At 69.0% G+C, this 57,671-nt stretch carries 49 protein-coding genes and 1 tRNA gene (1 of these 50 running past the window's edge); 32 read left to right on the top strand and 18 right to left on the bottom strand.

The window, feature by feature from the left end; translation table 11 throughout:
• Positions 1–643 carry the 5' portion of a helix-turn-helix domain-containing protein gene (locus E1284_RS00950; protein ID WP_131935968.1) on the bottom strand. Its footprint begins 215 nt before the window's first position, so 643 of the gene's 858 nt are visible here — the first part of the coding sequence; it begins with the start codon at positions 641–643; its stop codon lies beyond the left edge, outside the window.
• A 332-nt stretch (positions 644–975) separates the two neighbouring features.
• On the opposite strand from E1284_RS00950, the gene E1284_RS00945 reads away from it, so the two are divergent.
• The 16 genes from E1284_RS00945 to E1284_RS43895 all read left to right on the top strand — a co-directional run bounded on the left by E1284_RS00945 (position 976) and on the right by E1284_RS43895 (position 24,363).
• Positions 976–1,446 (top strand): ATP-binding protein, encoded by a 471-nt coding sequence (locus E1284_RS00945; protein ID WP_165965073.1) that lies wholly within the window; start codon positions 976–978, stop codon positions 1,444–1,446.
• Between the two features lie 172 nt (positions 1,447–1,618).
• The gene (locus E1284_RS00940; RefSeq protein WP_131935966.1) at positions 1,619–2,098 is read left to right on the top strand and encodes a hypothetical protein; all 480 of its coding nucleotides are present in this window, start codon (positions 1,619–1,621) and stop codon (positions 2,096–2,098) included.
• A gap of 578 nt (positions 2,099–2,676) precedes the next feature.
• Positions 2,677–3,117 carry a plasmid mobilization protein gene (locus tag E1284_RS43900; RefSeq protein WP_424923461.1) on the top strand — a complete coding sequence of 147 codons (441 nt, stop codon included), beginning with the start codon at positions 2,677–2,679 and terminating at the stop codon, positions 3,115–3,117.
• Positions 3,114–4,655, top strand: a complete 1,542-nt coding sequence (locus tag E1284_RS00930; RefSeq protein WP_131935964.1) for a hypothetical protein — start codon at positions 3,114–3,116, stop codon at positions 4,653–4,655. Before E1284_RS43900 ends, E1284_RS00930 begins: the two co-directional genes overlap by 4 nt.
• Positions 4,656–4,880: 225 nt before the next feature.
• Positions 4,881–5,447: a hypothetical protein gene (locus E1284_RS00925; RefSeq protein ID WP_131935963.1), complete on the top strand. Its 567-nt coding sequence runs from the start codon at positions 4,881–4,883 to the stop codon at positions 5,445–5,447.
• A gap of 11 nt (positions 5,448–5,458) precedes the next feature.
• Positions 5,459–5,656: a helix-turn-helix domain-containing protein gene (locus tag E1284_RS00920; protein ID WP_131935962.1), complete on the top strand. Its 198-nt coding sequence runs from the start codon at positions 5,459–5,461 to the stop codon at positions 5,654–5,656.
• 277 nt (positions 5,657–5,933) lie between these two features.
• Entirely contained in the window at positions 5,934–6,542 is a 609-nt protein-coding gene (gene brxE, locus E1284_RS00915; protein WP_207923477.1) for a BREX-6 system BrxE protein, read from the top strand.
• Positions 6,539–7,321 (top strand): DUF1819 domain-containing protein, encoded by a 783-nt coding sequence (locus E1284_RS00910; protein WP_131935961.1) that lies wholly within the window; start codon positions 6,539–6,541, stop codon positions 7,319–7,321. Before brxE ends, E1284_RS00910 begins: the two co-directional genes overlap by 4 nt.
• Positions 7,318–7,974, top strand: coding sequence for a DUF1788 domain-containing protein (locus tag E1284_RS00905; RefSeq protein WP_207923476.1), 657 nt, complete (start codon positions 7,318–7,320; stop codon positions 7,972–7,974). The genes E1284_RS00910 and E1284_RS00905 overlap by 4 nt, the downstream gene beginning before the upstream one ends.
• Positions 7,975–7,982: 8 nt before the next feature.
• A complete protein-coding gene (brxC, locus tag E1284_RS00900) occupies positions 7,983–11,600 on the top strand; it encodes a BREX system P-loop protein BrxC (protein WP_131935960.1) in 3,618 nt (1,205 codons plus the stop codon).
• 4 nt (positions 11,601–11,604) lie between these two features.
• On the top strand, positions 11,605–15,882 hold the full coding sequence (pglX, locus tag E1284_RS00895) for a BREX-6 system adenine-specific DNA-methyltransferase PglX (protein ID WP_207923475.1): 4,278 nt from the start codon (positions 11,605–11,607) through the stop codon (positions 15,880–15,882).
• On the top strand, positions 15,879–18,800 hold the full coding sequence (gene pglZ / locus E1284_RS00890) for a BREX-6 system phosphatase PglZ (protein WP_165965072.1): 2,922 nt from the start codon (positions 15,879–15,881) through the stop codon (positions 18,798–18,800). The genes pglX and pglZ overlap by 4 nt, the downstream gene beginning before the upstream one ends.
• Positions 18,800–20,137, top strand: coding sequence for a BREX system ATP-binding protein BrxD (brxD, locus tag E1284_RS00885; RefSeq protein ID WP_131935958.1), 1,338 nt, complete (start codon positions 18,800–18,802; stop codon positions 20,135–20,137). Before pglZ ends, brxD begins: the two co-directional genes overlap by 1 nt.
• A complete protein-coding gene (locus tag E1284_RS00880) occupies positions 20,134–22,896 on the top strand; it encodes a DEAD/DEAH box helicase (protein ID WP_165965071.1) in 2,763 nt (920 codons plus the stop codon). Before brxD ends, E1284_RS00880 begins: the two co-directional genes overlap by 4 nt.
• A 988-nt stretch (positions 22,897–23,884) precedes the next feature.
• A complete protein-coding gene (locus E1284_RS00875) occupies positions 23,885–24,094 on the top strand; it encodes a hypothetical protein (RefSeq protein WP_131935956.1) in 210 nt (69 codons plus the stop codon).
• The gene (locus E1284_RS43895) at positions 24,091–24,363 is read left to right on the top strand and encodes a recombinase family protein (RefSeq protein ID WP_131935955.1); all 273 of its coding nucleotides are present in this window, start codon (positions 24,091–24,093) and stop codon (positions 24,361–24,363) included. The genes E1284_RS00875 and E1284_RS43895 overlap by 4 nt, the downstream gene beginning before the upstream one ends.
• 354 nt (positions 24,364–24,717) lie before the next feature.
• Here the strand turns inward: E1284_RS43895 and E1284_RS00865 are convergent.
• The 3 genes from E1284_RS00865 to E1284_RS00855 form a co-directional block, all read right to left on the bottom strand.
• Positions 24,718–24,791 (bottom strand) — tRNA-Pro (locus tag E1284_RS00865).
• Between the two features lie 76 nt (positions 24,792–24,867).
• Positions 24,868–25,455: a class I SAM-dependent methyltransferase gene (locus E1284_RS00860; RefSeq protein WP_165965069.1), complete on the bottom strand. Its 588-nt coding sequence runs from the start codon at positions 25,453–25,455 to the stop codon at positions 24,868–24,870.
• Entirely contained in the window at positions 25,452–26,348 is an 897-nt protein-coding gene (locus E1284_RS00855; protein WP_131935953.1) for a metallophosphoesterase, read from the bottom strand. Before E1284_RS00855 ends, E1284_RS00860 begins: the two co-directional genes overlap by 4 nt.
• Positions 26,349–26,441: 93 nt before the next feature.
• Between E1284_RS00855 and E1284_RS00850 the strand changes: the two genes are divergently transcribed.
• Positions 26,442–26,894, top strand: a complete 453-nt coding sequence (locus tag E1284_RS00850; protein WP_131935952.1) for a GatB/YqeY domain-containing protein — start codon at positions 26,442–26,444, stop codon at positions 26,892–26,894.
• 34 nt (positions 26,895–26,928) lie between these two features.
• On the opposite strand, the gene E1284_RS00845 is transcribed toward E1284_RS00850, so the two are convergent.
• A complete protein-coding gene (locus E1284_RS00845) occupies positions 26,929–29,229 on the bottom strand; it encodes a penicillin-binding protein (protein ID WP_131935951.1) in 2,301 nt (766 codons plus the stop codon).
• Positions 29,230–29,566: 337 nt separating this feature from the next.
• Between E1284_RS00845 and E1284_RS00840 the strand changes: the two genes are divergently transcribed.
• Positions 29,567–29,890 carry a WhiB family transcriptional regulator gene (locus E1284_RS00840; RefSeq protein WP_131935950.1) on the top strand — a complete coding sequence of 108 codons (324 nt, stop codon included), beginning with the start codon at positions 29,567–29,569 and terminating at the stop codon, positions 29,888–29,890.
• Between the two features lie 241 nt (positions 29,891–30,131).
• Positions 30,132–31,292, top strand: coding sequence for an RNA-guided endonuclease InsQ/TnpB family protein (locus E1284_RS00835; RefSeq protein ID WP_243714177.1), 1,161 nt, complete (start codon positions 30,132–30,134; stop codon positions 31,290–31,292).
• A gap of 428 nt (positions 31,293–31,720) precedes the next feature.
• On the opposite strand, the gene bagB is transcribed toward E1284_RS00835, so the two are convergent.
• Both bagB and bagA read right to left on the bottom strand, forming a co-directional pair.
• On the bottom strand, positions 31,721–32,878 hold the full coding sequence (gene bagB / locus E1284_RS00830) for an ATPase BagB (protein WP_131935949.1): 1,158 nt from the start codon (positions 32,876–32,878) through the stop codon (positions 31,721–31,723).
• 210 nt (positions 32,879–33,088) lie between these two features.
• A complete protein-coding gene (gene bagA / locus E1284_RS00825) occupies positions 33,089–34,084 on the bottom strand; it encodes an ATPase BagA (protein WP_243714176.1) in 996 nt (331 codons plus the stop codon).
• A 245-nt stretch (positions 34,085–34,329) separates the two neighbouring features.
• Here bagA and E1284_RS00820 point away from each other — a divergent pair, with 245 nt between their 5' ends.
• Entirely contained in the window at positions 34,330–35,343 is a 1,014-nt protein-coding gene (locus E1284_RS00820; protein ID WP_131935948.1) for a slipin family protein, read from the top strand.
• Positions 35,344–35,391: 48 nt separating this feature from the next.
• On the opposite strand, the gene E1284_RS00815 is transcribed toward E1284_RS00820, so the two are convergent.
• The gene (locus tag E1284_RS00815; protein WP_131935947.1) at positions 35,392–36,336 is read right to left on the bottom strand and encodes an NADP-dependent oxidoreductase; all 945 of its coding nucleotides are present in this window, start codon (positions 36,334–36,336) and stop codon (positions 35,392–35,394) included.
• A 130-nt stretch (positions 36,337–36,466) separates the two neighbouring features.
• On the opposite strand from E1284_RS00815, the gene E1284_RS00810 reads away from it, so the two are divergent.
• From E1284_RS00810 to E1284_RS00790, 5 genes are all read left to right on the top strand, one after another.
• The gene (locus tag E1284_RS00810; RefSeq protein ID WP_131935946.1) at positions 36,467–36,868 is read left to right on the top strand and encodes a winged helix-turn-helix transcriptional regulator; all 402 of its coding nucleotides are present in this window, start codon (positions 36,467–36,469) and stop codon (positions 36,866–36,868) included.
• Positions 36,869–36,922: 54 nt separating this feature from the next.
• Complete coding sequence (gene sp36, locus E1284_RS00805; protein WP_021591512.1) at positions 36,923–37,081, top strand: Sp36 family protein; 159 nt, start codon at positions 36,923–36,925, stop codon at positions 37,079–37,081.
• Positions 37,078–37,539: a RidA family protein gene (locus tag E1284_RS00800; protein WP_131935945.1), complete on the top strand. Its 462-nt coding sequence runs from the start codon at positions 37,078–37,080 to the stop codon at positions 37,537–37,539. Before sp36 ends, E1284_RS00800 begins: the two co-directional genes overlap by 4 nt.
• Positions 37,540–37,587: 48 nt before the next feature.
• Positions 37,588–38,442, top strand: coding sequence for an NUDIX hydrolase (locus tag E1284_RS00795; protein WP_131935944.1), 855 nt, complete (start codon positions 37,588–37,590; stop codon positions 38,440–38,442).
• 134 nt (positions 38,443–38,576) lie between these two features.
• Positions 38,577–39,362, top strand: a complete 786-nt coding sequence (locus tag E1284_RS00790) for an MBL fold metallo-hydrolase (protein ID WP_243714175.1) — start codon at positions 38,577–38,579, stop codon at positions 39,360–39,362.
• Positions 39,363–39,441: 79 nt separating this feature from the next.
• On the opposite strand, the gene E1284_RS00785 is transcribed toward E1284_RS00790, so the two are convergent.
• Positions 39,442–40,128, bottom strand: a complete 687-nt coding sequence (locus E1284_RS00785) for a Crp/Fnr family transcriptional regulator (RefSeq protein WP_131935942.1) — start codon at positions 40,126–40,128, stop codon at positions 39,442–39,444.
• A 230-nt stretch (positions 40,129–40,358) separates the two neighbouring features.
• On the opposite strand from E1284_RS00785, the gene E1284_RS00780 reads away from it, so the two are divergent.
• Positions 40,359–41,012 (top strand): TetR/AcrR family transcriptional regulator, encoded by a 654-nt coding sequence (locus tag E1284_RS00780; RefSeq protein WP_131935941.1) that lies wholly within the window; start codon positions 40,359–40,361, stop codon positions 41,010–41,012.
• On the opposite strand, the gene E1284_RS00775 is transcribed toward E1284_RS00780, so the two are convergent.
• The 3 genes from E1284_RS00775 to E1284_RS00765 form a co-directional block, all read right to left on the bottom strand.
• Positions 41,009–42,364, bottom strand: a complete 1,356-nt coding sequence (locus E1284_RS00775; RefSeq protein ID WP_131935940.1) for an alpha/beta hydrolase — start codon at positions 42,362–42,364, stop codon at positions 41,009–41,011. The two genes, E1284_RS00780 and E1284_RS00775, sit on opposite strands and share 4 nt — an antisense overlap.
• A gap of 105 nt (positions 42,365–42,469) precedes the next feature.
• Entirely contained in the window at positions 42,470–43,015 is a 546-nt protein-coding gene (locus tag E1284_RS00770; RefSeq protein WP_131935939.1) for a carboxymuconolactone decarboxylase family protein, read from the bottom strand.
• The gene (locus E1284_RS00765) at positions 43,012–43,908 is read right to left on the bottom strand and encodes an SDR family NAD(P)-dependent oxidoreductase (RefSeq protein WP_131935938.1); all 897 of its coding nucleotides are present in this window, start codon (positions 43,906–43,908) and stop codon (positions 43,012–43,014) included. Before E1284_RS00765 ends, E1284_RS00770 begins: the two co-directional genes overlap by 4 nt.
• A gap of 148 nt (positions 43,909–44,056) precedes the next feature.
• Between E1284_RS00765 and E1284_RS00760 the strand changes: the two genes are divergently transcribed.
• A complete protein-coding gene (locus tag E1284_RS00760) occupies positions 44,057–45,505 on the top strand; it encodes a sigma-70 family RNA polymerase sigma factor (RefSeq protein ID WP_165965068.1) in 1,449 nt (482 codons plus the stop codon).
• Between the two features lie 23 nt (positions 45,506–45,528).
• Here the strand turns inward: E1284_RS00760 and E1284_RS00755 are convergent, their stop codons facing one another.
• The gene (locus tag E1284_RS00755) at positions 45,529–46,785 is read right to left on the bottom strand and encodes a PucR family transcriptional regulator (protein ID WP_131935936.1); all 1,257 of its coding nucleotides are present in this window, start codon (positions 46,783–46,785) and stop codon (positions 45,529–45,531) included.
• 141 nt (positions 46,786–46,926) lie between these two features.
• Here E1284_RS00755 and nth point away from each other — a divergent pair, with 141 nt between their 5' ends.
• From nth to E1284_RS00740, 3 genes are all read left to right on the top strand, one after another.
• Complete coding sequence (nth, locus tag E1284_RS00750; protein ID WP_131935935.1) at positions 46,927–47,667, top strand: endonuclease III; 741 nt, start codon at positions 46,927–46,929, stop codon at positions 47,665–47,667.
• A 37-nt stretch (positions 47,668–47,704) separates the two neighbouring features.
• Positions 47,705–48,355: an NUDIX hydrolase gene (locus tag E1284_RS00745; RefSeq protein ID WP_424923460.1), complete on the top strand. Its 651-nt coding sequence runs from the start codon at positions 47,705–47,707 to the stop codon at positions 48,353–48,355.
• Positions 48,356–48,545: 190 nt separating this feature from the next.
• Positions 48,546–49,742 (top strand): MarP family serine protease, encoded by a 1,197-nt coding sequence (locus tag E1284_RS00740; protein WP_207923473.1) that lies wholly within the window; start codon positions 48,546–48,548, stop codon positions 49,740–49,742.
• Positions 49,743–49,800: 58 nt separating this feature from the next.
• On the opposite strand, the gene E1284_RS00735 is transcribed toward E1284_RS00740, so the two are convergent.
• From E1284_RS00735 to acs, 5 genes are all read right to left on the bottom strand, one after another.
• Positions 49,801–50,154, bottom strand: a complete 354-nt coding sequence (locus E1284_RS00735; RefSeq protein ID WP_243714174.1) for a DUF309 domain-containing protein — start codon at positions 50,152–50,154, stop codon at positions 49,801–49,803.
• A gap of 170 nt (positions 50,155–50,324) precedes the next feature.
• A complete protein-coding gene (locus E1284_RS00730; RefSeq protein ID WP_131935933.1) occupies positions 50,325–51,248 on the bottom strand; it encodes an alpha/beta fold hydrolase in 924 nt (307 codons plus the stop codon).
• A gap of 8 nt (positions 51,249–51,256) precedes the next feature.
• Positions 51,257–51,715, bottom strand: coding sequence for a phage holin family protein (locus tag E1284_RS00725; protein WP_131935932.1), 459 nt, complete (start codon positions 51,713–51,715; stop codon positions 51,257–51,259).
• Between the two features lie 13 nt (positions 51,716–51,728).
• Positions 51,729–52,967 (bottom strand): Na+/H+ antiporter NhaA, encoded by a 1,239-nt coding sequence (nhaA, locus tag E1284_RS00720; protein WP_243714173.1) that lies wholly within the window; start codon positions 52,965–52,967, stop codon positions 51,729–51,731.
• A 310-nt stretch (positions 52,968–53,277) separates the two neighbouring features.
• The gene (acs, locus tag E1284_RS00715; RefSeq protein ID WP_131935931.1) at positions 53,278–55,245 is read right to left on the bottom strand and encodes an acetate--CoA ligase; all 1,968 of its coding nucleotides are present in this window, start codon (positions 55,243–55,245) and stop codon (positions 53,278–53,280) included.
• 244 nt (positions 55,246–55,489) lie between these two features.
• Between acs and E1284_RS00710 the strand changes: the two genes are divergently transcribed.
• A complete protein-coding gene (locus E1284_RS00710; protein ID WP_131935930.1) occupies positions 55,490–56,281 on the top strand; it encodes a Fic family protein in 792 nt (263 codons plus the stop codon).
• Positions 56,282–56,337: 56 nt separating this feature from the next.
• Positions 56,338–56,955: a pentapeptide repeat-containing protein gene (locus tag E1284_RS00705; RefSeq protein WP_131935929.1), complete on the top strand. Its 618-nt coding sequence runs from the start codon at positions 56,338–56,340 to the stop codon at positions 56,953–56,955.
• The last annotated feature ends 716 nt before the right edge of the window (positions 56,956–57,671 follow it).

Raw genomic sequence — 57,671 nt, 5'->3', positions numbered from 1 at the left:
CGTGTGGACCTGCGCTGAACGGCATGACCTGGATGTCGACCCCCGGGTGGTGCGCCATCTCTACCAGGTGCATGAGCTGCTCGTGCATGACGTCGAGTCCTCCGATCTCGCGGTAGAGCGCGGCCTCGTCCAGCACTGCCCAGAGCCGAAGGCCGCCTGCCTCAGTGATGACGGCTTGTCTCTTCAGCCGGAGGCTGAGGCGGCGTCCGATCTCGTCCTCTCCCAGCGTCAGCGGGCCGGCACGGGTGATGATCGCTCGCGCGTAGTCGGGGGTCTGCAGGAGGCCCGGGACGGAGGATGGCTGGTACGTCCGTAGCGACTCGGCTGCTGACTCCAGACCGATATAGGTCCGGGCGTTCTTGCTCAGCATGTCGCTGTAGGGCTGCCACCACTCCTTCTGCCGCGCCGCCTTGGCCAACTGGACGAGTGCCTCACGAGTGGCGGGATCGTGAACCTCGTAGAGATCAAGGAGGTCCATGACGTCCGACCAAGGGACGGAAATCCGCCCCTTCTCGATCCGAGAGACCTTCGCTCCATACCAGCCCAGCCGCTCGGTGACCTGGTCACCCGTGAGCCCTACCGCCTCACGCAACTGACGAAGTTCCATGCCGAGTTGTCGGCGTCGGACCGTCGGAGAGGTCACCGCGCCACCCCTTCCATCTCAAGAGAAATTTCACGAGAGCAGTTGCACACGAGTATGCCACCCAGCACACTGACGGTGTGCGGCGAGTCACAGCATGTGGCGGAAGTTGCTTCAGCAGACGTTGATCTTGTCGACGCAGAGGCTGTCGTCGCTGATCAGAGACCGCCGCGCGGCCGGGCTATGGATTGGAGCCCTCGCCCGGCCGCGCGGCCTCACTCCCAAGGGAGGTATGGATGAGGATAGCTTCGAGGGCGTCGGCAGCGCCCCATCCCCAGAGTCCCGAGAGATCTTCCAAGACACTCGGAACTACGGGTGGCAGCACCCTTTCCGTCATGCCGGACCTGGACGGCGCATTGGTCGCCTCAACGGCACCAACGCCGCGCCAGGCCACCGCCGACGGAGGGAACACCAAAGCTGACAGGGATGGTCACTTCTGGCGCGTTGACGTCCCGGGCGTGACCGATGCGGTGCCCTTGCTGCGTCGTTGGGTTCGCCTGCTCCTGGCCGACGACGCGGAACTGACCGAGGCGTTCGAACTGATCGTCAGCGAGTACGGCACCAACGCGCTGTGGCACTCGGCGAGTGGAGGGCCCGGCGGTCGGATCGGGGCCGAACTCTGCATCAGCCGCCGACAGACGCGCCTCACGGTGTTGGACGACGGCCCTGTCCCCGCTCGGACCGATGAGGAAGTCGATCCCGCCGAGCACGGACGCGGACTGATCCTGGCGGACGCCTACGCCGACGAGACCGGCCAGTACGACTGCGACGACGGCCACGCCGTGTGGGCCCTGATCAACCGCTGAGACCGGGACGCGCACCGCACCCCCGCGGTGCGCGTCCTTTGCCGGCCATCCCCCGGCCGGCCCGTCGTGCGGTCGGTGGCTGATTCCCCCCGAATTCACCGGCCGCACGACACCCATGAGCCATCCATCACCTGACGAGCGCGCTTGCCGCGTTCGCTCTGGAGGTGACGTCATGACCTTCCACGAGCACGCCCTCCGTCCCAGCGACTTCTCTGTGGCGCCTGCCGCTGCGTGGAACCACGCCCTGGCAGAAGAAACCGATCTCGACCAGGCCGTGGAGCTCCTGCGGCGGCGCTACCCCGACCTGTGCATCTATTGGGGCGAGTACACCGGCTCCCTTTGGGCCTTGCTGCCTGATCAGCTGGTCGAGGCGAAGACCGCCTTTGACCTCGCCAGACGCCTCGATGTGATCCTTAAGCGCCCCAATACCTGGAGTGTCGGAGACCGCTACGTCCAGCACGAGAGACCGGCCTCTCGAGCAGCGGACGGGACGTGGGCCGTGCCGGAAAGGAAGGCGCCTTCCACGGCAGGTCAGCCCCGACGCATTGTCTCGGCATCACGCCGTCGGCGTAGCAGCCTCCTCCGTCGCGTCCTGGTCAGTTGCCATCGCATCCTGCCAGGACAATCGAAGGTGGCACCTCACCCCTGCTGAAGCGCCGTCAGGAGGAGGCGGCGGCTTCTTAGCCCCTCGGAGCCGTGACCAGGCCTACGGCTGACATGCCGTGGGTGAGGTAGACGGCCGCGACCATGAGGAACGGCCATGACGGCTAACAGGAACCCGACCTCCTCAAGGCTTTGCGTGACTCGATCGCCTTCGGGCTTGAGGTTGAGGGCATCGCAGGTGACACCCTCCAACTCCGCTTGCCTCCATCGGGTACCAGAATCCGTACTACTCGCCGTCTCCATCGACCGTCCTGGCGATGAGGTATACCGCATCCGGGGACGCAATGCCTGCTTGCTGTTCACCAGAGAAGAAACGTCGGAGAATTGAACGTCGCTTTTGTATTCGAGGAGAGCTAGCCTGTTGGCGGCATCTCGGGGACCTGAATTCTCCATAACTCTGCGGCACGCCCCGGACCGCCGCAACAGCATAAGGGATTGAGAGTCACGCGCTGGCACATTTGGCCGCTGCAGTGATTAGAGGCTGCAAGGTAGGGCCGTGTCGCGACACGTTGTGGATTAATGGAAATCCACCGTGCACACTAATGTGGTGCGGGACCGAGCGCGGTCCTGAACGAGTCGATCGGAGGTGGAGCGACGAGCGACGAGCAGCTCAATCAGCCACGCAAGCTGCAGCGACGTTCGCAGCTTGGCGGAGGGCGCCGGCGGGACCGTGAGATGAGATTTCGAGTCAGCGACCAGGAGTACGCGGAGATACGCGCAGCAGCCCAGCGAGCAGGAGCCGCCTACGGAACATTCATCGTCCACACCGTACAGGCTGCCACCAGGCAGAACAGATTGGGACAGCAGCCGACCGAAGAATTGTGTGAAGAACTACGCAGTATCGCGCGACAATTGAACCGAATCGGAGTGAACCTCAATCAGCTGACGCGCATCGCGAACGCGACAGGACAGGCGCCTCGCGAACTGACTGCTGCATTGTTGTATCTGGAGAGCGTCCTCCGCAGAGTGGACGCCTCATCGGTCGAGATCGGTCGGCTCCTGCGTTGATCGGCAAGGTGACCCGCGGCCAGGGCGTCGCAAGGCTGCTGTCCTACCTCTACGGCCCCGGCCGCCGCAACGAGCACATCGATCCCCACATCGTCGCGGGTTTCCGACTCCCCATGGCACTGGAACCCGGCACCGACGCCAGAGGCGACTGGGACTTCCGCCACCTGGCCGGTGTCCTGACCTCCCCGCTCGACACCCTCCGGCACACGCCTCTGGCGTTGCCAATCTGGCAGTGCTCGATCAGAGCGGCACCCACAGACCGAACCCTGTCGGATGACGAATGGGCCGACATCGCCGAGACGGTGATGCACCAGACCGGGTTCGCGCCGCGGGGCGATGACGAAGCATGCCGCTGGATCGCAGTGCGGCATGCCGTCGACCACATCCACCTCGTCGCCGTCCTGGCGCGCGAAGACGGACGCAACCCCAACGTCCACCGCGACTACTACAAGGTCGCCGACGCCTGTCACCTCGCCGAGGAACGCTACGGCCTCACCCGAACCGCGCCCGCCGACCGCACAGCAGCACCCCGACCGACCCGAGCCGAGACAGAACTCGCCGACCGCCAGAACTGGCCAGAGCCGCCTCGCACCACCCTCCGCCGGCACGTAGCCACCGCAGCCGCCGGAGCCGAAAACGAGGGCGACTTCTTCGCCGCGCTCGAGCATGCAGGAGTGCTGGTGAAGGTACGCCATAGTGCCCGTACACCTGGGGAGATCACCGGTTACGCCGTTGCGCTCCCGCATCACGACAATAAACGGAACCAGCCAGTCTGGTTCTCCGGCGGAAAGCTCGCCGCCAACCTCACGCTCCCCAAACTCCGCAAGCGCTGGTCGGCGCCGCAGGAAGGCAACCGCTTCGACCGCCGGCCCTTCGGCGGGGTGGAGCTGACCCACGAGGAGCGATCCGCTGCCTACCAGCACGCCGCCCGAGCCACCGCGACTGCCACGTGGCAGATGCGCCATATCCAGGACCCGGCCGTCCGCGCCGACGTGGCTGCCGCGACCTCCGACGTCCTGCACGTGACCGCGGCCCTCACAGGCAACCGGGAACTCGCCCGTGCCGCCGACTTCTACGATCGTGCAGCTCGCGAACCCTACGGACGCCAACCACCCCTGACTCCCTACGGCACGAACCTCCGCACGGCTGCCAGAGCACTGGCCCTATCCGGTATCCGAGGACAACGCGGTAACCGTCCCAGCCTCGCCGACGTCCTATCCCACCTGGTCGTGCAGCTCGCCGCCCTGATCGAGGCGATCGCGGAGCACCGGCAGTTGCAGCAACGCGCTGCCCAGGCAGCTGCTGCCCGCAAGGCCGCCGCTCAGCTCAGCAGACTCAGCCGACCAACTCCGCGGCCACCCTCTCCAACTCTGCCACGGACACTACCGAACTACACGGCGGAGCAGAATGCGGCGCGCCTCGCTGTGATGGGCTTTCCAATACCCCTCAGCCACCAGCTCGCAGACAGCCCGTACCGAATCAGCGCGCCCACACCAACGCCCCCTGGCCCTTACCGCCGCCGTGGCCCATCGCGGTAACCCGATCACCAAACCCCGGCGCCACGCCGTCATGGTCGTGGCGCAAAGATCAGCGTCTCTGCATACTAACGGAGCGCAAACAGCGCCAACGATGCGCAAGCAGTGCATCGGTGCAGCGTCCGCGCAGGTAGAGCTGCACCACCTCACGACCAACACGCAAGAGAGGCGAAGCCATGACCGACCACAGCCCCCAAGCGGGCCTCGTATCTACAAGGACACATTCACATGACCGACTACAGGCGGGCTCCTGCTGCCGCTCGTAACGACGACCAAACGGCGGACCTCGCGAGCAACCTCTACGAACACGTCCGCCAGCTCAACTACGCCACGGCTGGCCCTCCGAGTCTCACCCTCCCCGGCACCGCGTACACCATCCTCGGCAACCTCAGCGCAGCAACCTACGGCCTCGATCAGCTCCTCGACCAGATCAACCGCTTCTTCCTCCGGGAGCTGCAAGCCGACCGTCTCGGCCACAACCAGGCCGAAGACCTCGCCGATGTCCTGAGCCGCCACGGCCAAGCTCTAGCTGAAGCCAGGCAGCACGCCCGAGCTCTCTGCGCGGCCCTCAGCGATGCCCAATCGGCCATCAACGCCGTCCACTCCCGCGCCACCCGCGGACGCGAAGCGCTCCCAACCATCGAGGGCAAAACCCACGTGGACGACGCTGGAGTGGCAGCGGCGGCCAACGACTTCCCCAGACCGATCACCGATCCGACGCTCCTCGCACCACCTCCCGCCGCCGAACGAAACCCCTTCATCCGCACTCGCCGCGCGAACACCCCGGAGGCCTGAGCATGGAGCCGATGACCCACGAGGAGCTCGCAGCCCTCCCCACCACAACGACCATCGAGACCGCTGCCCGAGCCCTCGGCCTCGGCCGAACCCGCGCCTACCAACTCGCCCGCGAGAACCGCTTCCCCTGCAAGGTCATCCGCATAGGCACCACCTACCGAGTAGTCACCGCCGACCTCCAACACCTTGTGGCTGGCGCCAGCGACTGAATGAGAACGCACGGTTATCTGGACAGATCCCCGCACGGCCCCGGTGGTGCCAGCAGGGCTCCAGCGTGGGTCCTCCGGAGGCTGGTCGTGGCGGCGTTCGGCGGATGGCCAGCTCTGACATGCTGCTCTCCGGCACAGGCGCCTCCGCGCCGCTGGGGGCGCGAAACGCCACTACCATCGAGTGTGCGTTGCGACGCTGTTCTGCGCTGAGGGGCCGCTCCTGGCCTTGAGGTCATGGCTCTTACGTGCTGCTGGTGGAGGCGAATAAGGTCGGGCCATGAGTGTGTTCGATGTGGAAGGCGCCCCAGTCGGCAGCCATCGGGAGCCGATCCCGATGTCGGACATCGACATGGCTCTTACCTCGCAGCTCGTGGTGGCGTGGGCGGGCGAGACGGGAGAAGAACGCAGGTTGGGGTGGTGGCGCTGCGACCTCGCATCCGAGTACGGCGGCGAGGACCTGTTCCGTCGACTGCTGCCGTCCACCTGGCGCTGGGCCGCGCTCCAGGGCGCGCGCGAGGCTGCCCGGCGGGTCGATGCGGAGCTCCGGCGCCGTGACCATCAGCCCGACCGGATCGTCTCGCTCTTCAGCCTGGGCTTCGAACTGGACGAGCGGATCGAGGAGCGCCTCGCAGACCTGAAGCGCTCGGGCCGTACGCCGGCCGAGGCACTGCCGGGCCTCGCGATCACCTACGACGGCTGGCGCCCAGATAGCTTCTGGGACTGGGTTGCCGGCCATGGCGAGGCAGGCGGAACCGCCTCCCCGGCCGGGCGGCGGCTCAGCGGAAATCTCCCGGCGACCGCGGGGCAGCAGGCACGCAGGCTCGTCGCGGGGCTGGCGCCGGCAGCCGAGCGCTATCCGCTTCCCCACTTCAGGAGGGCGCTGTGACGGCCCAGCGCGAGACGACCCTCATGCACACGCGGCTGTCACGGTGCGCCCTCGAGGTGGAGGACTCACGCGCCTTCTGGGCCCGCGCCGAAGGAGTTACGAGCGTAAGCGCCCAGCAGGCGTTCGACGAGTACTGGTTCGGCGCCCGGAGCCTGGCGCGCGTCGAAGTTCTTCTCGCCAATATGCGGGCCCGCTTCAGCGCCTTCCCTGCGGCACTCGCCGTCCTTCACCGCTGGCAGCACATGTTGCCGGAGACGCGCCGGGTTATCTGCCACTGGCACCTGCAGCTCAGCGACCCGCTCTACCGGCACTTCACGGGCATCTACCTGGCGGAGCGCCGTGCGGGAGCCCGGCCCGAGGTGACTCGGGACCTTGTGGCCGCCTGGGTCGGGCAGCACGGCCCTAGCCACTGGACGATGACGATGCGCATCCAGTTCGCCAGCAAGCTCCTGTCCGCGGCGTACTCGGCCACCATCGTGACGTCTAACCGGGATCCGCGCCCCATTGGGACGCCGCGCGTGCCGGACGAGGCTCTTGAGTATCTCCTGTACCTCTTGCGCGAGACGGAGTTCGAGGGAAGCCTCCTCGACAACCCGTACCTAAGATCGGTCGGCCTTGACGGCCCTATCCTCCCAGAGCGCCTGCGGGGGCTCCCTGGCCTCGCGTTCCGGCGGCAGGGCCACCTCACCGACTTTGGCTGGCGTCACCAGGACCTGCACGCCTGGGCAGCGGCCACCCTCCGCGATGGCACCTCGCGACTGACCGGGGCCGCCCTGTGACCCTCCCCCCGTTCCAGCAGAGTCCGCTGCTCCAACATGGTCCACTGCCGGAGGCGTTCACCGCACTGCGCCGGGACCTCATCCACGAAGAAGGCCCACGCATCAGCACGATGCGCAATTACCGCTTCGCCATCGTGCAGTACGAGCCAGCCGAGGAGTTCAGGCTCCGCGGCGCGGTGCAGCAGCTGACCACCGACCTAGCCGCGAACGGCTGGATGGTCATCTCGATCAGCCTGCAGAAGCTGTTCATTGACAGGGTCAGGGCGCAAGGCCAGGACTGGGTTGACCGAGTCGTGGCCATGGAGAAGCGTCTGGCCGGCGCCGACCCGGAGCGCGGGCTGAACTACCTGAAGTCGAAGGTCTCGCCCCTCATCGAGGGGCCGGACGGTATCGCGGCTGACTGCTCCCGCCTCGTCTGCGAGTACGCTGACCGCCACCCCGACAGCATCGACCGGACGGTCGCCCTCATCGGGCGCGCAGGAGCGCTCTACCCCTTCATCCGGTCGTCAGCTTTGCTGCGCCACCTCGACGGCCGGACGCGCAACGTTCCGGTGGTCCTGCTCTATCCGGGTGAGCGGCGCGGGCCGACTGGGCTCTCGTTCATGGGCATTCTCAGTCCGGACAACGACTACCGGCCACGAATCTATCCATGAGGGGCATCATGCTGATTCGAGACCTCTTCGCCTCCGACATCACGCGGGACATCCCACCCGTCGTGTACTTCCACGAGCAGGCTCCGGACAAGCTCGCCGCCGAGGTGTCTGAGTACATCGTCACCGGCGGCTGGCCCGAGGACCACCCGAACCACCGCCGCGTGCCGCAGGGCATCCACGAGCAGTACGTCAGGCTGCTGACAGGCATCGCCAAAGAGCTTGGCAAGCCCGGTGGCCCCGAACTGCCCAACGTCTGGATCTCTGGTTTCTACGGCTCTGGCAAGTCGAGTTTCGCCAAGCTACTCGGCCTCTCCCTCGATGGAGTTGCGCTGCCGGATGGTGGCTCGCTCGCGGAGGCATGGCTGCAGCGGGACACCTCACCGAAATTCGCCGAGCTCCGTGCGGCGTGGGACGCGGTGCGCCAGCGTATCAATCCACTGGCGGTCGTCTTCGACATCGGGTCCATCGCGCGCGATGGCGAGCAACTCCATGCTGCAGCGGTGCGCCAGGTCCAGCGACGGCTCGGCTACTGCATCGAGCCTCTCGTCGCGGACTTCGAGCTGCGTCTAGAGCGCGACGGAGAGTGGTCTCGTTTCGAGGAGCAGGCTCAGGAAGTACTCGGCAAGCCGTGGGCGAGTGTGAAGGAGAACTCGCTGGCCGAGGAGGATTTCTCACTCGTCATGAGCAAGCTATATCCCGACCGGTACGCGGACTCCATGGCCTGGTTCACCAGTCGTGGCGGCACTCACACGCGCTCGGAGTCACCTGAGGAGGCCGTGGCGGCCATCCGCGACATGCTGAAGTTCCGCCGCCCGGACGCCACTCTCTTCCTCGTAATCGACGAAGTCTCCCAGTACGTTCTCTCCTACCGAGATCGCGTGGACCGGCTGCGCGCCTTTGCGACGGCGATCGGCGCCACGCTCCGCGGACGCGCCTGGCTGATGGCGCTCGGGCAGCAGAAGCTCGACGACGAGGCGGACGACTCCTTCCTCGTCTGGGCGAAGGACCGCTTCCCCCCTGGCCTCCGTGTCCACCTCGCACCGACTAACATCAGGGACGTCGTCCACAAGCGACTTCTGCAAAAACGTGCCGACGCAGAGGAGCCGCTTCGCGCCCTCTTCGAGAGCAACCGGCCCGACCTCAAGCTTTATGCTTACGGCTGCGAGTCGGTGACTCCGGAGGAGTTCATCGATGTCTATCCGATGCTCCCCGGGCAAATCGATCTTGTCCTGCAGATCACCACCGCCCTGCGGACCCGCTCGGCCCGGGCCCAGGGGGACGACCAAGCGATCCGCGGCCTGCTCCAGCTTCTCGGCGAGCTCTTCCGCAGCCAGCGCCTCGCTGACCAGCCGGTCGGCGGCCTGGTGACCCTAGACCAGATCTACGAGGTGCAGCACACCGCCCTCGACGCCGACGTGCAGGCCTCGATGGCCCGCGTTCTGAGCCAATGCACGGCTGACACGGACCGGCTTCTGGTGCGGGCGGCCAAGGCAGTGGCCCTGCTCGAGCTCATCCAGGAGACCCAGGCCACCGATTCGAAGCTCGTAGCGCAGTGCCTCTATGACAGGGTCGATCGCGGCAATCAAGTAACCGCCGTCACCGAGGCGCTGGAGGAGCTGCGCCGCCGCAACCTCCTGGCGTACTCCGAGAAGCACGGCTACAAGCTCCAGTCCTCTGCGGGCGAAGAGTGGGAGCGCGAACGCCGCGACATCCCTGCCCCGCGTGAAGCTCTCAGCGAGATCGTCCAGGAAGGGCTCAAGTACCTACTTGCTACTCCCGATCGCCCACAGCACCAAGGGCGGTCGTTCCCTTGGGCAGGACAGTTCTCCGACGGCCGTCGCGCCGACGACGTGAGCCTCCTTGACTCGCGCGACGACGCCGCCGTCCGCGTCGACTTCCGCTACCTGGCCGCCGAGGAGCGCGCCGAGAGCACGTGGGTAACGAGGAGCGGCGAGGCTGCACTTCACGACCGCCTTGTCTGGCTGTCCGGCGATAGCGAGGCCGTAGGCGAGTGTGCGCGTGATCTGCACCGCTCACGCGCGATGGTCAAGAAGTACAAGTCGCGCCGCGACTCGCTGAATCCCGCCCGCAGGCTGCTGCTCCAACAGGAGGAGAACCGCGCCGAGGATCTCGACAAGCGCGCACGGGACACCATCGCAGCGTCATGGATGGCCGGACGGATGTACTTCCGAGGACGCCGCATCTCGCCATCCGACCATGGCGCGACGTTCGCCGTAGCACTCCACCAGGCGGCTACCCGGGTACTGCCTGACCTGTTCCCGCACTTCATTCCAACGCAGGTCCAGCCGTCCGAGCTGCTCCAGCTCGTCGAACCCGAGCTCTCGGGCCCATCGCCCAAATTCCTCACGGGCGACCTTGGCATCCTTGAGCTCGACGCCGGACGATACGTCCCCTCGTGTGGTGGCGTCGTGGTACGCCGCATCCAGGAGTACATCGAGTCGGAGGGCGGTAGCAGCGGGACAGCTCTCCTCGCCCGGTTCGGCGGCCCGCCCTACGGCTACACGGCGAATGTCGTGAAGGCCTGTGTCGCGGGCCTGCTGCGCGCCACCAAGGTACGCCTCCAGCCCGAGGGTGGAGAAGAGATCACCGCCATCCGCGACGCTGGAGTGCGTGACCTCTTCGAGCGGGATCGCGACTTCCGGCGCGCCACCATCTTTCCGGCCGGCCAAGACGATATCGGCTTCCAATCACGAGCGCGCATCTGCAGGTTCTTCGAGAAGTGCTTCGGGTCACGCATCGATCGCGAAGATGATCAGATCGCCAATGCAGTCGTACAGCACTTCCCGGCAGTAGCACAGCAGCTCCGGGACGTCCAGAGTCGACTCAGTCAGCTTCCCGGCTCTCCCCCGGGACCAGCGGTGCTCGGCAAGCTCGGCGAGGCCCTGGAGAAGTGCCTCAGTAACTGCCGGCAGACCAGACCAACTGTGCAGGCGGTCAAAAGTCACCTTGACACCTTGCAGGACGGCGTGTACACGCTGCAGCTCTACGGCGCGGAGCTGACGACCGATGCCATTAGGGCAGTCAAGGACGCTCACCGAGTGCTCGCGTACGAAGCGGCTCAGCTGACGGACGCCGGTATCGAGCCTACGAATGTCGTGGTAGCCGCGACCCGTGTATCCACCCAGCTCGCGGCGGAGCGGCCCTGGCTAGACATCAGCGCGCTCGCCGAGGATCTCGCCGAAATCCTCGCCTGTTACCGCGCAGAGCGGCAGCGGCTGCTCCAGTGGCAGGAGCGACAAGCGGAGGCGGCCCGTGGCCGTGTTCGGGCGCGTGACGGCTTCAGCATCCTCACGGCCGATCAAGCGCACAGCGTACTGCGGCCCTTCACGGGGGCGGTCACCGACACCACCGCCGAGGCGGTCGCGCCACCGCTGACTGCCCTGGCGGACCCATTCACAGTTGCACTACAGCGTGCTGAGAATCAGGCGAACGACCTCCTCGACGACATACTGAGCACGGGCAACAGGCCACTCATCACCCGCGTCGACCTGCAGTTGCGCAATCGTGAAGTTGCGACGGAGGCCGACGTGCAGGCGCTCGTAGAGGAGATCAGGGAACGCTTGCTCGGGCAAGTCAGGGCCGGCGCCCGAGTGCGGCTACTGTGACGGGGTGGCAGCGACCATGTCCATGACTTCCAATGCAAAACACGCTCTCGCAACGACGATCCGGTCACTCCGCGCTCGGTTGATTGAGGACCTCCACGCCGCCACGGAGACGGCCTATCGGCTCTCCGTGCACCCCCGCGACGCGGGACTGGACGAGGCTGCCCGCGCCAAGCGCAGGCGACTGGAATCGTGGGTGGACGAGCAGGTACGGGCGCAGGACACCGGGATCAAGCGGGATCGGTCGGCGGAGGACTTCCGCCGAGAGGCCGAGAAGCAGGCGGCCTACACCCTGCTAAACCGGCTGGTACTACTCCGGCTCATGGAGACAGCGCCGCCATCAGTTCAGCCGCTCCGGACGCCCGCCGTGGTGACCGGCGGCTGGGAGAGTCGCGCGTACCTGGACTTCCGGCAGCTCGCGCCGGGGATCGTGCGCGACGATGAGACCGAAGGCTATGCGTTCCTCCTCCGCCTGGTCTTCGAGGACCTCGCCACCGAACTGCCTGGCCTCTACGGTCCAGCGGGCGTGGCCGACCTCGTTCCTATCCCGGCGGCGACGCTCCGGCACATCATCGATGCCCTCAATTCCGAGGCGCTGGACAGCTGCTGGGCCGACGACATGACCCTTGGCTGGATCTACCAGTACTGGAATGACCCTGAACGCGAAGCGCTCGACGACAAGCTCCACAGCGGCGGCAAGGTCGAGCCGCACGAGATCGCCAGCAAGACACAGATGTTCACCGAGCGCTACATGGTGGACTGGCTGCTTCAGAACAGCCTGGGACCGATGTGGCTGGCCATCTGCCAGCGGCACGGGTGGACGCCCGAGGTGGCGACCGACGGCACGCTTGACCGATTGGAGGAGCGGCGGGCCGAGTGGCGAGCCAAACGTGCGGCGGGCGAGGTCACACTCACCGACCCGATGCCGCTGCACACTGACGCGGAACGCCGCTGGGCCTACTACGTGTCGCAGCCCGTCCCCAAGAGCGCCGTAGCACAGGCACCCGAGACCATCCGCGACCTGAAGCTGCTCGATCCAGCCGTCGGCTCGGGACATTTCCTGGTCGTCGCACTGGACCTCCTGGTGGCACTTTACCGAGAGGAGGCCCGCCACCGGGGCGAGGCCGACGATGAGCGCTGGTCCAATCGGGCCATCGTCGAGCGCATTCTCTCGCACAACCTGCATGGCATCGATCTAGACCCGAGGGCGGTACAGATTGCCGCAGCGGCCCTCTGGCTCAAGGCTCAGCAGGTGGCGCCCGGAGCCCAGCCCGAGCAGCTGAACCTCGTAGCGTCACGGCTGCGCCTAGCTAGTCTGGCCGACGACGACCCCGCGCTCGTCGAGCTTCGCCGCGAAGTAGAGCGCGAGACAGGCATCCCGGCCACGCTAACCGACACGCTGATCCATGCGCTGCGCGGCGCCGATCACCTGGGCTCCCTGCTCAAGGTCGGAACGGTGGTCGACGTAGCCCTGGAAAGGCACGAGACTGAGCTCAGCCGGGCGGTGGACGAGCAAGGCGACCTGTTCACCGGCTTCAGCCCGCAGCCCGAGCGGATCAGTATCGGCCACGCCGAGGCCAGGGCCACACTTATCGACCGGCTAGAGAGCTTCCTTACCCGTCACACTGGCGGCGATGACCTTGGCCTCCGCCTGCGCGGCGAGCAGCTCGCGGCGGGCGTCCGCTTCGTGCGCCTAGTCCGTGAGGGAACGTACGACCTGGTAGTTGCGAACCCGCCATACCAGGGCACCAGCAAAATGGCCGACGCGAACTACGTCACTAAGACGTATCCGCTGGGCAGGGCAGACCTCTACGCGGCGTTCCTGCTCCGTGGGCTGGAACTGGTGCGTGAGGGCGGTGTTTCGGCGATGCTCACGATGCGGAACTGGATGTTCCTCAAGCAGTACGCGCCGCTGCGTGAGCATCTACTGGAATCTCACGGGTTGTGCGCGCTTGGCGACTTCGACCGCGGGGCCTTCGAAAGCGTGCCGGACGAGGTTGTAAGTGTCGTCGTGTCAGCGTTTACGCGAGCTATAACCGCAAAGGAATTGAGAGTCCTCTGCCCGACACCGCGAGAGGATACGTCGCGGGATGCAGAGCGAACTCGACGCAAGCGGAGCGCCACACTCTGTCATGAAGGTCTTCACACTTTCGACCCGAACGCGCTAAGGATTGTACCCGAGTGGCCGCTAATCTATTGGTGGAACGAGCTCGAATTGGACCGGTATCGAACTCTTCCTCTAGTTAGCTCTTCGTTTTCCGTATTCCCTGGAGTTGTGACCGGCGATAACGACAGGTTCCTTCGCCGTTGGTTTGAGGTCCCTTCCACGCCAATAGCACCGGCACAGCAAGTGCACGCGACAGCCACCTGGCCTAGCTATCTGAAGGGATCGGCAGGCTACGAATGGATCGAGCCTGTCCAACATGTCGTTGCGTGGTCGAACGCGTCGCTTGAATTGGGAGTATTTGGCGCATATAGCAAGCCGGAGATTGTTCGCCTGAGGGATTCTGCGCTCTTTTTTCGCCGGGGAGTTGCCTATGCTGCGATTGGAGCTACATTTTCCGCTCGAGCGCACCGCCTTCCAGGAATATTTGACAAAACGGGGCAATCGTCCTTCCCGGATAGCGTCGCAGCAATGATATGCATGATGAATTCAGCCACGGCACGCTCAACGTTGAGCTCGCTAAACCCGGGCATTCACTTCACTATTGCCGACATCGGCCGACTTCCCGTATTCGAAATTGAAGGAGCGGCATCGATCTTTGGCCTCATCGAAGAGTCCTTTGCTGCGCACGAATCTCATCGTGAGCCCTCCGTTGAATTCCGGCGACCCGGCCCCTCTCCCTGGCGGCATGCCCAGGAGTGGGCCCAGGCCGCTGTCGATCGCCCTGAGGGTACGCCGCTCCCCGAGTACATCGAGCAGCTAGACCCCGAGCCTGCCACGGACCATCTGAGCTTCGCCCTTGGTGTAGCCCTCGGTCGCTTCAGCCCTGTCGACAGCCTCGGTGAGGGCGTCCTCGACCCGGTTACCGCAGACCTCTCCCACGCGCTTCCCTACGGAATCCTCTTCCTCGACACCACCCTCGACTCCGAGGATCACCGCGATGGCCTCGGCCACCCAGGAGCGGCGCCACTGCACGCCGCCTGGGCGAAGCACTCGCCGGCGATCGGCACTAGACGTAGCCTGCGCGACTGGTTGGCCTTCGACTTCTTCAAGGATGTTCACAAGGGCATGTACGGGAACCGGCCCATTCACTGGCCGCTCTCCTCGTCGGGCAAGACCTTCGTGGCCTGGGTGAACATTCACCGTATGAACGACCAGACCCTGCGGGTGCTGCTTGCCGACCACCTTGCGCCGACGCTCGCCCGCCTTGAGGGCGAGCTGACCGACCTGCGGGCTACACGCGACGGCGCCGACAAGGAGGCCGCCCGAGACGCCGAGCGGCAGTACGACCAAGTACTGAAAGCCCGGAGCGAGCTGCAGGAGTTTATCGCCGATGTCGAGCAGTGCGCCGACCGGGGCGCGCCGCCGACCGACGGCAAGTGCCCCGCCCGCGAGCAGGACGCACGCTACACCCCGGACCTCGACGACGGCGTGGTGATTAACTCCGCCGCGCTCTGGCCGCTGCTCGAACCGCAGTGGAAAGACCCGAAGAAGTGGTGGAGGGAACTCGCGACCGCGCGCGGCCGGAAGGACTACGACTGGTCCCACCTGGCGATGCGCTACTGGCCAGGCCGGGTCGACCGGAAGTCCCGGCAGGACCCGAGTTTTGGCGTTGCGCACGGCTGCTTCTGGCGGTACCACCCTGAGCGCGCCTGGATCTGGGAGCTGCGGCTCCAGGACGAGATCGGTCCTGACTTCCGCATCGAGGAGCCGCCCTACAGGCCCGGCGGCCGTCACGTGGACGACGTTAGCGATGGACCTCACCGCGATGCTTTCCTGCGTGACCAGCCCGAGGCTGCCCTCGCCGCGATCGAGAAAGAGGCCACGCGGCGCATGGGCCGCGGCAAGGATCGGCGCGTCGTGCCCGAAATGCGCATCCTTGAGACGGGTCTCTGGTCGGCCCACGCCGAGGCCATCTGGGAGATGGAGCTGCGCCTGGCCGAGCGGCAGGGCGCAGAGATCCGCATCCTCGCCCCAGATGAAGCCACGGCCCGTGCGACGTTCGAAGCGGCGCATCCCGCGCGGGTGCGGTACCGCAAGAGCTTCCTGGCCAGCCTCGTCCCGCCCGTCGAACTATTCGACGACGAAGACGCGGCCAAGAGCGAGGAGGACGAGGCGTGACAACCACGGTTACCTCCCCGCCATCGTCGGGGCTCAGCGGCCCCGTGTCCGCGGTCCTGGAGGCGGACCTGCGCTCGCGGGTGCGTCGACATGGCATCGTTGTCTGGCTCGACCAGGCCGGGACCTACAGTGAATTCGTCGAACGGCTCCAGGCGCTGCGTGCCGACGGTGCCTTGCCTTACCAGGTTGAGGCGTTCCGAGGCAGCCACCTGGCGCTCATGATGGCGCTCGACGGCGTGGCCGCCGGCACGGAGAAGGCACCACTTGTCATCCACCTGCCGGGTTTCACCGAGGAAACCGTTCGGCAGACGCCACTCTTCGAGCTCTACGCGGCCGGCGTACGGTACCGCAAGGCGCTCGACACCCTCGTCACCGAGGCGGCATCGGGACAGGTGCACCCCGACCAGATCAACTCCTTCCGGGCCCAGCCCGGCATGACGCTTGCTGGTGCCGACGCCTGGCTTAGCATGCTTCTCGAAGGCGCGGAGGGCGGCATCGGGGCACAGCTCCGGGCAATGAGCCCGACGGCCGTCCTAGATGACCTGCTTACTGGGGGAATCATCGCAGGGCGGATTGGCGAGCTCGATGTCGAGGTCGCCCTCTGGGAGCGGTTCGCTGCCTGGATTGGGCTCCCCTCCTTCTGGCGCGATGCCACCCTCCCCCTCTCTCAGCCCCGCGCCGGGGACGTGGCGTTCGCCGCGGCGAGCTGGGCGTTGTGTGTGGAGTACACGGATGACCTGAGGCGTGCGCCAGCTAGTGACCATCTGTCGTCCGCTGCTACCCTGCCGCGTCCGGTTATCGATGCCTGCTGCGCCGTGGCTGCTCATCTCCGGGAGCAGCACCCGGGTTTCTACCAGCGGACGGCCGACGAGACGGAGGCGCTGCTCGTCGATGAGGTCGAGCAGGCCGAAGCCGAGGACCTCGGCGCCATCGACACGTTCCGGTTCGAGGAGGACAAGGTCCTCAAGGCAGCGTTGGCAGCGCTGGGCCGCGCCGCCTACGACCAGGCCGCCGAATGGGCTGACCCACGGGTGGAGCCCACCTCGGCCGACACATCCTTCTGGCTCCGCGATGACCCCGCACGGCAGTCCGCCTGGCAACTCGTCCGCGAGGCGGCTCGTCTCGGCCAGGAGATCAGCCGCGCAGGGATGCGGATTGGTGTTGGTGCGAGCGCTGACGCAACCATCGAAACTGCCATGGCGGCCTATGCTGAGCGTGGTGCCGCCGTCGATCAGGCGCACCGGCTGCTGGAGCAGCGGCGGGTGGCCTTGCTCTACCCGCTGCTTCCCGAGTTCGAGACCCTGCGGGCGCGCCTCGACGGAATGCGCCGTGCCTGGCGTGAGTGGGCCGATGCTTGGGCTCGCGAGTTCAACTCACTCTGCACAGCCCACGGCTTCCTGCCAGGCACCTCGCACCAGCAGCGGACGCTCTTCGACGAGGTTGTCCGGCCGTTGGCTCAGGAGCCCGGGGCTACCGCGTACTTCGTTGTCGATGCCCTGCGGTTCGAGATGGGCGAGGAGCTCTATCGCCAGATAGCGGGCACCCCGGCCACCACCGCGGCGCTGCGGCCCCGGCTCGCTGAACTCCCCACCGTGACAGAGGTGGGGATGAACGTGCTCGCACCCGTCGCGCGCAATGGCCGCCTGCAGGTCTCGCTGGCTAGCGACACCGGCGGGGTCAAAGGCTTCCAGACGGGTGAGTTCCGGGTATGTGACCCCGAGACGCGCAAGCGGGCAATGCACGACCGGGTCGGCGGCACGACGTGCTCGTGGCTCACCCTCGAGAAGGTGGTCAGCAGCAACACTGCTTCGCTCAAGCGGTCGATTTCCCAGGCCCGGCTGGTCGTGGTGCACAGCCGGGAGATCGACGAAGCCGGCGAGAAGGGCATCGGCCCTGCCGTGTTCGACGTCGTCCTGCAGAAGCTCCGCGCTGCCTGGCGCGTGCTGCGCGAAGCAGGCGTGCGCCGGTTCGTGTTCACTAGCGACCACGGGTTCCTTCTGCTGGACGGCGACACTGCGGCCGCCCAAGCTTATGGCCGCCGGATCGACCCGCAGCGGAGGCACGTCTTCACACCGGTGGCGGCCGACCATACAGGTCAGGTCAGGGTCGCGTTGGCGGACCTCAAGTACGAAGGCACGGGTACAAGCGTTATCTTCCCGGAGAGTACGGCAGTCTTCGACACCGGCCGACGGCCGGTGGACTTCGCGCACGGTGGTAACAGCTTGCAGGAGCGTGTCATCCCGGTGCTCACCGTGGTACACCGCACGGCGGCTGGTGGGAGCGGCATCAGGTACGGTGTTACCGCCGAGGCCCGCGAGGGCGTGGCGGGGATGCACTGCATCGAAGCCAGGGTTGAGCCCATCGAGCAGCAGTCACTGGACTTCGGAAGTCTGCAGGAGATCGAACTCGCCGTTAGCGTCCCCGACGCCGCAGATGTGCAGGTCGAGCTCTGCCAGACTCGTGGCAGGGCGCGGATTGCGGGCAGCGCAGTCATCGCCGTCGTCGGCGAGCCCTTCGAGCTCTTCTTCCGGCTTTCCGGAGCTACGGACACGCGCGCGCTCATCGAGATCCGTCATCCGAGCGCCATCGCGGACGTGGTGCCGTGCGTGCCGGACGCCCGCTTCCCTGTCACCGCGATGCGGGCGCCCACGTCATCGGCCACCACCCCGCCGACGACCAGCCCGGTAGCCGACACGAGATGGCTGGAGCAATTCCCCGACCCCGGGATCCGGCAGGTGTTCGAGCACCTGGCGGTGCATGGCACTGTCACTGAGAACGAGGCCGCCGCGATGCTGGGAGGCCCGCGCGGCCTGCGCCGCTTTGCCCTCCAGTTCGAGTCCTACGCCCAAAAGGCCCCCTTTGTCGTGCGCATCGACGTCGTGGCCGGGGTGAAGCGGTACGTGCGGGAGGGAAGCTGATGAACACACTGACCCAGAAGGATGTCGAGCACGTCTTCGAGGCGCTGCGGAAGGGCCTCGTGCCGGAACGGGGACTCGATGCGTTCGCAGTCGGCATCGAGAAGCAGCGCGGGGAACTACACCGGCAGCTCGATCTCGCGGGGGATGGCGAGGGCACCGTCAAGTTTCTGCGCGGGGGCTACGGCTGCGGGAAGACCTTCATGGCCCGCCTTGCTGTGCTCGACGCACAGGCCCAGGGGTTCGCGACCAGCTTTGTTGTCGTCTCCGATAATGACCTCAAGTTCCACCGGTTCGACGACGTCTACCGAAAGGTGCTGACTGAGCTGGGCACCGCGTCTTGCCCGCGCGGGGCCCTGGGCGATGTTCTCGACCGCTGGATCGGACGGGTGGAAGAGGCGCTCATTGCTGCTGGTGAGGACGATGCGGACCCAGCGTTCGATGCCACGGTGGCGAAGCGCCTCGACGAGGACCTTGCGGCCATGACGGGCGGCAGGGCGCCTCAAGACTTCGTCCGCGTCATCCAGGCCATCTTCGAATTGAAGCAGCAGGGAAAGGCGGCGGAGGCGGGAGCTCTCATCTCCTGGTTGTGCGGCAGCGGCAACGTCGCCGCCGCGGTCAAGCGGACCGCGGGCATCAAGGGGGACATCGAGAGCCGCGATGCCCTTGACTACCTGCGGGGAGTCCTGGAGATCGTGAAGGCCGCGGGGTACAAGGGGCTGATCATCGTCATCGACGAGGCCGAGACCATCCTCCGGATGCGCTCGGATTCGCGGCACAAGTCTCTCAACGGGATCCGGCAGATCGCCGACGCCTCGGGCTCCTATCCGGGCATGCTCTGGGTCTTCACCGGCACGCCGGAGTTCTTCGACACGAGGCAGGGAGTCGCCGGCCTCGCTCCGCTTCACGAGCGGATCCGATTTCTGAAGCAGGGCCGCTTCGCCAGCCTGCGCCAGGCACAGCTCGAGCTTGTACCCTTCGACCCCGAGCGTCTCCGCTCCGTCGCGCTCCGTCTGCGGGAGCTGTTTCCGACCGCTGACCGCGGCCGCCTCGACCAGAAGATCAGCACAGCCTTTGTGGAGCGGCTCGTCGCGGAGGTGTCAGCAGGCTTCAAGGGCGACGTTGGCGTGGTGCCGCGCCAGTTCCTACGTGAGTTCGTTACGCAGCTCGATCTAGTCGAGGAGCACGCGGACTACGAACCCATGTCCGAGTATGGCTTCCAGGCCACGGACCTCAGCCCCGAGGAGCAGCATGTGCTCTCCGGCACCGCGCTCACCAACCTCGCCCCTGCCCCCGGCGACGAAGCAGACGGGCTGGTGCCGGCCGAGGACGTGTGGTGAGTGTCTTCGCCCGTTTGTCCCCACGCCTGCAGCAGGCGATCGTGTCCCGGCTCGGCTGGTCGAGCCTGCGCCCCGTCCAGGAAGAAGCAGGAGCGGCGCTGCTTGCTGGCGACAATGCGATCATCCTGGCCCCCACCGCTGGCGGCAAGACGGAGGCGGCGGTTTTTCCGGTTCTCTCACAACTCACCGAGGACGAACCGGACGGGGTAGGAGCACTGTACGTCGCTCCGATCAAAGCGCTGCTGAACAACCAGGCGGACCGACTCGGGCTCTACACCGAGATGATTGGGCTGCGGAGCTTCGCTTGGCACGGGGATACGCCGGACCACTCCCGGCGCCGGTTCCTTAGAGAGCCCGCTCAGCTCCTGATGACGACGCCGGAGTCACTTGAGGTGATGCTCCTGTCGGCACGAGTGGATGAGAGCAAGCTCTTCGCCGACCTACGGACCGTGATCGTCGATGAGATCCACGCGCTGGCCGGATCCGATCGCGGCGCCCACCTCATGAGCGTGATTGAGCGCTTGGCGCGCATCTCCCGGCATGACGTCCAGCGGGTCGGGCTGTCCGCGACCGTGGGCAACCCCGAGGCCATCCTCACCTGGATGCAGGGCACGTCCGGCCGGAGCGGGCGCGTCGTCAGCCCGCCGAGCCAGCCGAGGTCCCGGCAGATCCTCGTCGTCCACCGCCGAGGTCTCCCTGAGCTCTCTCACGATGCGGCGCAGGTCGCGGGGGGCCGCAAAAGCCTGCTCTTCTGCCAGTCCCGGTCCACGACGGAGGCCGCCGCAGAGCACATGCGGCGGGCTGGCATCGCCGTGTTCGTCCATCACAGTGCCGTATCCCGGGAAGAGCGCCAGCTCGCGGAGGAACGCTTTCATCAAGGCGACGACGCCTGCATCGTGTGCACCTCAACACTAGAGCTGGGAATCGACGTCGGCGACCTAGACCGGGTCCTGCAGGCGGAGGCACCAGACACCGTTAGCTCGTTCTTGCAGCGCATGGGGCGAACGGGGCGGCGACCTGGGCAGGTGTCTAACACCACGTTCCTCTGCGAGACAACCGAGGGAGTGCTGCAGTCAATCGCCTTGGTCGAGCTCGCCAAGGCTGGTTGGGTCGAGTCAGTTGAACTCGACGGCCGCTGCTGGCCGGTGCTCATCCACCAGTTGCTCGCTATGGCGCTCGCAGGGGACGGAATCACTAGAGAAGATGCCTGGGAGCACCTGGTGCGCGTGCCTGACTTCCAGGGCATTCACCGCGCCGAATACGACCGCCTTCTGGCGTGGATGGTGCGAGATGGCTCGCTCCGTCTCGTCGGCGGGCGGCTGGTCCTGGGGCCGAAGGCGGAGCGCCGGTTCGGCCGCAAGAACTTCATGGAACTCTTCGCGGTCTTCTCCAGCCCGCAGACCTACACGGTACAAGATGCCAATGGCCGCCCCCTGGGCTCGCTCAGCCAGGCGTTCGTCGACCGGCTCGTCGACGGTGTCAGCAGCTTCCTGCTTGGCGGGCGTGCATGGGCCGTCCTCCACGTACGGCACGCCGACCGCCGCGTCATCGTCGAGGCGGCACCCCGCGGTCGCCAGCCCACGTGGGGTGGGTTCCTTCCCCAGTTCCTCGGTCTCGACCTCTGCCAACACATTCGGTCGGTGCTGCTCAGCGAGACGCGCTACCCGTACCTCAATGACGCCGCATGGAAGGTCCTCACCGATCAGCGTGCTTCCATGCGTGAAGTAATCAGCTCCGAGCGCGGCAGCGCGGAGTTCGATAACGAGGAGATCCGCTGGTGGACCTTCGCCGGCGGGCGCATCAACGCGACGCTCCGGTATGCGCTCGAAGCAGTCGCAGGAGACTGGCAGGTCATCTCCGACAACTTCCTGGTCAAAATACGCGGCGCTGCCGTTGACAGAGACCGCTTCCGTGACGCGCTCGGCAGGCTAGAGGAACCCGAGTTCTGGGAGGATGAGCGCCTCTGGGCGCAGGTCGCCGAGTCGCTCCCGGGCTACCGCCTCAGCAAGTTCCAGCCGCTGATGCCGCCCTGGGTCGAGCGCGAGGTAGTCGCGAGCTACCTGCTCGACGTCGGCGGAGCCTGGCGATGGCTCTCGAACGGTGAGACCCGCCTCCCACGGCTGCCCAATAGCATCCGGACTCTGACGGAAAGTAATGCAGAGCGGATCACCCAGCTTCCGGAGACGCCAGCGGAGCTGCCGCTCCTGCGCCGAGAGGAAGACCGGGCGCTGATATGGGTGCGAACGCCGTCACAGCTCACGAAGGCGGTCGCTGCCTTGGCATCCGAGCCCGTCGTCGGCCTCGATGTCGAGACAACACTGGCGAGACGCACCCTCTGCCTAATTCAGATAGCAGGCCGCGAGGCAACCTACCTCATCGATGCGCTCGAGCTGCCCGATCTAAAGCCTCTCAGCCAGCTGCTCGCGAATGGTGAGACGACGAAGCTGATCCACTACGCCTCGTTCGAGCGTGAGGTCCTCGGCCGACAGGGCTTCACGCTGGACGGTTTGGTCGATACTCGCGAAATATCGATCCGGCTCCGACGTGGCGAGAGCGGACACAGCCTGCGCGAAGTCTGCGCGCGCGAGCTTGGTGTGGAACTCGACAAGAGGGAGCAGACCGGCGACTGGACCCGGCGGCCGCTTACCGAAAGCCAGGTGACCTACGCCGCCCTAGACGCCGAGGTGCTACTCCGCTTGTTCGCGCACTTCGAGGAGGTCACGCACACTTCCCCGACTGTCAGCTCCGACACCGGATAGCTAGATCTCGCCGTCACAAGCCAGACCACGGCCGTCGTCCTGAGATGAGCCCAACATAACGATGGGACGGCTCACGGGGGACCACTCGTACCTGTGCGTCGGCCTGAATTACGAGGACATCAGGCTGCGCCTGGTATGGTCGCGACCTGAGGATCTGAGCGGCCAAAGGAGGTGGCAGTGACCAGTTCATCGGATCAGTCTGCCTCCTTGTACGAGCTCGGGATACTCATGCACTCTGCGCTGTCTGCTCCTTCGGCACGGGGTCTGCGGGGGGCACCGAGAGCAATCCGCGAAGTGCGCTCCCGTGTCGAAACCACCCACTTGGATGCTTTCATTGGCCTCTGGGACGAAAGCCGCAGTTCACGCCTTCAGTTTGGCGTGAGGGCGGGCAAGACCGACGCGTTCCTGCAGTTGCTGCTCGAAAACTTTCCCGAATCGGTTCAGTGTCAGAGACGTGTCGACCTTGCAAGGTGGAACGTCAGGCCACTCGTCAACATTCACGGCTCGGCGCGTACGCCGCAACTATATGTCGAAAACGTAAACGCAGCACCCGGAACGTGGACGGGGAGCGGTTCAGCAATTGTGCAAGCCAGTGTCGCTCTGAGACGCGGCCAGAAGATTTTGGCCTGCCGTCCAACGCTGGGGCCCATCTTGCATTTTCCTGCAGAAGCAGGAATGTCGCCGCCTTCGGTGACATGGCGCATATCGCTTGCCCAACTAAGTGCCCGTCTGCGCGAACTGGAAGATCTCCTAAGGGCGGTGCTGCTCGTCGCATGTTTGCGGGCTGTCCGCCAACTTGTTCTTCCCACTCGTCAGTCGTCCGCCGTGCCTTGGTTTCTATTGCTGCTTGCTGCTTGTCGGAGGTACGGGCGCCGTGTTGAGCCTTCCGATGCTCGTCTCTCTTTCTGCTGGTATCAGCCATTGGCGGGGAGCGCGCCAGTAACCTGCTAGGACGGCGCCCCCCGCCACGAGCGAGGGAGCGTCTTCCATGGTGATTTTTCTCCGCGCCATCGCGGGCTTCGGACCTGCGACTGGTTGGGCTGCGATGTTCGCGGCGGTAGTTGTCGCCGTGCTCGTCATCTATCTCGGGTTGGCTCTGGTGGCTGTGCTGCGCGCCGGGCCTGACAACGCGAAACTCCGATATCAGGTGTTCCGTGACCTGCTGGACCTGTTTCGGCGTAATCGGCGGTCACGATGACCGAGACGAGCAATCAACCTAGTCAGGGCCGTGGTGGGGATGTGCGTCGTCCCCGTGGCCGCCCGCCGTGCTGTACACGTGAGTTGATGGTCTACGTGCTCACGCTACGCCAGGATGGGCTCACTATCCGGGCCATCGCAGCAAGGCTTAACGCCGAGTCGGTGCAGACACCCACGGGGAAGCCGCGGTGGCATCCCTCGAACGTTGGCCGCTTGCTAACTACGCGCTTCGCGCAGGAAGTACGTGAAGAGATGATGCGGACGCACTGACACAGTGCCAGGGCGGGCTCCTGCGGTCACCAGTCGCGTCCTAGCGATTCGAACGCTCAATTGCAAAAGTCGCTCAGTACGTGCCTCGTGCGCTCCCATCGCGGTGTCGAAGTACGGCCTTGTGGGGCAGGGTGAGGTCAGCAGCACTGCGTGCGACTGTGGCGATCGAGCGCTGGGGAAGCTTGGAGCCGAGGTTCAGACGGACCCGGAGGGAGCTGAGGTGTGACCAATAGGTGATGGTGCGTGACCCTGGATGCTGCAGGGTCACGGTCGGGGGCGGGGTCAGATGGGGGTCAAAAGATCTTGAGGCCGGTCTCCTGGATGGAGATCCGGCCTCTGACCTGGCGTTTTCTGTCGGGGTGGCGGGATTTGAACCCACGACCTCTTCGTCCCGAACGAAGCGCGCTGCCAAGCTGCGCTACACCCCGGTGGTGGCTGCCCGGGAGGTCGTACGTGCTCCCGGCGCCTTGACCACTCTAGCGGATGGTGAGGGGTGCTGCGTCCCTATTTACGGGCTGTGAAGCCGGTCACTGCGCCTGAGGGGGTCAGGGCTATGTCGGTCAGGCCGGCGGATGTCAGCCAGGTTCGGAGGTCGGTCGTCGTGCCTGGGTTGCCGAAGATGCGCAGGCGTTGGAGGAGCTTGATCAACGGGTCTCGGTTCGTGCCCGTGGTGATTGTTGTGCCGGTCAGGGTGCCGCCCGGGCGTAGGACGCGGGCTAGTTCGCGTAGGGCGGCGGGTGGGTCGGCTAGGCAGTGGAGGCCGTTGTAGGTGACGCAGGCTTCGAAGGTGGCGGGGGCGAAGGGGAGTGCGTAGATGTCGGTTTGGAGGAGGGTGCTTGTTCTGCGGCGGGCTCGGGTGAGCATGGGGTGGGAGATGTCGGCGGCTACGTGGTGGGGGTTGTCGTCTACTGCCAGGCCGCCGCCGCAGGGGATGTCCAGGGTTAGCGCGTTTGGGTCTTGGGCGGCTATGGCCCGGCGGAGGTTGGATATGTCGTAGTTCCAGAGGGCGCGGGCGCCTATGGGGGCGAGCGTGCGGCTCTGGACTGCCCTGTCGTAGAGGGTTGAGATGACGGTGGTGGTCTGCCAGTTCACCGGGGGACGAGGGTCAGGAGGGTTGCCTCTGGGGGGCAGCAGAAGCGGATGGGGGCCTTCGGGGACGTGCCCAGGCCCGCGGAGACGTGGAGCCAGGAGCCGCGGTGCTTGTGGAGGCCCTTCACGCGGGGACGGTCTATGCCGCAGTTGGTCGCCAGGGCGCCGTAGAAGGGGGCGCAGACCTGGCCGCCGTGGGTGTGGCCGGCGAGGAGGAGGTCGTAGCCGTCGGCGGTGAAGCGGTCGAGGTTGTGCGGTTCGGGGCTGTGCATGACGCCGATGTGGACGTCGGCCTGGGGGTCGACGGGGCCGGCGATCTTGTCGTAGCGGGCGCGGTCGATGTGGGAGTCGTCGATGCCGCCGAACTCGACGTCCAGTTCGCCGACCTTGAGGCGGCCGATGCGGTTGTTCAGGTCGAGCCAGCCGGCGGCCTGGAGGGACGAGCCGAGCTCGCGGTACGGGAGGTCGGGGTCGCGGCGGCCGCGCTCGTAGTCGGACTTGCTCGTCCGCCAGATGTAGCGCAGGGGGTTCTTGAAGAGCGGGGAGAACAGGTCGTTGGAGCCGTAGACGAAGACGCCGGGGCGGTCCAGGAGGGGGCCGAGGGCTTCGAGGAAGGGGCCGATGGCGTCGCGGTGGGCGAGGGTGTCGCCGGTGTTGACGACGAGGTCGGGTTCCAGGGCGTCCAAGGCGCGGACCCAGTGGATGAGGCGCGTCCTGCCGGGCGTGAGGTGCGCGTCGGAGATGTGCAGGATCTTCACCGAGGGACGGCCGGGCGGCAGCACCGGCACGTCGACGCGGCGGAGGCGGAACCAGTTCCGCTCGATCACCGAGGCGTACCCGAAGGTCGCCGCCCCCGTGCCCAGGAGGCTCAGCGGCACGGCGTATCTCTTTCGCACGACTCTCCCTTCTCAGGACCCCATGCTTTCAGAGATGGGCACCGCGCGGTAATCCTGATGAGGCAGAAGGTACGGGACGGGCATGATGTTGGCATGACCCTGAAGGAGAAGCTGGAGACCGATCTGTCGTCCGCGATGAAGGCGCGCGACGAGGTGCGCACGCGGACGTTGAGGATGGCGCTCACCGCGGTGAAGAACGAGGAGGTCGCGGGCAAGCAGTCGCGGCAGCTGTCGGACGACGACGTCGTGAAGGTGCTCACGCGGGAGGCGAAGAAGCGGCGGGAGGCGGCGACGGCGTTCGGTGACGCGGGGCGCGAGGAGCAGGCGCAGGCGGAGCGGGACGAGGGCGCGGTGCTGGAGGAGTACCTGCCCGCTCAGCTGGGCGACGAGGATCTGACGGCACTCGTGGCGGACGCCATCGCGGAGACGGGGGCGTCGGGGCCGCGGGCGATGGGGCAGGTCATGAAGGCCGTGAACCCGAAGGTCGCCGGGCGTGCCGAGGGCGGACGGGTCGCCGCCGAGGTCAAGCGGCAGCTCGCGGAATGACGGAGGGCCCGGCGGGAGCGCCGGGCCCTTCAGGTCAGTCGTCCTCGTGGCCTCGCGCGGGCTTCTTGCCGTTGCTGATGTACAGGATGACGGTGGTGCCGGGCGGGACCTCGCTGCCCGCGTCCGGTGACGTGGACACGACCGTCCCGCGCGGCTGGTCGGAGTCGACGGACCCGGACGCGACCTTGGCCTGCAGGTCGGCCGCGGCGAGCTTGGACTTGGCGTCGGCGACGGTCGCGCCCTTCAGCTGCGGGACGCGGGTCGTGTCGCCGAAGTCGCGGGACGGGGTCTGGAAGCCCGGGGCGGGCTCGCCGGCCAGCGCCCGCTGCATCGAGGTGCGCCAGAGCGGGCCGGGGATCGTCGCGCCGTAGATGCCGTAGACCTTGTACTGCCAGGGGCCGCGGAAGTCCCAGTAGGCGACGGCGGAGGCGAGGTTCGGGGTGTAGCCGGCGAACACGGCGCAGGTGAACTCCTCGCACGTGCCGGTCTTGCCGGCGGCGGGGCGGCCGATGCCGAGTCCGGCGGCGGTGCCCTTGGTGAGGACGCCCTGCAGGATCGAGTTCACCTTGTCGGCGACGTCCTGGTCGAGGGCCTGGTGGCAGTCCTGCTTGGGCAGCTTCAGCTTCTTGCCCTGCGGGTCGACGACCTCGGTGACCGAGACGGGCGAGCAGTACTTGCCGCGGGCGGCGAAGCCGGCGTAGGCGGCGGCGAGGTGCACCATGTCGACGTCGTTGACGCCGAGGACCTGGGACGGGATCGGCAGCAGCGGGTTGCCGTTGCCCTGCTTCATCCCGAACTTCTCGGCCATCTTGACCGCGTTGCAGACGCCGACGCGCTTCTCCAGGTAGGCGTAGAACGTGTTGACCGAGTGCCAGGTGCCGGTCTTGAGGTTGAAGTTGCCCTTCTCGCTGTCGCCGGCGTTGGACACCGTCCAGGGTGCGCCGCCGCCGACCAGCTCGTTGTCGTACTTCTTGTTCTGCCACGTCCCGGTGTAGCGGCACGGCTGGAAGCCGCCGACCGTCACCGTCTGCGGGGAGTTGATGGTGGTGCTGACCGGGATGCCCTGGTCGATGGCGGCGGCGAGGGTGAAGACCTTGAAGGTCGAGCCCGCCGACACGCCGTTGTTGCGGCCGTGGTGGTAGTCGGCGGCTAGGTTGATGGTCGTCCGGCCCTTGCCGGGGCCGTACCGCTTGCTCACGCCGATCGCCTTGATCTTCCCCGTGCCGGGTTCGACCATTGCCTGGGCCGCGACGCGGTTGCCGTTCGGGGGGACGGTGCCGCGGAGCGTCTTGTCGACGGCGCGCTGGTCCTGCAAGTCGAGCGTGGTGCGGATCGTGTAGCCGCCGCGGTTCAGCTCGTTGACGATGTTCTGCTGCTGCTTCGGCTTCAGCGACCAGTACTTGCCGTCCGACAGGATGTTGAGCATGTCGTACTTGACGTACTCGCAGAAGAACGGCGCCTTGCTGGTCTGACATCCGCCGACCGGGTCGGTGCGGTTCAGCTGGATCGGCTTGGCGGCTTCCTCGTCGGCCTGCGCCTTGGTGATGTGGTTGAGCTGGGCCATCCGGTACAGGACGATGTCACGCCGGTGGCGGGCGTCCTTGGGGTTGCGGATGGGGTCGTAAGCGGTGGGGTTCTGCGTGATGCCGGCGAGCAGCGCCGCCTGGCCGAGGGTCAGTTTGGACGCCGGGACGCTGAAGTAGCGCTTCGCGGCGGCCTGCACCCCATACGCGCCTGCGCCGAAGTAGGCGATGTTGAGGTAGCCCTCAAGGATCTGGTCCTTCGTCATGCGCTGCTCGATGTCGAGTGCGTAGCGCAGTTCGCGGAGCTTGCGTCCGACGGTGGGTGCGGTCGCCTCGCGGTACTCCTCGTCGGTCCGGGCACTGTCGACCAGCAGGTTCTTGACGTACTGCTGCGTGAGCGTGGAGCCGCCCTGGGTCTGCTCCGACTCGACGTTGGACGCCATGGCGCGGATGGTGCCCTTGAGGTCGAGTGCGCCGTGCTCGTAGAACCGCGAGTCCTCGATGTCGATCATGGCCTTGCGCATGATGGGCGCGACCTGGTCGAGGCGGACGGACTCGCGGTACTTGTCGAAGAACGTGGCGACCTGCTTGCCGTCCGCGGAGTACATCACCGTCTTCTCGGACGGAGGGGACGTCTTGAGCTGGCTGTCCATGCTCTCGAAGTTGTTCGCGGCGTCGCGAGCGGTCAGGCCCGCGCTGCCGACGGCCGGTAGCGCGATGAGGGCGACGATGAGACCCGCAACCGCCCCGGCACCGAGCAACTTGAACAGCGTGGAGGCGGCCTGGCCCCGATCCGTATTCACAACGCGCACGGGATCTAGGGTACGCGGGACGAGAGGTGCATTAGGGACACGTCCCCCCAGCGGCGCCCGCGATCTGGCCGGTCAGACCGCCGCGGGCAGGCCGTTCGCCCGGTATGCCCTCATCATGACAACCTGCGCCGTGTCTGGCGCGTCAACTACAGGTAACTAGTCCGTTCCGGCGGTATGGCCCCGGTGGGCTATATCGAGAATGGGCCCAACGGGGACTGTTGAAACCTGTCTCGCTTCCGTAAGTTCTTCCCCACGGCTTTCGTTTGGCGGCCTGACGTCCGCGCCCGTCCGGCCAAGGAGCGCAAATCGACACAGACCCTAGGGGAGTGGGGCCAAGATGTGGATCACGGATTGGACCGCCCGCGCCGCCTGCCGTAACGCGGATCCGGACGCCCTGTTCGTGCAGGGAGCGGCGCAGAACCGGGCCAAGCTCATCTGCCGCGGCTGCCCAGTGCGCACGGAGTGTCTCGCTGACGCCCTCGACAACCGGATCGAGTTCGGTGTCTGGGGCGGGATGACCGAGCGTGAGCGCCGGGCTCTGCTGCGGCGGCGGCCGGATGTGCGGTCGTGGCGCGACCTGCTGGAGACCGCGAAGGAAGAGTACGAGCGGTCGGTGGAGGTGGACGCCGACGCCGACGAGCAGGAACTCGTCGCCAGCTGAACTCGGAGGGGCCGTCCGCGGCCCGTCCAGGCGTCCGGCAGTGGTTCAGGGACCGGCACGGTCCGATTGACAAGCGTGGCCGCGGGCCCGCACCGTTTTCGCGGTGCGGGCCCGCGGCCACGTGCTCGTGCTGTCCCATCGATCGTTTCGTCATGGTGGCGGGGCCCTCGCGCTGGCGACCTCGCCCACGCACCGTTTGGACGGATTCGGTGTGACGGGCGTAATGATACAGTCACGGACTGTGAAACTGGTGGTGCAGGTGAAGCTCCTGCCGACGCCCGAGCAAGCGCCGGCGCTGGAGCACACCCTGCATCGGGTCAACACCGCAGCCAACGAGGTGGCAGCCGTGGCCTTCGAGGAGTTCGGGCTCCGCTGCCGTGAGATGCCCCTGCGGAGGCTCTGCTACGGCGACCTCAAAGCCGCCGGGCTCGGGGCCCAGGCCGCCCAGCACGTGATCAAACGGGTCGTGGACGCCTACACCACCCTGCGCGGCACCATCCGCAACGGCCGTCTCGGCGGCCCGGCATCCAAGCGCCGCCGCAAGGTCGAGTCCAAACCGATCACGTTCCGCCCGGACGCCGCGCACACCTTCGACGACCGCAACCTGTCGTGGCAGTTCGACGCGGGCACCGTCAGCATCTGGACCACAGCGGGCCGGTGCAAGAACCTGCGGTTCGCCTGCTCACCAGATCAGGCCAAGATGCTGACCGCGCACCGCAAGGGCGAATCCGATCTCGTGCACCGGGACGGCAAGTGGTTCCTGCTCGCCACCTGCGATGTCCCTGAACCCGAGGTGTTCGAGCCGGTCGACTGGGTGGGGGTGGACCGCGGCATCGTCAACCTGGCCACCACCAGCGACGGCGACAACCATCAGGGGCGTCGGCTGGGCCGGTACCGGCGGTGGCAGGCCCGCAAACGCGCCGAACTCCAGGCCAAACGCACCCGATCGGCCGCCCGGCTGCTGAAGAAGCGGGCCCGCCGCGAGGCGCGGCACGCCACGCATGTCAACCACACGATCGCCAAGCAGGTCGTCGCCGTCGCGGCACGCACCGGACGCGGTATCGCACTCGAAGAGCTGAGTGGGATCCGCGGACGGGTCACGGTTCCTCGCGACCAGCGGGCACGCCTGTCGTCCTGGCCCTTCCACCAGCTCGGCGCGTTCATCGCCTACAAGGCACGCCGCGCCGGGGTGCCGTTCATCGAGGTGGATGCGGCCTACACCTCGCAGCGCTGCCCGCGCTGCGGCCACACCGCCAGGAACAACCGTCCCTCGCGGGACCACTTCTGTTGTCGTCGGTGCGGTCTCGCTGGGCCCGCCGACGTCGTCGCCGGGGTCAACGTGCGTGACCGCGCATGCTCGGCGTGGGTATTCGTCAACATGCCCCAACCCACCCCCGCCTAGCGCGGGCGGGTGGATGCGACCCGTGACCGCCCCACCGTAACGGGCAGTCGGGAGCGCGAACAAAGCCCCACGGACCGGGCAAGACCTGTCCTCAGGGCTGAGTAGTTGACCAACGAGTACTACAGCGGGGCTTCGACCGCCGCCTGGTCCACAAGGGCCCCGCCGGGACGTACGTCACGGAGCACTCCTGGCCCGAGGGCTCGGCCTACCCCGACTCGTTCATCATCGGCGACCCGCACCTGAACTACTACGAGGGCGAAGCGTACGTGGACGACATCCGCCTCTACGTCCCCAAGAACACCAGGTAGCCGCACTCGGCGAACCGGGTTGTCCACAGATGGGAGTTCTCGTGGTGCCTGCCGCGGCGGGAGGACATCGTAGAGATGCAGGCCGTTGACGGGCGGCGGTGGGAGGTTGCGTGGGCGAGGTCAGGCGGCGGGCGAGGAGGAGGTGGGGGCGGCCAGGTCTTCGCCGACCAGGCGTAGGCCGTCCAGGTCGTGGACGTCTTCGGCCTGGGCGGGGACTGCCGTGGCCGGGACGGTCGGGTGCGTCGACGCGAAGTGGTCGCGGAGGCGCTCCTCGCGGGCCGCCAGTTGCATGCGGGCGGTGTGCAGGCGGAGCAGCGCCGCGGTCAGCGTGTGCTCGCCGCGCTCTTCGAGCGTCTCGGCGGCGGCCTGGCTGCGCGCCGCCGACAGGCCGTCGGCCGCGGACTCGTGGACGCGGTTGACGACGAGCCCGGCGAGCGGCATGCGCTCCTCGGCGAGGCGCTCGACGAAGTAGGACGCCTCGCGGAGCGCGTCCGGCTCGGGGGCGGCGACGACGAGGAACGCGGTGCCGGGGGTCTGCAGGAGCTTGAACGTCTTCTCGGCCCGCTCCCGGAACCCGCCGAACATCGTGTCGAACGCGGCGACGAACGTCTGCACGTCGCGCAGGAGCTGGACGCCGAGGACCTTGTTGATCGCCCCGGTGAACATGCCGAACCCGGCGCTGATCACCTTGACGCCGAAGCGGCCGCCGGTCTTGGCCGGCGCCGCGAGGATCTTCATGAAGCGGCCGTCGAGGAAGCGTCCCATGCGCTCGGGGGCGTCCAGGAAGTCCAGGGCGTTCCGGGACGGCGGGGTGTCCACGATGATCAGGTCCCAGGCGCCGGAGCGGTGCAGCTGGCCGAGCTTCTCCATCGCCATGTACTCCTGCGTGCCCGACAGGCTGGACGACAGCGACTGGTAGAAGGGGTTGGCGAGGATCTGCTTCGCCCGGTCCGGGTCGGCGTGCGCCTCGACGATCTCGTCGAAGGTGCGCTTCATGTCGAGCATCATGGCGTGCAGCTCGCCGTCGCCGTCGATCTCGATCTTGCGGGGGCTGTTGTCGAGCTCCGACAGGCCCATCGACTGGGCGAGCCGGCGCGCCGGGTCCACGGTGAGGACGACGACGTCGCGCCCCCGTTCGGCGGCCCGCACGCCGAGCGCGGCGGCCGTGGTCGTCTTCCCGACGCCGCCCGAGCCGCAGCACACGATGATCTTCGTGCGCGGGTCGTCGAGCAGCGCGTCGACGTCCAGGACGGGAGGGGTCTTGCCGATCGGGCTCATCGATTCACCTCTGCCACTCGCCGCCGGGCCCCGCATGCGCCGCCGCGAGAGCCACCCAGGAGACCCCGGGCAGCGCCGCCACCGTGCCGAACCGCGTACTCCCCGCCGTGCGGACGCCTACCGCTCGCCGCGCATCTTCCACTCCGGCGACCTCTCCTGTCGGACGAACGCCCGCGTCTCCCGGCAGGTGCCGCCGGCCGATGTGCCCGGTCATGCGGCGCCTTGGGCGCGGAGGGCGGCGGCCAGGTCGTAGAGGCCGGCCAGGTCCATGCCGTCCGAGAGCATCGGGAGGGTGTAGCGGGGGTGGTCGATCGAGTCGAGGCGTTCCTTCTCGCGGCGCTGCAGGGCGGTGCGGCGGGCGTGGTCGGTGGCCTCGGCGGCGAGGACGGCGGCGATCTGCTCGGCGTCGTGCTCCAGCCCGGCGGCCTTCACACCGCGGACGATCTCGTCGGTGTCGAGGGTGCCGGCGGCGGCCGCGGTGAGGTCGTCCTCGCTGAGGACGGGCTCGTGCTCCATGTTGACGATGACGCCGCCGACCGGGAGGCCGACCTCGGTGAGGGCGTGGATGCCGTCCATCGTCTCCTGGACGGGCATCTCCTCAAGGAGGGTCACGAAGTGCACGGCGGTCTCCGGGCTGCGGACGACCTTCATCACGGTGTCGGCGTGGTTGCGGACGGGGCCGACCTTGGCGAGACCGGAGACTTCTTCGTTCACGTTCAGGAACTTGGTGATGCGACCGGTGGGCGGGGCGTCCATGACGACGGCGTCGTAGATGAAGGCGCCGTCCTTCCCTTTGCGGCGCACCGATTCGGAGGTCTTGCCGGTGAGGATGACGTCGCGCAGGCCGGGGGCGATGGTGGTGACGAAGTCGACGATGCCGAGCTTGGTCATCGCCTTGCCGGCGCGCTTGAGGTTGTAGAACATCTCGAGGTACTCGATGAGCGCCTCTTCGGTGTCGATGGCGAGCGCGTACACGTCCCCGCCGTCCGGGGCGACCGCGACGCGGCGCTCCTCGTACGGGAGGGGCGGGCAGTCGAACAGCTGGGCGATGCCCTGCCGCCCCTCGACCTCGACGAGCAGGACCTTGCGTCCTCCGGCGGCCAGGGCAAGGGCGAGGGCCGCGGCGACGGTCGTCTTGCCCGTGCCGCCCTTCCCGGTGACCACATGGAGGCGTACGCCGTCCCAGTCGGTGTCTCTCGCGCTCACCCGATCGACCATATCGTTCACTCGGCAAACACTTCAGAGGGCGCCCGCCCGTATGCAAGTGATCCCTGACACGGTTCCCCGCAAGATCATTCGTGCGAGCGTTGTACACGGGCGTGCCCGCGCGGTTAGCTGGGAAACGTGAACCGTCCCCGGGCGGTTCCGTCTGGATCCTCACCGGTCCAGTATTCCGCCGGTGTCCGGGCGATCCCCGGGCTCCGGCCGCCCACGTGAGAAAGGTGGCCGTGATGGAAGCGGTGGCCCTCATCATCGTGCTGATCGTCGTCGTCGGGGGGCTCATCGTCCTGGCGTCGTCGATCCGCGTCGTACAGCAGTTCGAGAACGGGATCGTGTTCCGGTTCGGCCAGGTGCAGCGGGACGGGCAGTTGCGTCCCGGCGCGGTGCGCCGGCCCGGTCTGACGGCGATCGTGCCGATCGTCGAGCGCATGCAGAAGGTCAGCCAGCAGACGATCACGATGGGGGTGCCCGGCCAGGACGGCATCACCCAGGACAACGTGAGCGTCCGCGTCGACGCGGTCGTCTACTTCCGGGTGATCGACCCGGTGAAGGCGATCGTGAACGTCCACAACTACGGGTACGCGGTCTCGCAGGTGGCGCAGACGTCGCTGCGGTCGGTCATCGGCCAGGCCGACATGCAGGAGCTGCTCGGCGAGCGCGAGAAGATCAACATGCGGCTTCGGGTGATCATCGACGAGATCACCGAGGGTCCGTGGGGCATCCTGATTGAGCGGGTCGAGATCAAGGACGTCTCGCTGCCCGAGGGCATGAAGCGCTCGATGGCCCGGCAGGCCGAGGCCGAGCGCGAGCGCCGCGCCCGCATCATCACCGCGGACGGCGAGTTCCAGGCGTCCAAGCGCCTCGCCGCCGCCGCGGAGATCATGTCGCAGGACCCGGCGGCCCTCCAGCTGCGCCTGCTGCAGACGGTCGTGGAGGTGTCGGCCGAGAAGAACAGCACGCTGGTCATGCCGCTGCCGGTCGAGATCCTGCGGTTCTTCGACAAGGTCACGGGCGGCTCCGGGCCGGCCGGAGGCGGCGAGGGCTCCAGGCTCGACCTCGGCGAGCGGCTCGCCAAGGCCGAGGAGGAGCTCGCCAAGGCGGCGGAGCAGCCCTCGACCCTGGAGTCGGCCGAGGACGTCCCGCCGGTCATCGGCCTGGACGAGCCGAAGCGCCGCTCCGCGTCCGACGAACCCCGCGGCATCTCGAGCGGCGACCCCGGTCCCGAGACCGGAGAGCAGCGCTGACCCCCGCGCGGCGCCGCCCGGTGCACCCGGCGGCGCCGCGTCCCCCGATCAGGGGATCAGGACCAGGCGGCCTCGCAGACCGCCGGATTCCAGGCGGGTGTGCGCCTTGCGGGCCTCCGCCAGCGGCAGCGTGTCGGCCACGCGGAGGGTCAGGCGGCGCTCGTCCGCGAGGTCGACGAGCGCGGCGAGCTGGGCGGCGTCGGCGCGGATCCACGCGTTGCGGACGCTGATCCCGCGCAGCGGCACCGGAATGGCCGGGCCGCCGTTGACGGCCGCGAACGTCCCGCCGCCGCGGACGGCGTCGAGCGCCGCCGCGGCGAGGAGGGCGGTGTCCACGGCCCCGTCGACGCCGCCGGGGACGAGCGCCCGGACCGCGTCCGCGAGGTGGACGTCCCGGGGTACGAACATCTCCGCGCCGAAGCCCCGCACCAGCGCCTCGTCCGTCGCGGCGGCGGAGGCGACGACGCGGAGCCCGCGGTGTGCGGCGAGCTCGACGGCGTAGCCGCCGACGGCCCCGGCCGCGCCCGTGACCAGCAGCGTCGCTCCAGGCGGCAGGTCGAGCAGGTCGAGCGCCTGCAGCGCCGTCAGACCGTTGAGCGGCAGCGTCGCCGCCTCGGCAGGGGAGGCCGAGCGGGGCGCGCGGGCGACGGCGGACGCGTCGAGGACGATCTTCTCCGCGTAGCCGGCGTGCGGTACGTCGAGCCGGTCCTGCAATCCGATGACCTGGTCGCCGGGTGTGCGGCCGGTGACGCCGGCGCCGATGGCGTCGATCGTGCCGGCGACGTCCATGCCGATGCCGAACGCCGGCCGTGCGTCGAAGGACATCAGCCCCGCGGCGGCCAGGGTGCCCGCGCGGACGGCCGCGTCGACCGGGTTGACCGCCGCGGCCGCCACCCGGATCCGGACCTGGCCCGGCCCCGGAACGGGCTCCGGGACGTCGGCCTCCTCCAGCGCGTCCGGCCCGCCGGGGGTCTTGACGATGATCGCGCGCATGACGGAACTCCTCGTGAGGTGACGTGGTGGCGCGGGGAGAAGCCCCGCACCGCTCACTGTCGCCGGAACAGCGCGCGCCCGGAAGAAGTTACTTCGGGGTGCGTTCGGCACCCGGAGGTGAGCCCGCAGCATGGCCACGATGACGGCGGCGCAGCGCCGCGAGCAGGAGAGGGCGGCGTTCGGCGCCTTCATGGAGACGTGCCCGATGAACCAGTTGCTGGGGATCGTCGGCCGGCAGTGGAGCACGATGGTCCTCTGGGAGCTGGCGGCGGGCCCGCGCAGGTACGCCGAGGTGAGCCGCGCCCTGCCGGGCGTCAGCGCGAAGATGCTCACGCAGACGCTGCGCTCCCTCGAACGGGACGGTTTCGTGGCGCGCACGGTCACGCCGTCCGTGCCGGTGCAGGTCGAGTACGCGCTGACGCCGCTGGGCGACCGGATCATCCCGCTGATCGCAACGATGATCGACTGGGCGAACCACCACATCGGCGACGTCCACGCGGCCCGCGCCCGCCACGACACCACCTCGACCTGACCCATCCCAGGTGTGTCCTCCAGCGGAGCAATGGGCACGGCTAGGGTGACTGCCATGAAGAAGTGGGAGTACGCGACCGTTCCGCTGCTGGTGCACGCGACCAAGCAGATCCTTGACAACTGGGGCCAGGACGGGTGGGAGCTCGTCACCGTCCTGCCGGGGCCGAACCCGGAGAACCTGGTGGCCTACTTCAAGCGCGAAGTCCAGTCATGAGCACGCCCGAAGAGCGGCTGCGGGAGCTCGGGATCGAGCTGCCGGACGTCGTCCCGCCGGTCGCGTCGTACGTGCCGACGGTGCGGACGGGGTCGCTCGTCTACACGGCGGGCCAGGTCCCGATGGTGAAGGGCGAGGTGGGCGTCACCGGGAAGGTGGGCGCGGAGGTCAGTGCGGAGGAGGCCGCGAAGCAGGCGCGGATCTGCACGCTGAACGCGATCGCGGCGCTGAAGGCGGAGATCGGCGACCTGTCGCGGGTCGTCCGGATCGTGAAGGTCGTCGGGTTCGTCGCCAGCGCGCCGGACTTCTACGGCCAGCCGCAGGTGGTGAACGGGGCGAGCGACCTGCTGGTGGAGGTCTTCGGGGACGCGGGCAAGCATGCGCGCAGCGCCGTGGGCGTCGCGGCCCTGCCGCTCAACGTGCCGGTCGAGGTCGAGCTGATCGCCGAGGTCGAGTAGGACCGGCGGCTTGACGGAATGCCATTCGGTATGTCCGAATGACACGCCATGAGCACTGTGCACGGGCTGAAGCTGCCGGAGAGCTTCCGGGATCGGATCGAGGACATCCGGGCGGGCCGGGCCGAGCCCGTCCCCGCCCGGCATGCGGCGACCGTGGTCGTGCTCCGTGACCACGAGAAGCACGGGTTGCAGGCGTTCATGCTGCGCCGCGTCCGGTCGATGGCGTTCGCGCCCGGCGCCTACGTGTTCCCGGGCGGGTCGGTCGACCCGCGCGACGGCGAGGCCGACCTGGCGTGGTGCGGGCCGCCGCCCGCCGACTGGGGGACGGCGTTCAAGGCGGACGAGCCGCTGGCCCGCGAGCTGGTCTGCGCGGCGGTCCGGGAGACGTTCGAGGAGACGCTCGTCCTGCTGGCCGGGCCGACCGCCGGGACGGTCGTCGATGACACGCGCGGCGACGAGTGGGAGGCCGACCGGCAGGCGCTGCTGGACCGCTCGCAGTCGTTCGGCGGGTTCCTCGACCGGCGCGGGCTGGTCCTGCGCGCCGACCTGCTGCGCCCGTGGGCGCACTGGATCACCCCGGCGATCGAGCCGAAGCGCTACGACACCCGCTTCTTCGTCGCCGCGATGCCGGCGGGGCAGCGGGCGCGGGACGTCAGCACCGAGGCCGACCAGGTCGCCTGGGTGCGCCCGGCGGAGGCGGCCGAGCGCGCGGAGAAGGGCGAGTGGATGATGCTGCCGCCGACGATCGCGACGCTGGCGGAGCTGGCCGAGTTCGACACCGTCGCGGACGTGCTGGCCGCGCCGCGCGAGATCGTCGTGCACGAGCCGACCGCGGAGATCATCGACGGCGAGGCGTACCTCGTCCTGCCGGACGGCGTCGGACGGCACTACGGGCTGGGCTGACCGTGCCGCGCGGAATGCCCCGGTCCCGGGCCGTCATGTGGCGGCTGGCCGGTACGTCTGCGCTGCGGCATCTCGACCGCTTCGGCTGGAACCCGGTCCGGCACCCGGACCGGGCCTCGGGCAGGATGGGGGATATGACCGAGATTGACGGGATGGGTACCGAACGGGCGACCTGCGTGCTCGCTCCGAACCCGTCCGCCATGACCCTGGACGGCACGAACACCTGGATCATCGCCGAGCCGGAGGCGGACGAGGCCGTCGTCGTCGATCCCGGGCCGAAGGACGGCAAGCACCTCAGGCGCGTCCTGGACGTCATCGAGGCGCAGGGCCGGCGGGTGGGGCTCGTCCTGCTCACCCACGGACACCCCGACCACTCGGCGGGCGCGGGCAGGCTCGCGAAACTGGCCGGCGGGCCGGTCAAGGTGCGGGCGCTCGACCCCAGGCACCGGCTCGGTGACGAGGGGCTCGCGGAGGGGGACGTCGTCACCACGGGCGGCCTGGAGCTGCGGATCATGGAGACGCCGGGCCACAGCGACGACTCGCTGACCTTCTGGCTGCCGGCGGACGGCGCCGTCCTCACCGGCGACACCGTCCTCGGGTACGGGACGACCGTGCTGGAGGGCGGCCTCGGCGACTACCTCGGCTCCCTGGACCGGCTCCGCAGGTTCTCCGCCGATGTGGAGGCCGCCACCATCCTCCCCGGCCACGGCCCCAAGCTGGACGACCCGATCGCCGTCCTCGACCACTACATCGACCATCGCCGGGAGCGCCTCGCCCAGGTCGAGGCGGCCGTGGAGGCGGGGGCGCGCACCGCCCGCGAGGTCGTCGAACGCGTGTACGCCGACGTGGACAAGTCCCTGTGGCCCGCGGCGGAATGGTCCGTCCAGGCGCAGCTCGACTACCTCGACTCCCGCCGCTGACCCGGACGGCGCCGTGGGCGCCGGGGTCCAACGCTGAGCGCCGGGCCGGTCGGACGCCTGGCGTTGGACGCGGGCGTGCCTACTTGGAGCGCTTGCGGAGGCGCTCGATGTCGAGGATGACGACGGCGCGCGCCTCGATGCGCAGCCAGTTGCGCTGGGCGAAGTCCGCGAGCGCCTTGTTGACCGTCTCGCGGGAGGCGCCGACGAGCTGCGCCAGTTCCTCCTGCGTGAGGTCGTGGTGGACGTGCAGGCCCGCCTCGGACGGCTGGCCGAACCGCTCCGCGAGGTCGAGCAGCGCCTTGGCGACGCGGCCGGGGACGTCGGTGAAGACGAGGTCGGCCATGACGTCGTTGGTCTTGCGGAGCCGCTGGGCCAGCGCGCGCAGCAGCTGGACGGCGACCTCGGGGTGCCCGGTGAGCCAGGGGCGCAGGTCGTCGTGGCCGAGGCCGGCGAGGCGGCACTCGGTGACGGCGATGGCGCTCGCGGTCCGGGGGCGGGGGTCGAACAGCGACAGCTCGCCGAACATCTCGCTGGGGCCGAGCACGCTCAGCAGGTTCTCCCGGCCGTCCGGCGCCGTCCGGGTCAGCTTGATCTTGCCCTCCAGGACCACGTACAGGCGGTCCCCGGTCTCCCCCTCGTTGAACAGCGTCTGACCGCGCGCGAGCCGCGCCTCGGTCACGTTGGCGCGCAGTGCCTTGGCGCCCTGCTCGTCGAGGGCCTCGAAGAGCGGGGCTCTGCTCAGAACGTCCACGTCGCGATCGGTCACGCTTCTCCTCCTCGAACACCTACATGACTAGTGTGACGTACGTCCCACCGCGTGCGTGAAGGCAGGGTCACGGCGCGCCGAAACGCGGGACCGGGGGGTACTGCGTCCCACGGCGGTCATGGTCCCGTTTGCCCAGTGTACGGACCACTGGGTGAATGCCATCACAGCGGTCTCATCACCGGATTAAGGGACGAGCCGGACGGGTGGCGCGCGTGCCTTACCCTGAGCGGATGCAGAGCTCGGTGTCCGGCCCCTCGCCGCGCCGGCTTCCGCGGGGCCGCCACGCGCTGTCCCGCGCGGAGGTCGAGCGGGTGCACCGCGACCGCCTCTGCGCGGCCATGGCCGCGGCCATGGCGGAGAAAGGATACGTCGGAACCTCGGTTGAGGACGTCCTCAAACGGGCCCGGGTGTCCAGGCAGAGCTTCTACGGGCTGTTCTCGTCCAAGCTCGACTGCTTCATGGCCGCGTTCGGGAAGGCGAGCGAACTGCTCAGCCGGCGGCTGGAAGTCGCCGTGGGGACCTCCGAAGGTGGCCAGGGCGACCCGGCGGCGAGGTTCGAGAGCGTCGTGACCGCCTACCTGGAGGCGCTGGCGTCCGAACCGGGGTACGCGCGGCTGTTCCTGGTGGAGGTGTACGCGGCCGGTCCGGAGGCCATCCGGCAGCGGTCGGAGATACAGCGCGCGCTGGCCGAGGCCCTGGCGGGCCTCATGGGCGTGACCGGCGCGGAGGGCGAGTTCGCCTGTCAGGTGATCGTGGGCGCGGTGAGTTCGATGGTGACGCCCGCGATCGCGGCGGGCGACATGGAGGCGCTGCGGGCCATCGGGCCCCCGATCATCGAGCATGTGCGCCTGCTTCTGCGATCGGGAGCCCTGGACGCCCGCTAGCGTGCGGTGATGGTCACCCGCGTTGTGGTGACGCTGTGTGTGCGCGGGAGCGTGGCGGTGAGGCGCCCGTACGGCCCAGCAGTCGCCCTGATGACGCTGTGCTTCCTCCCCTGCGTGACGCGGAGTACGGCACGCGTGCCAGGACGGTAGGACGCCGGTGTCGTCACCGTGGCGGTTCCGGCGGCCCGTAGCGTGAAACCCGTCCTGGACGCCTTGGAGAGCACGCTGAACTCCCGGGCGTTGCGCCGCTTGAGCGCGACCGTCCAGCCCCACTGCGACCAGTTCGGGTCGATCGACCGGTAGGAGATCTTCGCGGGCGGACGCGGCGGGTCGGCGAACGTCCGCATCAGCGGGCCGATGTACTGCCGCAGGTCGCGGGCCCAGTAGGGGAACGTGTGGGTGCCGAACACGTAGTCGGTGTAGCGGCTCGGGATCTTCAGCTCGTCCAGCCGCCGGTGGAAGCCGGCCGTGGAGACGTGCGTGAGGGCCTCGATGCCGATGGCGGCGGGATCGGGCGCCGGCGGGTCGAGCGGCCCCGGGACGCCGGTCGCGGTGTAGAGCGAGAGCCGCATGCCGCGCAGGTTGGACGCGAGGTCGGCGGGGTCGTGGCCGCGCCAGTTGATCGCGTCGGTGAGCGGGGAGCCGAAGATCGCGTCCGGGCCGACCCCGTCGAGCGCGACCGCGATGTAGGAGACGACGGCGGCCGCGCCCGCCGCGACGACCGGGTTGGAGGCGATGTCGGGCGCGCCGGAGAACGACGCGGCGGACACGAACAGCGCCGGATGCCGGGACGCGTAGCTCATCGCCCCGAACCCGCCCTGGGACAGCCCGGCGACCGCCCTGCCCTCGCGGCGGGCGACCGTGCGCAGGTTGCGGTCGATCCACGGGATCAGCTGGCCGACGTGGAAGGTCTCCCACTTGGACGGCCCCAGCACGGTGGCCGGGTCGGCCCAGTCGGTGAACCAGCCGCCGCCGTTGCCGTCGAAGCCCGCGTCCGGCATGACGGTGATCAGCGGCCGTCCGGCGGTCGTCCGCTCCGCGTCGCCGGCGTCGACCCAGTCGGAGGCCCGTCCGGACGTCCCGTGGAACAGGTAGAGGACGGGGTACCGCGCGCTCGCCCGCCGCTCGTACCCGGTCGGGAGGAGAATGCGGACGTCCACGGCCCGTCCCAGCGCGGCCGTGCTCACCCGCACCGCGTACTGCCGGTCGTCGATACGCGCCACCTTCACGACGTGGATACCGCCGCCGTCGGTGAACTGGACGCCGCGCTCGGCGGCCTGAGCGGGCGTGACGAGCCCGGCGGACGCCGTGGTGAGAGCCAGTAATACCGCGGTGAGGGGAGTTGGGCGCATGACAGTGACCTCGTTGGCTCGATGGGGGAAACGAGTGGGCACAGGGCCGCGCCGATGCACGGCGGCGGCTGGTCAGGACGGGGGCTGGTCAGGGGCGGGGGCTGGTCAGGAGTGGCGAGGGTGGTCGGGTTGGACGCGGAGGGTCGCGATCACGGTGGCGAGCATTTCGTAGTGGGCAACGAGCATCGTCAGCTCCACGCACTCCCCTTCGGTGAGGTGGGCGCGGAGGCGCGTCCAGGTGGCATCGTCCAGGTCCCGGTCGGCGTGCAGCCCGTCGGCCGCGGCGAGGATCGCCCGCTCGCGCGGCGTCCAGCCCTCGGCGGACGGGCCGTCCTTCACCCGCTCGACGTCCCGCTTGCGGACGCCGCAGCGGCCCGCGATGCGGACGTGGTGGTCGAACTCGTAGCGGCAGTCGCGCAGATGCGCGACGCGCAGGATCACCAGTTCGGTCTCGCGGCGCGGCAGGGTGCCGCCGGGCATGAGCCGCCCGGCGAACCACAGCCAGCCGCGGAACAGGCCGCGGCGGCGCGCCAGCGTCAGGAACAGGTTGGGCGGGCCGGTTCCGGCCACGAGACCGGCGACCCCGCAGGCGAGCCAGTTCACGACCCCGACATCGCGGCGGCCGCCCGGAGGGACGCGCGGCGTCGTCACCGGTCGGAGTCCGGTTGCGGCGTGGTCAGTTCGACCTGCTCCTTCCGCGCGATGTCCAGGATGTCGCGCAGCCCGCGCTGGGCGGCGGCGTCGACGAGGGGTTGCGCGAGCATCCGGGCCGGCAGCACGCCGCCGACCCACCAGGGGGCGACGACGCGCTTCGAGCGGCGGGCGATCCCGCGCTCCAGCGCGTCGATGCCCGCCTTCAACGGCGTGACCGCCGAGACGATGCTGCTCGCGCGGCCCGAGTTGGTCAGGGCGGCCGCGGCCTCGGTCCCGAACCCGCGCCGCGTCATGTCGGTGTCGAGTTCGGCGAAGTAGGCGACGCCCGCCTTCGCGCCCCACGGCCTCAACTCGGCTCTGAACGTGTTGCCCAGCGCCTCGACCGCGGCCTTGGACGCGCTGTAGGCACCGAGCAGCGGCGCCTGGACGGCCGCCGCCAGCGAGGCGATGGCCAGCGCATAGCCGCGCTCATGGCTCAGGTGCGGGCCGGCGGCCCGGAGCGTGTTGTAGACGCCCAGCACGTTCACGCGGAGGCTCTGCTCCAGCACGGACGGGTCGCCGCCGATGATCGGCATCTGCGCGGCCACGCCCGCGTTGGCGACGGCCACGTCCAGCCCCCCGAGTTCGCGGACGGCGAGGCCCGCGACCTCCTCGACCCGGTCGCGGTCGGTCACGTCGCACGTCCACCAGGGGGCGGATCCGCAGTCCGCGGCGACGGCGGCGAGCAGGTCGGGTTCCAGGCCGGCGAGGGCGACGCGGGCGCCGCGCTCGTGCAGCCGGGCGGCGAGGGCCGCGCCGATGCCCCGCGCCGCGCCGGTGATCAGGACCCGGCGTCCGGCGAGGGTCGCCGGCCACGGGGACGAGTCCCACCGGAAGGAGTCAAGGATCATCCCGTGACTCTACCATTAATGAACATTCTCGTCTTTTTAAGATCATCTCGGGAATTCCCGTAATCGCCGTCCGGAACCGGCGTCTCTTCGTCCGGTGAGAGGCGACCTCTGAGGGTTGTGGTGACATGCGGGCGATGGGTTGGATGGCGTGGTGGTAGCGGGCGTGGACGCGCGGCCGGACGCCGACCTGCTGGCGGCCGCCGGGGAGGGCGACGAGCAGGCGTCGGACGAGCTGTTCAGGCGCCATCACACGGCGGTGCTGCGGTACGCGCGGGGGTTAGTCCGCGACCAGCACCTGGCCGAGGATCTGGCCAGCGAGGCGTTCACCCGCACGTTCGCGGCGATGCGCCAGGGCCGCGGGCCGCGCGACGCCTGCCGGCCGTACCTGTACACCGTCGTCCGGAACACGGCCACCGACTGGGCCCGCGGCGAACGCCGCACCGTCGTGACCGACCAGGTCGCCGACTGGGCCGCCGCGCCCGAGGACGACCCGGCCCCGGACGTCGATGAGCTGGACGCGCTCGTGCGCGCGTTCCGCTCCCTGCCCGAGCGGTGGCAGACCGTCCTCTGGTACACGGTCATCGAGGACGAGCCCGTCGCGCGGGTCGCGGAGCTGCTCGGCATGGAGAAGGGCGCGGTCTCCCAGCTGTCGTTCCGCGCGCGCGAGGGGCTCCGGCAGGCGTTCCTCGCCGCCGGCGCGGGGGCACGCCCCGAATGCGCCGAGTTCACCGCGCAGCTCGCCGCGAACGTGCGCCGCCCCGGCCGCCGCCGCACCCGCGCGCTGCGCCGGCACCTGGAGTCCTGCGCGCAATGCCGCCGCGCGGCCAGGGAGATGACCGACCTCAACGGCCGGCTGCGGCGCGCGCTGCCCATCGGCGCGGTGCTGCTCGGCGCGCCGTCGGCGCCGTTCAGCCCCCTCGTCCCGGCGGGGGCCGGAGCCGGCTGGGCGCTGCCCGCGGCCGTGGCGGGCGGCGTCGCGACCGGGATCGCGATCATCATCTTCGGAACGGGAGGGGACGGCGCGCCGGCGCCCCGGCCGGAGGCCGCCCCGCCGAGCTCCGCCGTCCCCGTGACCAGGACCCCGTCGGCGCCGCAGGACGTCCGCCAATCCGACTACGCCGTCGCCACCCGGACCCCCGGCACGGGCGGCACGGCCCCCGGTGACGACTCCGGCGGCGCGTCCGGCGCGGGCCCCTACCGGGTGCGCAACACGACGCTGCAGTCCTGCCTGGCACCGAGCGGGACGGCGGTCGTCCAGCGCTCCTGCTCCGACTCGGCGACCGGGTGGAAGCGCACGAACACCGCCGGGGGCTTCACGCTGACGAGCGCGTCCACCGGGCAGTGCATGAGCCGGGGCGAGGCGTCGGCGGGCGTCCCGTGGGAGGGCGGCAGCGAGTACTCGGTGGTCATGGCGCCGTGCGGCGGCCCGCACCAGGTATGGACGCTGGTGCGGACCGCGCCCTCGGTCTACCGGCTCGGCAACGGCGAGGGCTACTACCTGCAGGCGAGCTGGTCCGGGCTGAAACCGGTGTCGCTGAAACCGTCCTCCTACGCGGGGATGGCGGCGCAGGGCTGGGCCGTCGAGGCGTCCGGCTGACCGTGTCCGGCTGACATCGGCGCTCATCCGTAGCTCAGGTCGTCGCGCGCGGCGGCGGCGGGCTCGGCGTTGAGGGCGAGCCATGCGTGCAGCGCCATGTGCAGCTCCAGCCGGTCGGACGTCGTGTGCAGCGCGTCGCCGAACAGGTCCTCCAGCTGCCGCAGCCGGTACCGGACGGTCTGCGGGTGCAGGTGCAGGCGGCTCGACACCTCCGTCGCGTTGAACCCGCACTCCAGGCAGGTCAGCAGCGTCTCGGCCAGCCGGTAGCGCTGCGCCGGGCGGGCGCCCAGCAGCGGCCCGAGCCGCCGGTCGATCACCTTCTCGACCAGGACCCGCTCCCGCATCATCACGACGATCGGCATGTGCCGCTCGGCGGCCACCGGCGACGCGGCGCTGATCAGCCCCTGGCAGGCCAGCTCCAGCGCCTCGCGCGCGAGCCGCAGCGACGCGCCCGCCTCCGCGACCGCGACCGCCGGGCCGATCGCGGCCGTCCAGCCGGTCAGGTGCTTCTCCAGCATCCGGGCGCGGCCGGGGCCCTCCGGGTCGGGGACGATCAGGCACGGCTCGGACAGGTGCAGGCCCGGCAGGACGTCCGGGGGCAGCACCGGATGCCGGGTGTCGGGCCCGCGCTCGCGGAGGGCGACGGCGGCGACCGTGCGGGGCAGCACCCAGTCCGCCTCCTGCGCCGGGCCGCGCAGCTCCGCGCGCGGCGAGCCGGCCAGCAGCAGCTCCAGCAGCCGCCGCCGGTGCTCCTGGTGCGCGCCGGCGGCGCGGGCGGCGGCGTCCGCGTGGCCCTCGGCGACGAACGCCGCCACCTGGTTCAGGTAGTCCAGGGCCGCGTTGGCGATCGCCGCGATCGCGGCCGGGCTCGTCCGGTGGCCGAGCCGCTCGGCGCACTCGGTGAGCTGCTCCACCGCGAGGCCCGTCCCGATCCGGGTCGCCGCCTGCCAGGCGTCCAGCGTCCGGCCCTCGCTCGCCTCCCCGACGCCGATCTGCCGCCAGAACTCCACCACCTCCGCCGAGGACGCGCCGGGATCGGCCATCAGCTCCAGGAAGTGGCCGATGGCGCACTCGACGCCCAGCCGCATCGCCTTGGCGTACCGGGGGTCGTGCGGCCGGGCGAACTCCGGCAGCCGCTGCTCGATCCGGTGCGCCGCCTCCGCCGCGATGCCCGGCACGTGCGCCCGGAGATCCTCGGCGATCCGGGCGGCGCCCTCGAACGACAGATCGAGCTCGATCCGGCGAACGGGAAGGCGGACCACCTGGCTGAGGTCGGACATGAGATCTCCTTCGGGAACGACGTGCAGGAGAGACGGTCCGCCCCCGGCCCGATTACGCGCCTCGGCCGGAAAGTTCGGCCGCCCGCCCCGCCGGGAGCCCGTCCGGCCTGATCGCGGTGCGGACGCCGTAGGCTGGCCGTTATGGCGACGGAGGCGTCCCCGAAGGCGCGTGCCCGGAAGTGGAAGGACGAGTCACGGCTGGCGCTCGTCCGGCGTGCGCGCCGGATGAACCGGGTCCTGGCCGAGACCTACCCGGACGCGCACTGCGAGCTGAACTTCGGCACCCCGTTCGAGCTCCTCGTCGCGACCGTCCTGTCGGCGCAGACCACCGACATGCGGGTCAACCTGACGACACCGCTGCTGTTCTCCAAGTACCCCACCCCGGAGGACCTCGCGGCCGCCGATCCCGAGGACGTCGAGGCGATCCTGAAGCCCACCGGGTTCTTCCGCGCCAAGACCAAGTCGGTCATGGGGCTGTCCGCGGCACTGCGCGACCAGTTCGGCGGCGAGGTCCCCGGGCGGCTGGAAGACCTCGTCAAGCTGCCCGGGGTCGGGCGTAAGACGGCCAACGTCGTCCTGGGGAACGCGTTCGACGTCCCCGGGATCACCGTCGACACCCACTTCGGCCGCCTCGCACGGCGTTTCGCCTGGACGACCGAAGACGACCCCGTGAAAGTCGAACAGGAGATCGGCGAACTCATCCCGCGCAAGGACTGGACGATGCTGTCGCACAGGCTCATCTGGCACGGCCGCCGGATCTGCCATGCCCGCCGTCCCGCCTGCGGGGCGTGCCCGCTCGCCCGGCTGTGCCCGTCCTTCGGCGAGGGGCCGACCGACGAGGAGACCGCGCGCAAGCTCGTCAAACCGGGGCCGTTCTCATGACGGGAAGCAAGGCGGCCGTTGCGAGGTTGGGACGAACGTGACCCACACCGCCCCCAGCTGGCTCGACCGTTTTCGCGAGGAAGGCCCGAAGACCCCGGTGCCGCCGATGTTCCGGCCCGCGCCGGGCGCCCGCGCCGCCGCCGTCCTGATCCTCTTCGGCGAGGGCCCGGAGGGCCCCGACGTGCTGCTCACCGAGCGCGCCGCCACGCTGAACAACCACGCCGGGCAGCCCGCGTTCCCCGGCGGCCGCATCGACCCCGAGGACACCGGCCCGGTTGCGGCGGCGCTGCGCGAGGCGTGGGAGGAGGCCGGCGTCGAACCGGCCGGTGTGGACGTCCTGTGCACGCTGCCCGAGCTGTACCTGTCGCACAGCGCGCACCGCGTCACGCCCGTCGCCGGCTGGTGGCGGGAGCCGTCGGAGATCGCGCCCGGCCATCCGGGGGAGGTCGCGATGGTCGCCCGCGTCCCGCTGGACGAGCTGGTCGACCCCGCGAACCGGCTGATGGTGCGGCATCCGTCCGGGCTCCGGCTGGGGCCGGCGTTCCACGTCCGCGACATGCTGGTGTGGGGGTTCACGGCGGCGCTGCTCACCCAGGTCCTGGACGCCGGGGGCTGGAACGCGCCGTGGGACACCTCACGGGTCGAGGACCTGCCGCGCGAGGTCCTGGATCTCTCCGCCCGCAGCTGAGAATCACCTCGACTGCGACCAAACCGGTACCTCTGGCTCGCGGCGCGCATGATCCGCAGGTCAGGGCGGCGTTTCCGGAGGGTACGGCCCTGGTCACGCCCGCGTGTCACCCCGGACGGCTACCCGCCGCACCCGAATCTGGTACATCGAGGGGACGTGAACCGGCAGCCCGGCCCTATACGGTGAAGCGGTGCTGCACGACCACGTTCTCGACCTCATCCTGCTCGTGCTCGTCGTGCTGTTCGGAGTCTCGGGCTACCGGCAGGGCTTCATCGTGAGCCTGCTCAGCTTCGCGGGCTTCGTCGGCGGCGGCGTCGTCGGCGTGCTGATCGCCCCGCCGATCGCCGAGGCGGCGGTGGACGGGGCCGCGCAGCAGGCGCTGCTCGCCATCGTGATCGCGTTCCTCGCCGCCACCCTCGGGCAGCTGATCGCCTCGTCCGTCGGCGCCGTCCTGCGCAACCGGGTGACCGGCATGAACGCGCGCACCGCGGACGCGGTCGGCGGCACGTTCGTCAGCGCGCTGTCGCTGCTGATCGTCGCGTGGTTCTTCGGCAGCCTGGTCGCCAACTCCGAGTTCAAGCCCGTCCGGACGCAGGTCAAGGGCTCCTCGATCATCAACGGCATCAACGACGTGATGCCGCAGCAGGCGCAGACGTGGTTCACCTCGTTCCAGGGGTTCGTGAAGAGCAGCGAGTTCCCGCAGGTGTTCAACGGCCTCGGCGGCGAGTCGGTGGTGCAGGTGCCGCCGCCGGACGAGTCGGTGCTGAGCACCAGGGGCCTGAAGGCCGCCAAGAACAGCATCGTGAAGGTCGTCAGCACGGCGCCGCAGTGCCAGCGCCGCATCGAGGGCACCGGGTTCGTGTTCGCGCCGCAGCACATCATGACCAACGCGCACGTCGTCGCCGGTGCGCGCGGGGCGTCCAAGGTGTCGACCATCAACGGCGACAGCAACCGCGGGCGGGTCGTCCTGTACGACCCCAAGCGCGACGTCGCCGTGCTGTACGTGCCGGGGCTGCGGGCGCCGACGCTGGAGTTCGCCACGGAGGCCCGCGTCCGCGACGACGCGATCATCGCCGGGTTCCCGAAGAACCAGCCGTTCACGGCGGGCGCCGCCCGGATCCGCGCCCGGCAGACGGCGCGCGGCCCGGACATCTACCACTCCGGGCAGGTCAGCCGGGAGATCTACGCCATCCGCGGCAGGGTCGAGCCGGGCAACTCGGGCGGGCCGCTGCTGTCCACGGACGGGCGCGTCTACGGCGTCATCTTCGCGGCGGCGCTCGACACGCCGTCCACCGGCTACGCGCTCACCGCCGAAGAGGTCGCTCCCGACGCGCGCGCGGGCGCCCAGGCCACGACCCCCGTCTCCACGCAGAGCTGCTCCGACTAGCCGGTCCGCCGGACGGTGCCACACCACGAGCTGGAAGGCTGCCCGCGGCCGAGATGGGCTAGAGCGTGAGCTGAAGGGTCACGGGGCCGTTCTCGGGGCTTGCGGCCAGGTCACGGGCGCGTTGGACGACTCCGCGTACGTCGATGCCGTGTGGAGCACCTGTTTCGTACGGGACGAGACGTTCGGCGGCGCGGCTTAGAAGCGCCTCAGCGCCGTGTGCGTTTCCCCGGCGGAGATGGGTGATCCCCACGGCGACCTGGGCGAGGCCACGCCAGAGTTCTCGTTCAGGCTCCGGGGACGATTTCCACACCGCCTCCAGTACCTCGTGGGCATGGAAGGGGCGGTCTGCGTCCAGGAGCTTCTGTGCCTCTTGCAGTGCCTCACCGGGAGGCATGTCGAGGTCGTCCGGCATGGTGGGTATGCCGGTGGCGCCGTGGGGCAGCGGACGTCCGTAGGCGTCCCGTGGGCGTGCGTTGCGTGGGCGTCCAGACTCGTCCCGATCCCGCATGGCTCCACCGTACGCCCGGGTTGCGTCGGCCGAACTCCGGGTCGGCGGTCGGGGGCCAGCGGTCAGGTGCCGGGTCAGCGGTCGGGCTCGGGGTCGGCGAGCCAGCCGAGGAGTTGCGCGTCGAACGCGCGCGGGCGTTCCTGATGCGGGAAATGACCCGCGCCCTCGATGAGCTTCCAGCGGTAAGGGGCCGACACGTAGCGGCCGGAGCCCTGGGCACTCGCCGGAAGGGTGCACGTGTCGAGCGCACCGTGCAACTGGAGCGTGGGCGCCTGGATGGGGACGCGCATACGGTGCGCGTAGCGGATGCCGTCCGGACGGGCCTGCGACCGGATCAACCAGCGGTGGTACTCCAGCGCGCTGTGGGCCGCCCCAGGGATCTGCACGGCCTTCCGTAGGAGCTGCTCTGTGCGCGCGTCCGGCCAGCCCGGCCCGGACCAGTCGTGCAGGAGCCTGCCCACCAGCGCGGCGTCGTCGCGGACGAGCCACCGTTCGGGCCACAGCGGCACCTGGAAGCCGAACGTGTGCCGCGCCGCCCACCCCTGGCCGCGCGGGTCGCCGGCGATGGCCTGCCGCAGCCGCAGCGGATGCGGGGCGCTCACCACCGCCAGCCGCTGGACGATCTTCGGGTGGTAGACGGCCGTCGTCCAGGCGAGCAGCCCGCCCCAGTCGTGCCCGACGACGATCGCGTTCGCCTCGCCGAGCGCGCGGACCAGCCCGGCGGCGTCCCCGGCCAGCGTGACCAGGTCGTAGCCGCGCGGCGGCTTGTCGCTGCCGCCGTACCCGCGCAGGTCGACGGCCGCCGCCCGGTAGCCGGCCGCGGGCAGCGACACCAGCTGGTCGTGCCACGACCACCAGAACCCGGGGAAGCCGTGCAGCAGCAGGACGAGCGGCCCCTCGCCGGCCTCGGCGACGTGGAAGCGCGTCCCGCCGGCGCTGACCTGCCGGTGGGTCCACGGCCCGTCGACCTCGATCAGCGACCCGTCGTGCCCGGACATGGCGTGGGTCAGTCCGTCAGCTCGGTCTTGCGGGGGCCGCCCTCGGCGTCGATCGCCTTCGCGTCGCCGCGGCGCCGCAGGGCGGTGAAGTCGTCCTTCAGCGTCTTGCGGGTCCGCTTGGCGCCCTCGATCCGCTTGACGATCTTCTTCGCGAGCCACATCAGGAGGACGGCGAGCACCGCGTAGACGCCCGCGACGATCAGGAACGCCGCCCACGACCAGATGCCGAGCGCGGTGAGCCCCAGCGCGAACGCGATGGACAGCAGGATGACGATCAGCCCGCCCATCACCGCGGCGATGGTGAGCATCATGCTGCTGAGCGCCGCCTTCTTGGCGTCGGCCTTCAGCTCCATCTTGGCCAGGGTCAGCTCGGCCCTGACCAGGTCGGAGATGCTGCCGGACGCCAGCGCGACCAACTCGCCGACGGACTTGTCCTCGATGCGCTCGCCCGGTAGTGCCTCGGACATATCGCTTTACTCCTTAGTGCGGGCGCGCGCGCACACGCACCCTTCTCCGGAAGACGACCGCCGCGGCCGCCGAGGCGAGAACGCTCGCGATCAGGACCGCAGTGGTCACTCTCTCGAATTGTGACGGGTCGGTATAGGCCAAACCGCCGATCAGCAGCGAAACGGTGAAACCCACCCCGGCGAGGAGCGCGACGCCCGCGATCTCATGCCAGTGCAGGTCCTCCCCGAGCGTCGCCAGGCCGAGCCGTACCGCCGCCCAGGCGCCGCCGAAGACCCCCACGAACTTACCGATCACCAGCCCGGCGATCACTCCGAGGGCCACCCGGTCGGTGAACACGGCGCCCAGTTCGGCCATGCCGAGGCCGACGCCCGCCGACAGGAACGCGAAGACCGGCACGCACACGCCCGCCGAGAACGGCCGCAGGAAGTGGTCGGCGCGCTCGGCGTTCGTGGGCCGTCCGTCCGGGGTCTCCCTGGGGCTCGTGAGCATCCCGAGCGCCACGGCGGCGACCGTCGCGTGGATCCCGCTCCGCTGGAGGAAGTACCAGGCCAGGAGGGCGATGGGCACGTACAGCCACGGCGAGCGGACGCTCTTGTACTGCAGCGCCCCGTACACAGCGACGAGGAGCGCGGAGAGGCCGAAGAACGTCCAGTGCACGGTCTCGCTGTAGAAGAGCGCGATGATGGTGATGGCGATCATGTCGTCCACCACGGCGAGCGTCAGCAGGAACGCGCGCAGCGGAGCCGGGCATGAGGTGAACGTTACTGCCAGGACGGCCAGCGCGAACGCGATGTCCGTCGCCGTGGGCACGGCCCAGCCCCGCAGTGCGCCCGGCTCCCCTGCGGTCACGATGACGAAGACGAGGGCGGGTACCGCCACGCCGGCGGCGGCCGCTATGACGGGCAGCGCCGCGTCACGTGGATTGCGCAGCTCGCCGTGCGTCAGTTCCTCGCGCAGCTCCAGCCCGGCGATGAAGAAGAACACCGCCAGCAGCCCGCTCGACGCCCAGTGCTGGACGTCCATATGCCCCAGATGCAACCAATGCGGACTGATCTCGAACGTCTGGACGCGCTCATAGGCGTCCGCCCACGGAGTGTTGGCCCAGATCAGCGCGGCGACCGCGGCCAGCAGCATCACGACGCCGCCGATGGTCTCCATGCGCAGTGCACTGGCGACCTGCTGGCCGTAGCGGACGGTCGGACGGAACGGCCACGTCGCGGCGACGCGGCGCCTCACAGTGGGGCGCGCCATGCGGAACTCCCGGGAAAGCGGCGGACGGATCTCCTTTCAAAGGACCGGCCCGCACCATTACGGGACGTCCCTGCCGACCAGACTTCCCGGCGCACCGCCTTCCACTGTAGTTGACGCAGGGTGCGCCGCTGCGGCCGCCGACCTCGCCGGACTCGGCCGCTGCGCTCGCCGGACCGCCTCCCCGTGCCTGCCCGTGGACGCCCGTGCCTGCTCGTGGACTGCCCGCCGAGGGAACGGGAACGGCCCGCGTCCCCGGGGGGCGCGGGCCGTTCTCGTCGGGTCTTTCTCGTGTGCCGTTCCTGTGGGTCGGTCAGTCGTCGGACTTGGCGGCCGGGAGCTTCTCGGCGATCAGGTCCATGACCGTGCTGTCGGCCAGCGTCGTGACGTCACCGATGCTGCGGTTCTCGGCGACGTCCCGCAGCAGCCGGCGCATGATCTTGCCGGAGCGGGTCTTCGGCAGCTCCGGCACCATCATGATCTGCCGGGGCTTGGCGATCGGGCCGAGCGCCTTGGAGACGTGGTCGCGCAGCTCCTTGGCGAAGTCCGGGCCCTCGACCTCCTCGCCGGCGCTGCCGCGCGGGATGACGAACGCGACGATGGCCTGCCCGGTCACCGGGTCGGTCGCGCCGACGACCGCGGCCTCGGCGACCTTCGGGTGCGACACGAGCGCCGACTCCACCTCCGTGGTGGAGATGTTGTGCCCGGACACGAGCATGACGTCGTCCACGCGGCCGAGCAGCCAGATGTCGCCGTCCTCGTCCTTCTTGGCGCCGTCACCGGCGAAGTAGAGGCCGTCGAAGCGGGACCAGTACGTCTTGATGTACCGCTCGTCGTCGCCCCAGATCGTCCGGAGCATGGCCGGCCACGGCTCGCGGAGCACCATGAACCCGCCGCCGCCGTTCGGCACCGACCGGCCCTGGTCGTCCACGACGTCCGCGCCGATCCCCGGCAGCGGGCGCATCGCCGCGCCCGGCTTCGCGTCCGTGATGCCGGGCAGCGGGCTGATCATGATGGCCCCGGTCTCCGTCTGCCACCACGTGTCGACCACCGGCGTCCTGTCGGCGCCGATGTGCTTGCGGTACCAGATGTAGGCCTCGGGGTTGATCGGCTCGCCGACGGACCCGAGCACGCGCAGGGACGACAGGTCGTACTGCGCGGGGATGTCGTCGCCCCACTTCATGAACGTGCGGATCGCCGTGGGCGCGGTGTAGAAGATGGACACCTTGTACTTCTGGATGATGTCCCACCAGCGTCCCTTGTTGGGCGTGTCGGGCGTGCCCTCGTAGATGACGCTGGTCGACCCGTTGGCGAGCGGCCCGTACACGATGTAGGAGTGCCCGGTCACCCAGCCGATGTCGGCCGAGCACCAGTAGACGTCCGTTTCGGGCTTGAGGTCGAACACGGCCCAGTGCGTGTAGGCGCACTGGGTCAGGTAGCCGCCGGTCGTGTGCAGGATGCCCTTGGGCTTACCCGTCGTCCCCGACGTGTACAGGATGTACAGCGGGTGCTCCGAGTCCATGGGCTCGGCGGTGTGCTCCTCGCTCTGCCGGTCGACGACGTCGTGCCACCACAGGTCGCGGTCGTGCTCGGCGACCTCCTCGCCGGTGCGGCGCACCACGAGGACGTGCTCGATCGTCGGCGTCTGGGCGACGGCCTCGTCCACGATGCCCTTGAGGTCGGACGGCTTGCCGCGCCGGAACCCGCCGTCCGCGGTGATGACGAGCTTGGCCTGCGCGTCGTCGATGCGTGTCCGGAGGGCCTCGGCCGAGAAGCCGCCGAACACCACTGAGTGCGTCGCGCCGATGCGGGCGCACGCGAGCATCGAGATCGGCAACTCGGGGATCATCGGCAGGTAGATCGCGACCCGGTCGCCCTTGCGGACGCCCAGTTCGAGCAGGGCGTTGGCGGCCTTGTTGACCTCACGCTGGAGGTCGGCGTAAGTGAGCGTGCGGCTGTCGCCGGGCTCGCCCTCCCAGTGGTACGCGACCTTGGCTCCGCGCCCGGCCTCGACGTGCCGGTCGACGCAGTTGTAGGCCGCGTTCAACTCGCCGCCCACGTACCACTTGGCGAACGGCGGGTTGCTCCAGTCGAGGACGTCGTCCCACCGCTTGCTCCAGGTGAGCCGGTCCGCCTGCTCCGCCCAGAAGGCGAGGCTGTCCGCGGACGCCTGCTCGTAGGCGTCGGCCTTCACGTTGGCGTCGGCGGCGAGGTCGGCGGGCGGGGCGAAACGGCGCGTCTCCTGCAGAAGGTTCGACAGTGTCTGTTGGTTCTGGCTCAACGCGAACTCCTTGCTAGGTGATGCGGGGTCGCCCGGTATCCCCACTTCACCAGGAAGGTCCCGGTCTTCACAAGGCCGGGGTCCCTGATGTGGAAGACGAACTCGACCGGCCTCCACGCTCCGGATGGTGTTGTGATCCCCGACACGAGTGGCCTTCCCTGGTTCGCTATCCGGGAACCGCCTCCGTTCTACGCTTCTGCGGGGCGTTTCGCGAGTGCTCGTGCGGACCGCATAGGGTCGGGCCGTGACCGATGCCCTTGCTGATGTAGCGAAACTGCCCGGCGTGGACGGCGCCGTGGACGACGCGCGCAAAGCCGTCGACCGGCTGCTCGGCCATCGCATCCTGCGGCGGCGCAGTGCCGAGGTGTCCACGGAGTCCGCGTTGCGCGGCGCCCGCGCGTCCGCCGTCCTGGACGGCGCGTCGGTCACGCTGGAGGAACTCCGGACCACCGACAGCCCGTCCGACCCCGTCGTGCAGGGCGCGCTGCGCGTGTCCGCCGAGCTCGGGACGTTGACGGAGACCTGGCGGAAGGCGCCCCGGCAGGCGCTCGCCCGGCTCCACGTCCTCGCGGCGGCGGACGCGGTCGACGGCGCCGATCTGGGGCGTCCGCGCTCGGCCGACACCGTCTCGCAGGACGTCCTCGCCCTTGGTGAGCCGCCGTCGCCGTCCGAGGTGGCGGCGCGCCTCGATGCTCTTAGCGGGCTCTTGACCTCCCCGACGAAAGCGCCGGCGCTGGTGGTCTCGGCCATCGTGCACGGCGAGTTGCTGACGCTGCGTCCGTTCGGCTGGGGGGACGGGCTGGTCGCGCGTGCCGCGCAGCGGCTCACCTTGGTGTCCCGTGGGCTCGACCCCAAGTCGCTGGTCGCGCCGGAGGTCGGGCACCTGGAACTGCAGGACGAGTACGCGTCGGCCTTGCGGGACTACTCGTCCGGCACGTCCGAGGGCGTCGCGCGGTGGATCGCGCACTGCTCGTCCGCCATCGCCGCCGCCGCGAGGGACTCGCAGGCGATCTGCGAAGCCTTTATGCGGGGCTGAGCATTCATCGGCGGCTGAGCGTTCGTTCTGTCGGTGGGTGCGGCCATGCTGGTCAGATGGCCGAACGCATTCACGGACGTCCTGCGCCCCCGACCGAGACCACGATCTCGGCGGCGAACTGGGATTCGCGCGACCTGACGGGCGAGAGCCACGAGAGCGTCCTGTTCGTGGACGTCGACATGACCGAGGCCGGCGGCGTCGGTGCCGTCTTCACCGACTGCACATTCCGCGGGGTGCGTTTCAATGCGTCCACCCACACTGACGCGGCGTTCCTGAACTGCACGTTCGTTCGCTGCGGGTTCTTCGACGCCACATTCACCGGATGCAAGCTCGTGGGCAGCATGTTCGACGGCTGCACGTACGACCTGCTGAAGGTGAAGGGCGGCGACTGGTCGTTCACGGGTCTGCCGGGCGCCGACCTGCGCCGGGCGTCGTTCACGGACGTGCGCATGCGCGAGGCCGACCTGACCGGTGCGCGCTGCGCGGGGGCGGAGATCCGCGGCGTCGACCTGTCGGGCGCGGCACTGCACCAGGCGGACTTCTCCGGCTGTGATCTGCGCGGCACCGACCTCTCCGCGATGGACCCGTTCGCCAACGGGCTGAGGGGCGCGATGATCGACTCGTATCAGGCGGTCGTCCTGGCGACGTCCCTCGGCCTGGACGTCCGCGCCTGAAGCGCCTGGAACCCCGAGCGAACGGCGCCCCGCTGAGGGACGCCGTCGCCAGTCACGTCAGGCCGGGTTACCAAGCGTGCACCTCGAATCCGTCGGATCGGGTCAAGCCCGTCTCGACGCGCCTCCCGCGGCTGGTCGCGCGTGGGTGCCCGGCTGCCGTGCTCGGACACATGGTCCGTAGACCCTGTCTACGCCTCATTTGCCCTGTTGACAAGCCCCTCTTCGGAAAGGCCGGCCGGCTGTCGGAGCGCGGCACCGGACGGGACACGGGTGCCTGATGGGGGCGACAGGGGATATTCCGGACTATCCGTAACCGCCTTAGCGGTCCCAGAATTGATCACTCACCGTGATCGTTTCTTTTTGGCCGCCGATCGGGGATGCGGCCGGAAGGATCTTTAGATGTGCTGTACGCTCCCACTTCCGTCCCGATGCACTTCGTGTGCTCGGGCGCGGGACGCCCTACCGTGGAGGGCATGGCGCCGCCCGGCGCCCCGGCGGGTGCATCCTGCCTGCCAGTGGAGAAAAATCGTCATCTGGCGGGCGAGTTTGCACCTCGACGGAACTCTCGGCGATCGGGCAGCATATGTTGTAACTGCCTAGACTGGAGTCAGTGAGTTTGCCTCCGCCATAGGGCTCACTTACGCACGGCATACCCTGAACTGCAACTGAGACTTTCCTGGAAACGGATCGGCTCTACCCCTCCGGAGCCGGCCCGC

Origin of the sequence: Actinomadura bangladeshensis (assembly GCF_004348335.1) — a bacterium.
Lineage (GTDB): Bacteria > Actinomycetota > Actinomycetes > Streptosporangiales > Streptosporangiaceae > Spirillospora > Spirillospora bangladeshensis.
This window is presented reverse-complemented; position numbering and strand designations above follow the sequence as displayed.

Coding starts and splice junctions, on each gene's coding strand:
- E1284_RS00945 (WP_165965073.1), top strand. CDS start 976: ATGCCGGACCTGGACGGCGCATTGGTCGCCTCAACGGCACCAACGCCG.
- E1284_RS00940 (WP_131935966.1), top strand. CDS start 1,619: ATGACCTTCCACGAGCACGCCCTCCGTCCCAGCGACTTCTCTGTGGCG.
- E1284_RS00925 (WP_131935963.1), top strand. CDS start 4,881: ATGACCGACTACAGGCGGGCTCCTGCTGCCGCTCGTAACGACGACCAA.
- E1284_RS00920 (WP_131935962.1), top strand. CDS start 5,459: ATGACCCACGAGGAGCTCGCAGCCCTCCCCACCACAACGACCATCGAG.
- brxE (WP_207923477.1), top strand. CDS start 5,934: ATGAGTGTGTTCGATGTGGAAGGCGCCCCAGTCGGCAGCCATCGGGAG.
- brxC (WP_131935960.1), top strand. CDS start 7,983: ATGCTGATTCGAGACCTCTTCGCCTCCGACATCACGCGGGACATCCCA.
- brxD (WP_131935958.1), top strand. CDS start 18,800: ATGAACACACTGACCCAGAAGGATGTCGAGCACGTCTTCGAGGCGCTG.
- E1284_RS00875 (WP_131935956.1), top strand. CDS start 23,885: ATGGTGATTTTTCTCCGCGCCATCGCGGGCTTCGGACCTGCGACTGGT.
- E1284_RS43895 (WP_131935955.1), top strand. CDS start 24,091: ATGACCGAGACGAGCAATCAACCTAGTCAGGGCCGTGGTGGGGATGTG.
- E1284_RS00850 (WP_131935952.1), top strand. CDS start 26,442: ATGACCCTGAAGGAGAAGCTGGAGACCGATCTGTCGTCCGCGATGAAG.
- E1284_RS00840 (WP_131935950.1), top strand. CDS start 29,567: ATGTGGATCACGGATTGGACCGCCCGCGCCGCCTGCCGTAACGCGGAT.
- bagB (WP_131935949.1), bottom strand. CDS start 32,878: ATGAGCCCGATCGGCAAGACCCCTCCCGTCCTGGACGTCGACGCGCTG.
- E1284_RS00820 (WP_131935948.1), top strand. CDS start 34,330: ATGGAAGCGGTGGCCCTCATCATCGTGCTGATCGTCGTCGTCGGGGGG.
- E1284_RS00815 (WP_131935947.1), bottom strand. CDS start 36,336: ATGCGCGCGATCATCGTCAAGACCCCCGGCGGGCCGGACGCGCTGGAG.
- E1284_RS00810 (WP_131935946.1), top strand. CDS start 36,467: ATGGCCACGATGACGGCGGCGCAGCGCCGCGAGCAGGAGAGGGCGGCG.
- sp36 (WP_021591512.1), top strand. CDS start 36,923: ATGAAGAAGTGGGAGTACGCGACCGTTCCGCTGCTGGTGCACGCGACC.
- E1284_RS00800 (WP_131935945.1), top strand. CDS start 37,078: ATGAGCACGCCCGAAGAGCGGCTGCGGGAGCTCGGGATCGAGCTGCCG.
- E1284_RS00795 (WP_131935944.1), top strand. CDS start 37,588: ATGAGCACTGTGCACGGGCTGAAGCTGCCGGAGAGCTTCCGGGATCGG.
- E1284_RS00790 (WP_243714175.1), top strand. CDS start 38,577: ATGACCGAGATTGACGGGATGGGTACCGAACGGGCGACCTGCGTGCTC.
- E1284_RS00780 (WP_131935941.1), top strand. CDS start 40,359: ATGCAGAGCTCGGTGTCCGGCCCCTCGCCGCGCCGGCTTCCGCGGGGC.
- E1284_RS00775 (WP_131935940.1), bottom strand. CDS start 42,364: ATGCGCCCAACTCCCCTCACCGCGGTATTACTGGCTCTCACCACGGCG.
- E1284_RS00765 (WP_131935938.1), bottom strand. CDS start 43,908: ATGATCCTTGACTCCTTCCGGTGGGACTCGTCCCCGTGGCCGGCGACC.
- E1284_RS00755 (WP_131935936.1), bottom strand. CDS start 46,785: ATGTCCGACCTCAGCCAGGTGGTCCGCCTTCCCGTTCGCCGGATCGAG.
- nth (WP_131935935.1), top strand. CDS start 46,927: ATGGCGACGGAGGCGTCCCCGAAGGCGCGTGCCCGGAAGTGGAAGGAC.
- E1284_RS00735 (WP_243714174.1), bottom strand. CDS start 50,154: ATGCCGGACGACCTCGACATGCCTCCCGGTGAGGCACTGCAAGAGGCA.
- E1284_RS00730 (WP_131935933.1), bottom strand. CDS start 51,248: ATGTCCGGGCACGACGGGTCGCTGATCGAGGTCGACGGGCCGTGGACC.
- E1284_RS00725 (WP_131935932.1), bottom strand. CDS start 51,715: ATGTCCGAGGCACTACCGGGCGAGCGCATCGAGGACAAGTCCGTCGGC.
- nhaA (WP_243714173.1), bottom strand. CDS start 52,967: ATGGCGCGCCCCACTGTGAGGCGCCGCGTCGCCGCGACGTGGCCGTTC.
- E1284_RS00705 (WP_131935929.1), top strand. CDS start 56,338: ATGGCCGAACGCATTCACGGACGTCCTGCGCCCCCGACCGAGACCACG.